The following is a 44,810-nucleotide window of genomic DNA, read 5'->3' as shown; positions in this document are numbered from 1 at the left end:
CAAATTTCCCCTGATGGCCACCCCGGCTCGCGGCCCGGCTCGGCGCGGCACTGGGCGGCCACGTCCCGGTGGCGGCGGTGTTCGACGCGCCGACGCCGGCCGCGCTCGCCGAGCGCCTCGCGCACACCGAGCGCGGCGCGGCCCGGCCCGCGCTGGTCCGCCGCGCGGATACGGGGCCGGTGCCGCTCGCGCCCGCGCAGCAACGCATGTGGGTGCTCGACCGGCTCACGCCGGACTCCTCGGCCTATCACATCCCCGCGGCGCTGCGGTTGCGCGGCGAGCTGGACGTGGCGGCGCTGTCGGCGGCCGTCGGCGATGTGCTCGACCGGCACGAGACGCTGCGCACCAGGTACCCCGATACCGAAGCGGGACCGGTCCAAGAGGTCGTGGCCGCGTCGCCGGTCGACCTGACACCGATCCCGGTGCCTTCAGTCGAACTGAATACGCGCATCGCGGAATTCGTCTGTCTCGGATTCGATCTCGCCGCCGCGCCGCCCGTGCGCGCCGCCCTGTTCGCCACCGCCGCCGACGAACACCTCCTGGTCGTCGTGCTGCACCACATCGGCGCGGACGGGTATTCGATCGCGCCGTTGACCGCCGACCTGGTGCGCGCCTACCTGTCCAGATCCGCCGGTCACGCGCCGGAGTGGGACCCGCCGGCGATCCGGTACCGCGACTACAGCGCCTGGCAGCACGAGTTGCTCGGCGATCCCGCGGATCCGGACAGCCTGGTGGCCCGCCAACTCGCCTTCTGGCGAACCGAATTGGCCGCAGCGCCGGAATCGCTGTCCCTGCCCACCGACCGCCCGCGCCCGGCGCGCCGGGACATGCGGGGCGCTACCGTCGTCCGCGAGATCGACGCCGAGCGCACCGCCCGGCTGGAGCGAGTGGCCCGCGAACACGGCGGCACGCTGTTCACCCTGGTGCACAGCGCGCTCGCGGTGCTGCTGGCGAAGCTGTCCGGTGCGGGGGACGTCACGGTGGGCGTCCCGGTCGCCGGGCGGGGCGTCCGCGAACTGGACGAGCTGGTCGGCATGTTCGTCAACACCGTGGCGCTGCGCACCGAGGTCGACCCGCGCACGAGCTTCGGCGAACTGCTGCGGCAGGCCACCCGGCGCGATCTGGCGGCGCTCTCGCACGCCGACGTCCCGTTCGATCAGGTGGTCGATGCGCTCGGCGTCACCCGTTCCGGCTCGCACGCGCCGCTGTGCCAAGTGCTGCTCACCTTCCAGAACATGCCGCAGGCCGCCGTGGAGCTGCCCGGACTCGCGGTCGAGGCGGTCGATCTCGCCTCGACGGAGGCGAAATTCGATCTACAGGTCACTGTGCTGGAGCGCTCCGGCGCCGGTCTGGAGCTGCGCGTCGGATACGCGACGGACATCTTCGACGAGCCGACCGCGCGGGCGTTCGGCGAGCGGTTGCTGCGCGTGCTGGAGACGGTGGCCGCGGATCCGGCGGTGACCGTTCGCGCGATAGACATCCGGTCCGCGCACGAACGGCGGCCGAGGCCGATCGCGACGGATCTGCCCGCTCTGATCGCTCGGGCGGCGCAGGCCGCGCCCGGCGCACCAGCGTTCGAGCACGGCGATCGGTGGGTCCGCTTCGGCGAACTCGACGCGAAACTCGCGACCGTCGCCAGGGCGATGGGCGCGGCGGCCAAACCCGAAGCCCTCATCCATGTCTCGCTCGCCGGGCTGGTGCCCGGCCTGCTCGCCGAACTCGGTGGCAGTGGCCTGACGGCCTTGCTGCGAACCCTGGCCGCCACCGCCGAGGCGCTGCTCGCCGACTCGGCGCGGGCTCTCGATTCGGAAGGAAACCGCTGATGACCCACGCAGACGCCGTCCGCCGCGCCTACGGCATCGACGACCTGCCCGGCCTCATCGCGACCGTCGCCGGACGGGAGCCGCACCGGGTGGCGCTGCGCCACGGCGAGGTCACCGTCACCTACACGGCGCTGGCCGCGGAACTCGCGGCGCTGTCGGAGATCATGAGCGCGGACTCGCTGGTCCCCGTGGTGGTCTCCGGCAGGCTGCCCGCGCTGCTGGAGTCCGGTGACGGCGCGCTCGGCGCGGTGCTGGAAGCACTGCTCGAGGACGCGCTCGCCGCCGTGCCCGATGCCCCGGCCCCCGCCGCCGCACCGGTCGAGACGCTGGTGAGCCTGTTCGAGGAGCAGGCACGCCGCACCCCGGACGCGATCGCGGTCGACTACGCGGGCGTCACCCTGACCTACGCCGAATTCGACGGCCGGGTCAACGCGCTGGCCCAGCACTTGGTCGGACGCGGCGTCCGGCCGGACACGCTGGTGGGCTTGGCGGTCCGGCGCTCGATCGACCTGATGGTCGGCATGTACGCGATCCTGAAGGCGGGCGGTGCGTACGTGCCGATCGACCCGGATCATCCGGCCGACCGCATCGCCTACGTGCTCGCGGTCGCCGATCCGGTGCTCGTGCTGACCACTACGCACGACGAACCCGAGTTCGGGCGTCCGGTCGAGACGCTGCGGATCGATGAGCTCGCGGGCCCGCCCGCACCTGCCGCCCCCGCGGTCACCCGGTCGGCCGACGACACCGCCTACGTGATCTTCACCTCCGGGTCGACCGGCAGGCCGAAGGGCGTAGCCGTGTCGCATCGCTCGATCGTGGCGAATCTGCGCTGGCGGCAGCGGATGTACCGGCTGCGCGCCGACGACGTGGTGTTGCAGAAGACGCCGTTCACCTTCGACGTGTCGGTGTGGGAGTTCTTCTGGCCGTTGCAGGTCGGCGCCCGGCTGGTCGTGGCGGAGCCGGACGGCCATCGCGACCCGGCCTACTTGGCGCGCGTGATCGGCGAGCGCGCCGTCACGGTGGCGCATTTCGTGCCGTCCATGCTCGCGGTCTTCGTCGCCGAGCCGCGCGCGGCCGCGGTGGACTCGCTGCGGCTGGTCTTCACCTCGGGCGAGGCGCTCCCGGCCGCCACCGCCGCGGCGTTCCGCGACATCTGCGGCGCGACCCTGCACAACCTGTACGGGCCCACCGAGGCCGCCGTCGACGTGACCGCGCACGAGGTGACCGGCGCGGACGTGGCCGGAGTGCCGATCGGCGTCGCGGCCGACGACACGGAGTTGCTGGTGCTCGACGACAGCCTGCGCCCGGCGGCACGCGGCGGCGTCGGCGAGCTGTACCTGGCGGGCGTGCAACTGGCCCGTGGCTATGTGGCCCGCCCCGGCCTGACCGCCGAGCGATTCGTCGCCAACCCGGAGGGCCCGGCGGGGGAGCGGATGTACCGCACCGGCGACCTGGTGCGCTGGGCGCCCGGCGCGGAGGGCGGCCCGGACGAACTGGAATACCTGGGCCGCAGCGACTTCCAGGTGAAGCTGCGCGGTCTGCGGATCGAACTCGGCGAGGTCGAGGCGGCGCTGTCGCGTCATCCGGCGGTGGCCCAGGCGGCGGTGACGCTGCACCGGCAGGTCATCGGTGATCATCTGGTCGGTTATGTCGTCGGTGACTCGATCGACGCCGCCGAGGTGCTCGAGCACGTCCGGCGCGAGCTGCCCGAGTACATGGTGCCCACCCTGCTGATCCCGCTGGACGCGATGCCGCTGAACGCCAACGGGAAGCTGGACCGCCGGGCGTTGCCGGAGCCGGAACTCGGTTCCGGCGCACCGGTCTATCGGGCACCGGAGACCGAGGCGCAGGTCGCGGTGGCCGCGGTGTTCGCCGAGCTGCTCGGCCTGCCACGGGTGGGCGCCGACGACGATTTCTTCGCGCTCGGCGGCAATTCGCTGCTCGCCACCCGCGCCATCGCCCGGATCGCCGCGGCCCTCGGCGCGACCGTCGACGTGCGTGACTTCTTCGACCGCCCGACCGTGGCCGCGGTGGCCGCGGTGTCGCGTCCCGGCCCGGCGCGCCCGCCGCTGGTGGCGGGACCGCGCCCGGAGCACGTTCCGCTCTCGCCCGCGCAGCGGCGCATGTGGTTCCTCAACCGGTTCGACGCCGACATCGAGCAGGCTCGCGACCTGGGCGTCGCCGCCGTGGACAACATCCCGGTCGCGTTGCGCCTGCGCGGCCCGCTGGAGGTATCCGCGCTGTCGGCGGCGATCACCGATCTGGTGGCCAGGCACGAAGTGCTGCGCACCGTCTATCCGCAGACCGCCGACGGGCCCGCGCAATCGGTGCGGCGGGTGCACGCGGTGTTCGACCTGACGCCCGCCGACGTGCCGGAGGACCGGCTGGTCGCGGCGATCCGCCGGGCGGCGGGGCAGGGCTTCGACGTCGCCGAGGAGATCCCGGTGCGGGTGCGCCTGCTGCGCTGCGGGCCCGAGGACCACACGCTGGTGCTCGTCGTCCACCACATCGCGGCCGACGGTTTCTCGCTCGGTCCGCTGATGCGCGACCTGACCACCGCCTACGGCGCGCGGCGCGAGGGCCGGGCGCCGGAGTGGGCTCCGCTGCCGGTGCAGTACGCCGATTACGCGCTCTGGCAGCAGCGGGTGCTCGGCGCGGAGACCGACGCGGACTCCGTGGCCGCGCGCCAGCTCGCCTTCTGGCGCGCCGAATTGGCTGGACTTCCCGCGCAATTGGAGCTGCCCGCGGATCGGCCGCGCCCGCCCGCGGCCTCCTATCGAGGCGCGACCTACGAGTTCGCCCTCGACGCCGCCCTGCGCGCCGACGTCGAGGCGGTCGCGGCGCGCGTGCGCGCCACGCCGTTCATGGTGCTGCACGCCGCGCTGGCGGCCCTGCTGGCCCGGCTGTCGGGCACCGCCGACATCGCGATCGGCACGCCGGTCGCGGGCCGGGGCGAGGCCGCGCTGGACGATCTGGTCGGCATGTTCGTCAACACGCTCGTGCTGCGCACCGAAGTGGACGGCGCGCGCAGCTTCGCCGAGTTCCTCGCGTATGCCGCCGATCGCGACCTGCGCGCCTTCGCACACGCCGACATCCCGTTCGAACAATTGGTGGAAGCGCTGAACCCGGCGCGGTCGGCCGCGCGCCACCCGCTGTTCCAGGTGGCGTTGTTCATGCAGAACATCGGGCCGATCGCGCCGGCCATGCCCGGTCTGGACGTCGAGCCGGTCGACTTCGATCCCGGTTTCGCGAAATTCGATTTGCAGCTCACGGTCTCCGACGCCGCCGGCGGATATCGCGCCGAATTCACCTATGCCACCGACTTGTTCGACGCGACGACCGTGCGGGAGTTCGCGGCGAAGTTCGTCCGGCTGCTGCGTGCGGCGGTGGACGACCCGGACGCCCCGGTCGGGGATCTCCCGCTGCTGGACGCGGGCGAACTCGACTACGTCACCGCGAGCTGGAACGCCAGCGGGCACAAAGTGCCGGACCGTTTCCTGCACGAGGGCTTCGACGCGCAGGTACGCCGTACGCCGGATGCCGTCGCGCTGGTCGCCGGTACCGAGCGGCTGAGCTACACCGAGCTGTCGGACCGGGCCGACCGGCTGGCCAGGATGCTCATCGGGATCGGCGTCGGCCCGGAGGCGCTGGTCGTGCTGGCCCTGCCGCGCTCGATCGAGCTGGTCGTGGCCATGTACGCGGTGGCGCGGGCGGGCGGTGCGTACGTCCCGGTGGATCCGGCGCATCCGGCCGAACGCATCGGTCACATTCTCGATACCGCGCGCCCGCACGCGATCCTGACCAGCCGGGCGGCCGGATTCGATGCGGAGACCGCTTCCGCGCCGGTGTATCACCTGGACGAACTCGATCTCTCCGCCTACCCCTCCGGCAAGATCGGCGACCGTGAACGCCGCGGCGTGCTGCACCCGCAGCACCCGGCCTACGTGATCTTCACCTCCGGGTCCACCGGCAAGCCGAAAGGCGTGGCGGTCAGCCATCAGGCCATCGCCAACCAGCTGGCCTGGATGCACGCGGAGTACCGTCCGCGAGCCGGTGATGTCTACTTGCAGAAGACCGCGAGCACCTTCGACGTCTCGCTGTGGGGGTACTTCCTGCCGCTGCGGGCGGGCGCCACTTTGTTGCTCGCGGCGGCGGACGGGCACCGCGATCCGCGCTACCTCGCCGAAACCATTGCCCGCCACCAGGTGACGCTCACCGACTTCGTGCCGTCGATGCTCGCGGTGTTCGCCGCGCACGCGCAGCCGGGCGAACTGGATTCGCTGCGCGAGGTGTTCGTCATCGGCGAGGCGCTGCCTCCGCACACCGTCGCGGCGTTCCGGCAGGTATGCGACGCGGGCCTGCACAATCTCTACGGCCCGACCGAGGCGGCGGTGTCCATCACCAACCGCGAGGTCACCGACGCGGACACACCGTACGTGCCGATCGGCGAGCCGGAGTGGAACGCGCAGGTCTACGTGCTGGACGGACGGTTGCGACCCGCGCCGATCGGCGTGCCGGGCGAGCTGTACCTGGCGGGTGCGCAGCTGGCGCGCGGCTACCACGGCCGCGTCGACCTCACCGCCGATCGTTTCGTCGCGAACCCGTTCGGCGCGCCGGGCGCGCGCATGTACCGCACCGGTGACCTGGTGCGCTGGAGCGGCGACGGCGAACTGATCTATCTGGGCCGCACCGACTTCCAGGTGAAATTCCGCGGTCAGCGCATCGAGCTCGCCGAGATCGAGACCGCGTTGCTGGCGGTACCCGAGGTCGGGCAGGCCGCGGCACGGCTGGTCACCGGGCCGGCGGGTGAGTTCCTGGCGGGTTACGTGATCGCAGCGCCCGGCGCGACAGCCGAACTCGACGCGGTGAAAGCCGCTGTCGCTCAGTGGCTTCCCGCTTACATGGTGCCGACGGCACTGGTCGAACTGGACGAATTCCCCTCGAACACCAGCGGCAAGCTCGATCGCGCGGCACTGCCGGCCCCGGTGCTCGCCGCCGAGCGCTTCCGCCCGCCCGTCGACGCCGCGCAGCGGCTGGTCGCCGCGGTGTTCGCGGAGGTGCTGGGAGCCGAGCGAGTCGGGCTGGACGACGATTTCTTCGCCCTCGGCGGCAGCTCACTGGACGCCACCCAGGTCACCGCCCGCACGGGCGAGGCCGCGGGTGTGCGCGTGCCGGTGCGCGCGCTGTTCGACGCGCCCACGGTGGAGGGGTTCGCCGCCGCCGTCGGACGGCTCGGCGCGGAGGGAGCCCAGCGGCTCGCGCTGGTCCGCCGGGAGCGGCCCGAACGGGTGCCGCTCTCGCCCGCGCAGCAGCGACTGTGGTTCCTCAACCGCGTCGAGAGCCAGGACGGCGTCGACAGCGTCTACAACCTGCCGATCGTGCTGCGGCTGACCGGCCGCCTGGACGTGGCCGCGCTGGAGCGCGCCGTGCTCGACGTGCTCACCAGGCACGAGACGCTGCGCACCACTTACCCCGAAACCGATGGTGGGCCCTACCAATCCGTCCTCGACGCGGCCGACATCGGCTTGAGCCTGCATCCGGTGCCGATCGACCGCTCCGCGGTGCGCGACGCCGTGATCGGCATCGTCCGCGCCGGGTTCGACGTCACCGCCGAGCTGCCGTGCCGGGTCGCGCTGCTGGCCGTCGACCGGGTGGACGAGGCGCGCGGCGTCACCGGCGACGAATACGTGCTGGTGTTCGTCGTCCATCACATCGCCGCCGACGCCCTCTCGATGGCGCCGCTGGTCACCGATCTGGTCCGGGCCTACCTCGCCTGCCTGACCGGCCTGCGGCCGGACTGGGACGAGCTGACCGTGCAGTACGCCGACTACAGCCTCTGGCATCGGGAACTCCTCGGCGCCGAGGACGTCCCCGGCGACTTGGCCTACCAGCAGTTGCGCTTCTGGCGCGACGTGCTGGACGGCGCCCCCGCGCAACTGCCGCTTCCCGCCGATCGGCCACGCCCCGCGGTCGCGTCGCACGAGGGAGCGGCCGTCGATTTCGTGATCGAGCCCGAGGTGGCCGCGGGCCTGCGCGCGCTCGCCCGGCGCAGCGGCGCGACACTGTTCATGACACTGCACGCGGCCTTCGCCGCCACCTTGGCCAGGATGAGCGGCAGCGCCGACATCGTGATCGGCTCGCCCGTCGGCGGGCGCGGCGAGCGCGCCCTGGACGCCCTCGTCGGCATGTTCGTCAACACCCTCGCACTGCGCACGCGGGTCGCCGCCGACGCCTCCTTCGCCGGGCTGCTCTCCGAGGTCCGCGACGCCGACCTGGCCGCGTTCGCCAACGCCGATCTGCCGTTCGAGCGGCTGGTGGACGCCATGGCCGTGGATCGCTCCGCCGGTGCGCACCCGCTGTTCCAGGTGATGTTCAGCTTCGAGGCCGCGACGTCCGCCTTCGACGGACAGGCCATGGAGGTGCCGTGGCTGTCGGTGCGCCCGGTCGAGATTCCCGACAACGGTGCGAAGTTCGATCTGCACCTGGTGGTGGCGGAGCGGTCGGAATCGGCGGGCCTGTCGGCCACCCTGCGCTACGCCACCGACCTGTTCGACGCCGTGACGGCCGAGTCCTATGCCGATCGGTTCCGGCGCGTGCTCGCCGCCGCCACGGCCGATCCAGGGGCGCGCATCGGTGACATCGAACTGTTGTCGGACGCCGAACGAGCGCGGGTGCTGGGGGAATGGAACGCCACCGCGCATCCGCTGCCCGAATCCGACACGCTCGCCTCGCTGTTCGCCGCGCAAGCCGAACGCACCCCGGACGCCGCGGCGATCACCTTCGACGTGACGACACCGGCCGACTCGTCGTCGGACCACCACTCCTCGACACTGACGTATGCCGAGTTCGCCGGGCGGGTCAACCGCTTGGCGCGGTGGCTCGTGAGCCGGGGCGTCGGCCCGGAAACGCTGGTGGCGCTCGGCATGCGCCGTTCCGTCGACCTGGTGGTCGGCATGTACGCGGTGGTCGCGGCGGGTGGCGGCTACCTGCCGATCGACCCCGACCATCCGGCCGAGCGCACCGCGCACATCCTCGAAACGGCCGCGCCGGTGTGCGTGCTGACCGCGGGCGCGGAACTCGATTGCGGCCTGCCCGAGACGCGGATCGACCGGCTGGACCTGTCGGGCTACCCGGACACCCCGCTCACCGACGCCGACCGGCGCGCCGCGCTGCGCCCGGACAACACCGCCTACGTACTGTTCACCTCCGGCTCGACCGGAACGCCGAAGGGCGTGGCCATGAGCCATCGCGGCATCGTCAACCGGCTGCGCTGGATGCAGTCGGCGTACGTCGCGCTCGGGCCGGGGGATGTCCTGTTGCAGAAGACGCCCGCCACCTTCGACGTGTCGGTGCCGGAGTTCTTCTGGCCGTTGCAGGTCGGCGCGCGCATGGTGCTGGCGCGGCCGGACGGGCATCGCGACCCGGCGTACCTGGCGCGCCTCATCCGTGCCGAGGGCGTCACCGCGGCGCACTTCGTGCCGTCCATGCTGGCCGTCTTCGTGGCGGGCGAGTTCGACGCGCCTTCGCTGCGCGAGGTGTTCTGCTCCGGTGAGGCGCTGCCGGTCGGTGTCGCCCACCGGATGCGCGAACTCACCGGTGCCCGGGTGCACAACGGCTACGGGCCCACCGAGGCCGCGGTGGAGGTGACCTTCCACGCGGTGTGCGACACCGACTTCGAGTCCGTGCCGATGGGCAAGCCGATCTGGAACACCCGGACGTATGTTCTCGACGCCCGGCTGCGGCCGGTGCCGGAGGGCGTGCCCGGCGAACTGTATCTCGCGGGTGTCCAGCTGGCGCGCGGCTATCTGGGCCGTCCCGGCCGCACCGGTGACCGGTTCGTCGCCGACCCGTTCGGTCCGCCCGGCGAACGGATGTACCGCACCGGCGATCTGGTGCGGTGGACCCGCGCGGGCGAGCTGGAATTCCTCGGCCGCACCGATTCCCAGGTCAAGCTCCGCGGCCTGCGCATCGAACTCGGCGAGATCGAGTCGGCGCTGCTCGCGACGCCCGCCGTGACCCAGGCCGCCGCTGCGGTACGCGACGATCGCGGCACGGGCGAGCAACTGGTCGCTTACCTCGCGACGGACGCACCGGTCGAGATCGCGACGGTGCGCGACGCGGTGGCCCAGCGGCTTCCCGGCTATATGGTGCCGCAGGCGTTCGTGGTGCTGGACCGGTTGCCGGTGAACGCTTCCGGGAAGCTGGACCGATCCGCGCTGCCCGCGCCCGTGCTCGCGCCCGCGGCCTTCCTGCCCCCGGCGGGCGCGGCGGAAACGCTTGTCGCCGAGACCTTCGAAGCCCTGCTCGGGGTGACCGAGGTGGGCGCAGAGGACGACTTCTTCGCACTCGGCGGCAACTCCCTCAGCGCCACCCAGCTGGCCGCGCGGCTGGGCAAGGCCACCGGCGCCGAGGTGGCGGTGCGCACGATCTTCGACGCGCCCACGGTGCGGGCGCTGGCGCGGCGGATCACCATCGACGGCCCCGTCGAGACCACCGCGGTCGCGCTGCCGCCGCTCACGCCGCAGGAGCGCGGCGGCCCGATCCCGTTGTCGATCGCCCAGCAGCGCATGTGGTTCCTGAACCGGTTCGACACCACCAGCGGCGCGTACAACATCCCGTTCGCGCTGCGCCTCTCCGGGGCGCTGAACGTGCCCGCGTTGGAGGCGGCGATCGCCGACGTGATCGCCCGGCACGAGACGCTGCGCACGATCTATCCCGAACACGACGACGGCGCGACCCAATTGGTGCTTCCCGCCGGGACGAGACTGGTCGAACTGGTCACACGGCCGGTTCCCGCGCAGCAGGTGCCCGAACTCGTCACCGCCGCCGCGCGCACCGGGTTCGACGTCACCGCCGAGGTGCCGCTGCGCGTCCGTCTGCTGCGCGTCGAGGACGACCGGCCGGGCGCGGAGCAGGTTCACATCCTGCTGTTCGTCGTCCATCACATCGCCGCGGACGGTTGGTCTTTCGCGCCACTGACCAGGGACCTGGCCAACGCTTACGTCGCACGGTGCGCGGGCATGGCGCCCGCGCCGAGTTCCCTGCCGGTGCAGTACGCCGACTTCGCGATCTGGCAGCGTGCCGCGCTCGGCTCGGCCGACGACCCGGCCTCGGTGCTGTCGCGCCAGTTGGCCTACTGGACCGATCGGCTGGCCGGGCTGGCCGAGGTGCTGACGCTCCCGTCCGACCGGCCGCGTCCGGCGGTGGCCACCAACCGGGGCGGCGCGCTGACCGGCCGGCTGGACGCCGCTCTGCACGAGCGGATCCACGACCTGGCCGCCGCGCACCGGGTGACGCCGTTCATGGTGCTGCACACCGCGCTGGCCGTGCTGCTGAGCCGCTACGGCGCGGGCGCGGACGTGGTGATCGGCGCGCCGGTCGCGGGGCGCGGCGAGGAAGCGCTGGACGAGCTGGTCGGCATGTTCGTCAACACGCTGGTGCTGCGCACCGAGGTCCGCCCGGACGCGACCCTGGGCGAACTGCTGGCGTCCGTGCGCGCGGCCGACCTGGCCGCCTTCGACCACGCGGCGGTGCCGTTCGAGCAGTTGGTCGAGGTGCTGAACCCCGTTCGCTCGCAGGCGCACGCCCCGCTGTACCAGGTCGCGCTGACCCTGCAGAACCAGGCGGCGCCGGAGTTCCGGCTGCACCGGCTGGCCATCGCCGCGCTCGAGGTGGGCGCGGCGCCGATCCAGCTCGACCTGGATTGGACCTTGACCGACCGCTACACCGCCGACGGCGCGCCGGACGGTATCGACGTGCACCTGCACTACGCGCTCGACCTGTTCGACGAACCGACCGTCGCCGGATTCCTCGCCGCGTTCGAACGCGTGCTGTGCGCGATGGCGCGCGACGCCCGCATCCCGGTCGGCGCGGTCGAACTGATGTCGCCGGCCGAACGCGGCATGCTGCTGTCGGACCGCAACGCCACCGCGCACGCGCTGCCCGCCGAGACGCTGGACGACCTGCTCACCGCCCGCGTCGCCGCCACGCCCGAGCGCGTCGGCGTGTGCTTCGAGGACGCGGCGGTGACCTACGCCGAGTTCGCCTCCCGGGTGAACCGGCTGGCCCGCAGGCTGATCGAGGCGGGTGTGGGCCCGGAGGACATCGTCGGCCTGGCCGCCGCACGCTCGATCGACATGCTCGTGGCGATGTACGCGATCGTGCGCGCGGGCGCGGCGTACCTGCCGATCGATCCGGCGCACCCGGCCGAACGCCTGGCGCGGATCGTGGGAAGCGCCGCGCCGCGGCTGGTGCTGATCGCGGGCGGCGCGACGCTGCCCGCGCTGGACGGTGTGGCCGTCCTCGATCTCGCCGATCTCGACCTCGACGGCGTCGCCGACGGCACGGTCGCCGATGCGGAGCGCGTCGCCGCGCTGCGGCCGGACAACACCGCCTACGTGCTGTTCACCTCAGGCTCCACCGGGCGGCCGAAGGGCGTGGCCGTCACGCACCGCGCGATCATGAACCAGCTGCGGTGGCTGGAATTCCGCTACCGGGTCACCGCGTCCGACCGCATCCTGCAACGCGCGCCGCTGACCTTCGACGTGTCGGTGTGGGAATGCTTCCTGCCGATCGCCGTCGGCGCGCCGCTGGTGATCGCCCGCCCCGGCGGGCACCTGGACCTGACCTACTTCGCGGACCTGTTGCGCGAACACCGCATCACCATCGCCGAGTACGTGCCCTCGGTGCTGGCCGCGCTGCTCGGCGAGGGCATGGGCGACGCGCTGCGGTCGTTCCGGCACCTGCACTGCGGCGGCGAAGCGCTCACCCCGGACCTGCTCGCCGCGCTGCGCGGCAGCTTCGACGGCGCGGTGCACAACGCCTACGGCCCCACCGAGGCGGCGATCTCGGCGATCTACCACGAGTTCACCGACGCCGACGCGGGAGCAGGCCGGGACGTGGCCATCGGCCGCCCGTGCTGGAACACCAGGGCCTACGTGCTGGACGCCCGGTTGCGCCCGGTGCCGATCGGCGTCACCGGAGAGCTGTATCTCGCGGGTGACCAACTTGCGCGCGGGTATCACGCCCGCCCGGGGCCGACCGCCGAACGATTCGTCGCCGACCCGTTCGGGGTGCCCGGCCGCACGATGTACCGGACCGGTGACCTGGCGCGCTGGAACCGCGAGGGCGATCTGGTGTATCTGGGCCGCAACGACTTCCAGGTCAAGTTGCGCGGCCAGCGGATCGAGCTGGGCGAGATCGAGGCGGTTCTCGCCGCCGCGACCGGCGTGACGAACGCGGCGGTGCGCGTGGCCCGCGACAGCGCGGGACAGGAATGCCTGGTCGGTTACGTCACCGGGGCGGACGTGGCGCCGGAGACGGTGCTCGACGAGGCGCGCGCCCAGCTGCCCGCGTACATGGTGCCCACGCATGTCGTCGTGCTCGACGAGATGCCGTTGACCACCGTGGGCAAGCTCGACCGGTCGGCGCTGCCCGCCGTCGAACTCACCTCCACCGCAGGGGAGTTCCGCGCGCCGCGCGAGGGGACCGAGGCGGTGCTCGCCACGCTGGTCGCCGACCTGACCGGTGCGGCGCGGATCGGCGCGGACGACGACTTCTTCGCCCGCGGCGGCAATTCGCTGCTGGCCATGCGGCTGGTCGCCAGGGTCAACGCCGCCTTCGGGTGCGCGCTGACCGTGCGCGAGGTGTTCGAGACGCCGAGCGTGGCGGGGCTGGCGTCGCGGGTCGCCCGGTCGGAGCGCCCGGATACCGCAAGGCCCGCGCTCGCCCCGGCCGAGCGTCCCGCTCGAATCCCGTTGTCGCTGGCGCAGACCCGCATGTGGCTGCTGCACCGGCTCGATCCGGATTCGGCGGTGTACCACATCCCGATCACCATCCGGCTCACCGGTGCGCTGGACGAGGCGGCGTTGCGGTCTGCCGTGCGCGACGTGATCGATCGGCACGAATCGCTGCGCACCGTCTTCCCCGCGGATGCCGACGGCCCGACCCAAGTGGTGCTCAGCGGCGCGGATGTGCCCGAGCTGCCGCTGCACCCGATCGAGGTGACCGAGCCGGACCTGCGTGGCGCGGTACTCGCGGTAGCCGCCGCGAGTTTCGACCTGTGCACACGTATCCCGGTGCGGGCGAGCCTGTTCCGCGTCGCGCCGGACGATCACCTGCTCGCCGTCGTGGTCCACCACATCGCCGCCGACGGCGTCTCCACCGCCCCGCTGGCCCGCGACCTCATGACGGCCTACACCGCGCGCGCAGCCGGGGAGACGCCGTCGTGGCGTCCGCTGCCCGTGCAATACGCCGACTTCACCCTCTGGCAGCGCGCCGCGCTGGGGTCCGCGGACGATCCGGACTCGGCGCTGTCGACCCAGATCGCCTACTGGCGGGCCGAACTCGACGGACTCCCGCCGGTGCTGGAGCTGCCCGCCGACCGCCCCCGCCCGGCGGTGGCCTCCGGGCGCGGCGCCACCGTCGAATTCGCGATCCCCGCCGACCTCACCGGCTCGATCGCCGAACTCGCTCGCCGGCGCGGGGTCTCGATGTTCATGGTGCTGCACGCCGCCTACGCCGCGCTGCTCGCGCGGCTGGCCGGAGTGGACGACGTCGCCATCGGCACCCCGGTCGCGGGACGCGGCGAACAAGCGCTGGACGACCTGGTCGGCATGTTCGTCAACACCCTCGTGCTGCGCACGCCGATCGCGGCGGACGCGTCCTTCGCCGAACTGCTCGCTCGCGTGCGCGAGGCCGATGTGCGGGCCTTCGCCCACGCCGACCTTCCCTTCGAACGCCTGGTCGAGGAGCTGAACCCGGTCCGCTCGCAGGCGCATTCGCCGATCGTGCAGACGCTGCTCACCTTCGAGCAGCACGACGACACCGTGCTGCGCCTGCCCGGTCTCACCGTGTCGGCCTATCCGCTGGACAATCGCGTCGCCCAGTTCGACCTGGCCGTGGAATTGACCGAGCACCGCGCGGAGACCGGTTACGCGCTGCGCGGTGTGCTGCGCTACGCCACGGACCTGTTCGACCGGGCCACCGTCGAGACGTTCGGGGCTCGCTTCGCGCGGGTGCTGCGGGCCGCGGTGGCCGATCCTTCGGTGCGGGTCGGCGACCTCGAACTCCTGGCCGACGCCGAGCGGGCGCTGGTGCTCGACCGATGGAACGACACCGCGGCCGCCGTCGACCCGGCGGCCACGCTGGTCTCGCTGTTCGAGGCGCAGGTGGCCGAGACCCCGGACGCGCCCGCGGTCACGGTCGAGGGGCACATCATGGCCCACTCGTCGCCCGACCACCACCCCCACATGAGTAGCTACGCGACGCTCACGTACTCCGAGTTCGCCGGACGGGCGCGACAGCTGGCGCGCTGGCTGGCCGGGCAGGGCGTCGGCCCCGGCACCCCGGTCGCGCTCGGCATGCGCCGGTCGCTGGACCTGGTGCTCGGCATCTACGCGGTCACCCTCGCGGGCGGCGCGTACGTCCCGCTCGACCCCGACCATCCGGCCGAGCGGCTGGAATACGTGCTGTCGACCGCACGACCGGTGTGCGTGCTCACCTCTGGCCTCGATCTGGACGCGGGCGCGGCACGACAGGTCCGGATCGACCGGCTCGACCTGACCGGCTACTCCACCGCTGCGCTGACCGCTCTCGACCGGCTCGGCTCACCCGCGCCCGGGCACACCGCTTATGTGATTTTCACCTCGGGATCGACCGGACGCCCGAAGGGCGTCGCGGTCACCCACGCGGCGATCGTGAATCGCCTCACATGGATGCAGTCGGCCTATCCGCTGGCCGCCGACGACGTGGTGCTGCAAAAGACCCCCGCCACCTTCGATGTTTCCGTCTGGGAGTTTTTCTGGCCCTTGGCTTTCGGCGCCCGGCTGGTGGTCACTCGTCCAGATGGTCATCGCGACCCGGCCTATCTGGCTCGCGTGATCGTCGAGCAGCGCGTCACGACGGTGCACTTCGTGCCCTCCATGCTGGGGGTTTTCCTGGCGGAGCCACGCACGGGTGAGTGCATTACGCTGCGCAGCGTCTTCGCATCGGGCGAGGCATTGCCCGCGGTTACCGCGCAGCGGGCGCGAGAGCTGATCGGAGCGCGGGTGCACAACCTGTACGGCCCTACCGAGGCCGCTGTCGACGTCACCTATCACGAGGTGACCGACGAGGACCTGGTGTCCGTGCCGATCGGTAGGCCGGTGGCCAACACCCGCTTGCTGGTGCTGGACGCCCGGCTGCGGCCGGTGCCCGTCGGCGTGCCGGGGGAACTGTACCTGGCAGGCGCGCAGCTGGCGCAAGGTTATGTGGCGCGCCCCGAACTGACCGCCGATCGGTTCGTGGCCGGTCCGTTCGGGCCCGCCGGAGCGCGGATGTATCGCACGGGCGACCTCGTGGCCTGGCGGCCGGACGGTGAACTGGAGTACCTGGGTCGGACGGACTTCCAGGTGAAGCTGCGCGGTCTGCGCATCGAGCCGGGCGAGGTCGAATCGGCGCTGCTGGCGGTGGACGCGGTCGCGCAGGCGGTGGTGCTGGTCCGTTCGGACGAGCGGTCGGGTGATCAGCTGGTCGCCTACCTGGTCGCCTCGGGCAGCCACACGATCGACACCGAGCAGGTGCGTGCCGCGCTGAGCGCCGAACTGCCCGCGTATGCGGTGCCCACGGCGTTCGTCGTCGTCGAGCGGTTCCCGGTCAACGCTTCGGGCAAGCTGGACCGGGCCGCACTGCCCGCGCCGGAGTTCGCGACCGCGGGCTACCGGGCTCCGGCCACCCGCGTCGAGGCGACCGTCGCGCGGATCGTCGCGGCGCTGCTCGGCGTCGAGCGCGTCGGCGCGGACGACGACTTCTTCGCTCTCGGCGGCAACTCGCTGATCGCCACCCGGGTCGCCGCTCGGCTGGGCGCCGAACTGGACGCCGAGATCCCGGTGCGCCTGCTGTTCGAGGCGCCGACCGTGACCGCGCTGGCCGCGCGGGCCGAACGGCTGGCGGGCACGGGCGCCGAGCCCGCGCTCGCGCCGCGGCCGCGTCCGGAACGCGTACCGCTCTCGCCCGCGCAGCAGCGCATGTGGTTCCTCAACCGCTTCGATCCCGCCGAGACCGTGCACAACATCGCCGTGGTGGTCCGCCTCACGGGCTATCTGGACCCGGACACCCTCGCCGCCGCTGTCGGCGACCTGGTCGGCAGGCACGAAACCCTGCGCACCGTGTACCCCGACCACGACGGCATCGGCTACCAGCGCATTCTCGACGCCACCCACGTTCCGGCGATCCAGGTGCTGGAGGCGGCGGGCGCGCTGCGGCAGTTCGTCGCCGCCCCCTTCGACCTCGCCGCCGAGGTGCCGCTGCGCATCGGCTTGGTCACCCGGTCCGATCGCGATCACCTGCTGGCCCTGGTGGTGCACCACATCGCGGCCGACGGCTTCTCGATGGGGCCGCTGGCCCGCGATCTGGCCGCCGCCTACGCGGCCCGCGCGACGCGCACCGCCCCGGTCTGGACCGAACTCGACCTGCAATACGCCGACTACGCGCTCTGGCAGCGCGAAGTGCTCGGCGCCGAGGACGACCCGCGCTCGGTGGCCGCGCGGCAGCTGGCGTACTGGCGCGAGACGCTGCGCGCGCTGCCCGCTCAGCTCGACCTGCCCGCCGACCGCCCGCGCCCCCCGATCGCCTCGCACGCCGCGGCGAGCACGACCACGACGCTGCCCGGCGAGGTGGGCGACGGCATCGCCGCCGTGGCCGCGCGCTACGAGGCCACACCGTTCATGGTCGTGCACGCCGCGCTGGCCACCCTGCTGGCCAGGCTGTCCGGCACGGACGACATCGCGATCGGCGCGCCCGTCGCGGGCCGCGGTGACGCGGCGCTGGACGATCTGGTCGGCATGTTCGTCAGCACCGTGGTGTTGCGCGCGCGGGTCCCCGGCTCGGACACCTTCGCCGCCGTGCTGCGCCGGGTGCGCGAGCACGACCTGGACGCCTTCGCCCACGCCGATGTGCCGTTCGAGCGCCTGGTCGAGGCGCTCGACCCGCCGCGCTCGCAGGCCCGGCACCCGCTGTTCCAGATCGCGCTGTTTTTCCAGAACCTCGCGCCGGTCACCCTGGACATGGCGGGCGTCACCGTGTCCGAGCACGAATTCGACTACGAGACAACGCCGTTCGACCTCCAGCTCACCGTCACCGGCGACGCGCTGCGCTTCACCTACGCCACCGATCTGTTCGACGCCGCCACCGTCGAGACCTTCGGCGCGCGCTTCGCCCGCCTGCTCGCCGCGGTCACCGCCGACCCGGAACAGGTGGTCGGCGACATCGATCTGTTCGGCACGGGCGAACTGCACCGCGTGGTCACCGAGTGGAACGACTCCGCGCACACCGCCCTGGCCGACGAACTGCTGCTCGACGAATTCGAGGCGCAGGCCGCCGCGACGCCCGATGACCCGGCGCTGGTGTTCGTGCCCGACAGCGCGACGCCGGCGTCCACCGTGACCTACGGCGATCTGGACCGGCGCGCCAACCGGCTGGCCCGCCACCTGATCGCGGCGGGCGTCGGCCCCGAATCGCTGGTGGCGCTGGCGATCCGGCGCTCACCGGAGCTGGTGATCGCGATGTACGCCGTGCTCAAAGCGGGCGGCGCGTACGTGCCGATCGACCCCGACCACCCCGCGCGGCGCATCGCGCACATCCTCGAGACCGCGCGGCCCGTGGCCGTGCTCACCACGACGGCCGATCGGATCGACGCGGGCGCGTCCGTCGCCACCGTCCTGGTCGACGCCATCGCGCTGGACGGCTACTCCGACGACCCCATCGCGGCGGACGAACGTTCCGCGCCGATCCACCCCGGCAGCCCGGCCTATGTGATCTTCACCAGCGGATCCACCGGAAAACCCAAGGGCGTCAGCGTGTCACACGCGGCGATCGTCAACCAGATGACCTGGATGCAATCGCGATACGGCCTCACCGCCGACGACGTGTACCTGCAAAAGACCGCGACCACGTTCGACGTGTCGCTGTGGGGCTATTTCCTGCCCCTGCGCGTCGGTGCCACACTGGTGCTGGCTGCACCGGACGGCCACCGCGACCCGGGCTACCTCACCCAGGTGATCGCCGAACGACGAGTCACCATCACCGATTTCGTGCCGTCGATGCTCAGCGTCTTCGCCGGGCACGTCGCGGCCGCCGGACACAGCGGCGCACTCGAGTCGCTGCACACGGTGTTCGTCATCGGCGAGGCGCTGCCCGCCGAGACCGTGCGGGCGTTCGGCGCGGTGAGCGCCGCACGGGTGCACAACCTGTACGGCCCGACCGAAGCGGCGGTGAGCATCACCCACCGCGACGTGACGGGTGAGAGCGTCCGCACCGTCCTGCCGATCGGCAACCCGGAATGGAACAGCCGGGTCTACGTGCTGGATTCGCGGCTGCGCCCGACGCTGCCCGGCGTCGCGGGCGAGCTGTATCTCGCGGGCGTCCAGCTCGCGCGCGGCTACCACGGCAGGCCGGATCTCACCGCGGACCGCTTCGTGGCCAACCCGTTCGGCGCACCGGGGCAGCGGATGTACCGCACCGGCGACCTGGTGCGCTGGGACGCCGGCGGCGACACCGCCGAACTGGTGTATCTGGGCCGCACCGACTTCCAGGTGAAGTTCCGCGGCCAGCGCGTAGAACTCGGCGAGATCGAGGCCGCCCTCGCGGCCGCGCCGGGGGTGGCGCAGGCGGCGGCCCGGGTGGTCACCACCGTCACCGGCGACGACCACCTGGTCGGCTACCTCACCGCCGACCCGGGCGCGGTGCTGTCGGATGCCGAGGTGCTGCGCGCCGCCGCGGCCGCGCTGCCGTCGTACATGCTCCCCTCGGCGCTGGTCACGCTGGACGCCTTCCCGCTCAACGCCTCCGGCAAGCTGGACCGTAAGGCGCTGCCGGAACCGGTGTTCGACCGCGTCGCCTACCGCGCCCCGGTGACGCCCGCCGAACGCGTGGTGGCCGACGCCGTCGAATCGGTGCTGGGCTCCGGCCCGATCGGCCTCGACGACCACTTCTTCGCCTTGGGCGGCAACTCGCTCAGCGCCACCCGGGTACTGGCCCGGATCGGCGACCGGCTCGGTCGCCGCGTCCCGGTGCGGCTGCTGTTCGAGGCGCCGACCGTGGGCGCGCTGGCCGAACTGCTCACCGCGGACGCCGCCGCGACCGAGCGGGTGGTGCCGCTGGTGGCCGGGCCACGGCCGGAACGGATTCCGCTCGCGCCCGTCCAGCGCGGCATGTGGTTCCTCAACCGGCTCGATCCGGCTTCGCCCGCCCACAACATCCCCGTCGCGCTGCGCATCGAGGGCGAACTGAACGTCGACGCCCTGGTGGCCGCGTTCGCCGACGTCGTGGCGCGGCACGAGAGCTTGCGCACGCTGTACCCGGCGGACGCGACCGGTGCGGCTCACCAGGTGATCCTGCCGCCGGACAGCGCCGCCGTGCGATTGACGGTCGAAGCGCCGGACGGCCGTGCCGTCGAGGACCGGATCGCCGAAATCCGCGCCGCCGGTTTCGATGTCACCGCCGAGGTCCCGGTGCGTGCCACACTGCTGCGCGAGCACGCCACCAGTCACGTACTGGTCGCCGTGGTGCACCACATCGCGGCCGACGGCTACTCGATGAGCCCGCTGCTGCGCGACCTGCTGACGGCCTATCTCTCCCGCGTCCTCGGCTCCCGCCCGGTCTGGCCCGCTCTCGCCGCCCAGTACCCCGATTACGCTCTCTGGCAGGACTCCGAGCTGGAAAACACCGTCGCGCAACAGCTTCCGTATTGGTCCGAGACCTTGCGCGACCTGCCCGACGAACTCGAGTTGCCCGCCGACCGTCCACGTCCGGCCGTCGCGACCGGGCGCGGCGCGAACGTGCGGGCCAGAATCGGCGGCGGCGTCGCCGCGCGCGTCGCCGAACTGGGCGCGCGACACGACGCGACGCCGTTCATGGTGGTCCACGCCGCGCTCGCCGTCCTGCTGGCTCGCCTGTCGGGCTCCGACGACATCCCGATCGGCACTCCGGTGGCAGGCCGCGGCGCGGCGGCCCTGGACGACCTGGTCGGCATGTTCGTCAACACCGTGGTGCTGCGCGTCCGCCCGGACCAGGACCGCTCCTTCACCGACCTGCTCGCCCGGACCAGAGCCGTCGATCTCGCCGCCTTCGAGCACGCGGGCGTGCCGTTCGACCGGGTGGTCGACGAACTCGGCGTCGAGCGCTCCCAGGCCCGGCATCCGCTGTTCACCGTGGCGCTGAGCTACCTGAACGCCGGAACCGGCCCCTTCACCGTGCCGGGCCTCGAGCTGACCGCCGTCGAATTCGACGAGCCGGTGGCCCGATTCGACTGGCAGTTCACCGTGTCCGCCGAGCCGGACGCCGACGGTCATCTCGCGGTCGAACTGGACTACGCCACCGACCTGTTCGACGGCGCCACCGCCCGCGCCGTGCTGCGCCGCTTCGGCAGGCTGCTCGGCGCGCTCACGGCGCGACCGGACGCGCCGATCGGCACGGTCGACCTGCTGGCGCCCGCCGAGCGCGCCGACCTGCTCGGCCGCCGGGGCGACGCGCCGGTGCCACCGCACACGCTGGCCGAACTCATGGCCGTCGCGGTCGCGTTCGACCCGGACGCGGTCGCGCTGGTCGCGAGCGACCGGCAGCTGACCTACCGGACGCTGGACGAGCAGTCGTCGCGATTGGCGCGCATGCTCATCGGACACGGAATCGGCGCCGAGGACGTGGTGGCCGTAGCGGTGCCGCGCTCGATCAGCTCCGTGCTCGCGGTGTGGGCGGTGGCCAAGACCGGCGCGGTGTTCGTCCCGGTCGACCCCACCTATCCGGCCGAGCGGATCGCGCACATGCTCACCGATTCCGGTGCGGCGCTGGGCCTGACGATCGCCACCTGCCGCGCGGCACTGCCCGGTGCCGTCGACTGGCTGGTGCTGGACGCGCCGTCCACGGCGGCGCGGATGCGCCGCAACAGCGGAGCACCGATCGATGCCGCCGAGCTGATCCGCCCCGTGCGGGTGGAGAACCCGGCCTGGATGATCTACACCTCCGGCTCCACCGGCACCCCCAAGGGCGTGGTCGCCACGCACGGCGGCCTCGCCGGAGTCGCCCTCGCGCAGCGGGACCGGTACACGGTCACCGCCGCCGCGCGCGTCCTGCACGTGGCCTCGCCCAGCTTCGACGCATCCATGCTCGAACTGCTGCTGGCCCTGTCCGCCGGAGCCGCGCTGGTGATCGCGCCCCCGGGCGTCTACGGCGGCGCGGAACTCACCGCGCTCATCCGCGACCGGCGGGTGACGCACGCGTTCCTCACCCCGGCGGTCCTGCCGACGCTCGACCCGGCCGAGCTGAGCTGCCTGCGGCAACTCACCGTCGGAGGCGAGGCCTACGGCCCGGACACGGTGCGGCACTGGGCGCCCGGCCGGTCGTTCCACAACACCTACGGCCCCACCGAGACCACCGTCATCGCGACGATCAGCGCGGCGTTGCGGCCCGGCGATCCCCTCGATCTGGGCACGCCGATCCACGGCATGTCCGCGCTGGTGCTGGACCGCAGGCTGCGGCCCGTGGCGGTCGGCGTCACCGGCGAGCTGTACCTGCGCGGACCCGGCCTGGCCCGGGGATATCATGCGCGGCCCGGGCTTTCGGCGTCCCGGTTCGTCGCCGACCCCTACGGCCCCGCCGGCGGACGGCTGTACCGGACCGGTGACCTGGTGCGCTGGACCCGGTCGGGCGCACTGCGCTATGTCGGGCGTTCGGATCAGCAGGTGAAGGTGCGCGGCCTGCGCATCGAACTCGGTGAGATCGACGCCGTGCTCGCGGCACACGAGACGGTGCGCACGGCCGTCACCGTGGGCCACACCGACGCCTCGGGCGCGGTGTCGCTCGTCTCCTACGTCGTCGCCGCCCCCGGCCATACGATCGTCGTCGCCGATCTGCTGGTGCACGCCGCTCGCTCGCTCGCCGGGTACATGGTGCCGAGCAGCCTGCTGGTACTGGACGAACTGCCTTTGACTCCGGTCGGCAAGGTGGATCGAACCGCGCTGCCGCGGCCCGAGCTTCGCGCGGCGCCGTTCCGCGCGCCCGGCACCGAGGTCGAGCGAGCGGTGGCGCGAACGGTCGCGGAGGTCCTCGGACTCGAGCGCGTCGGCGCGGACGACGACTTCTTCGCTCGCGGCGGCAACTCGCTGACCGCGACCCAGCTGGCCGCGCGACTCGGGGACCGGCTGGCGGTCGCCGTCGGCGTCCGCGCGGTGTTCGAGCACCCGACGGTCGCCGCGCTGGCCCGCGCGCTCGAGATCGCCTCCGGTGCGGCTCCCCGCCCCGCGCTCACCCGGCGCGCGCTGACCGGCCCGGTGCCCCTTTCGCTCGCGCAGCAGCGCATGTGGTTCCTCAACCGCCTGGATCGGCAGTCCACCGCCTACAACATCCCGCTGGCGGTGCGCCTGACCGGCGAGCTGGATGTGGCGGCGCTGAACGCCGCGATCGGCGACGTCGTCGCCCGCCACGACGTGCTGCGCACGGTCTACCCGCTGCACGCGTCCGGGCCGGTGCAGGTCGTCTTGCCGGTCGCCGACAGCACACCGGTGTTGGCGCCCATCGCCGTCGCGGCCGACGATCTCGCCGCGGCGGTGGCCGACTTCGTCGGCGGCGGGTTCGACGTCACCGACACCGTCCCCGTCCGCGCCCGGCTGTTCGCTCCGGTCGACGGCGCCGCTGCGGATCCGGTGACCGAGCACGTGCTCGTCGTCGTGGTGCACCACATCGCCGCGGACGGCTCGTCGCTGGCGCCGTTGGCCCGCGACGTCATGCTCGCCTACGCGGCACGCAGACGCGGAGCCGCGCCGGACTGGTCGCCGCTTCCGGTGCAATACACCGATTTCAGCGTGTGGCAGCGCGAACTGCTCGGCGCGGAGGACGATCCCGCCTCGCTGCTGGCGCGTCAGATCCGGTTCTGGACCGAGACGCTGGCCGATCTGCCCGCGCAGCTGAACCTGCCCGCCGATCGCCCGCGCCCCGCCGTCTTCGCGACGCGCGGCAGGCACGTCGATTTCGCGATCGCCCCGGACGTGCACGCCCGGCTGACCGAACTCGGCCGCGAATCCGGTGCGACGCTGTTCATGGTGCTGCACGCGGCGTTCGCGGTGCTGCTCGCCCGCCTCTCGGGCACCGCGGACATCGCGGTGGGCACGCCGGTGGCCGGGCGCGGAGCGGCCGAACTCGACGACGTGGTCGGCATGTTCGTCAACACGCTGGTCCTGCGGGCCCGGGTCGACGCGGGCGAGGGTTTCGCGGGCCTGCTCGCTCGCGTCCGCGCCACCGATGTCGCGGCCTTCGCGCACGCCGACGTGCCGTTCGAGCGCCTGGTCGAGGTGCTCAACCCGGAGCGGTCCACCGCCCGCCATCCGCTGTTCCAGGTCGGCTTCTCCTTCCACAACCAGGCGGAAGCCGATTTCTCGCTGGACGGATTGACCGCCACCGCCGCCGATTTCGACTCCGAGGTCGCCCAGTTCGATCTGCACCTGGTCGTCACCGACCGCTACGGCCCCGGCGGAACCCCGGCGGGCATGGCGGCCTCGCTCACCTACGCCACCGCCCTGTTCGACGAGTCCACGGTGGCCGGGTTCGCCACCCGCCTGCAACGGCTGCTGAACGCGGTGTGCGCGGACCCGCGGCTGCCCGTCGGTGATCTCGCGCTGCTCGACCCGGCCGAGACCGAGCGCGTGCTGGTGACCTGGAACCGAGCCGGGCAGGCCTTCGCCCCGACGACGCTGATCGCCGCGTTCGAGGCGCAGGCGGCCAGGACGCCACAGGCGGTCGCCATCGTCGACGACGCCACCACCCTCACCTACGCGGAGTTCGCCGCGCGGGTCAACCGCCTGGCCCGGGTGCTCATCGCACGCGGGATCGGCCCGGAGGCGCCGGTGGCGCTGGCCATTCCGCGCAGCGTCGACCTGCTCGTCGCGATGTACGCGGTGGTGACGGCAGGCGGTGCGTACGTGCCGCTGGACCCGGCGCATCCGCTGGAACGCACCGCGAGCGTGCTCGCCGCCGCGGGACCGCACCTGGTGCTCACCTCGGCGCGCGAGCCGATGCTGCCCGTGACGGCATCGGAACACGGTGTGGTGCTCGATATCTCGACCGTCGCCGACACCGTGGCCGACCACCCGGTGCGCGACGACGAACGGATCGCCGCGCTCTCGCCCGCGAACACCGCGTACATCATCTTCACCTCCGGTTCCACCGGTGTGCCGAAGGGGGTGGCGGTGCCGCACGTGGCGGTCGCGCATCAGCTGGACTGGATGCAGTCGGAATACGCGCTCGGCACGGACGACGCGGCGCTGGTGCTCACCTCGGCCGCCTTCGACCTGTCGGTGTGGGAGTACTGGTGGGCGTTGCGAACCGGAGCCCGGCTGGTGCTCGCCCCGCAGGACGCGCAGCGCGACCCGGCGGGCCTGCTCGACCTGGTTCGCCGCGCGTCGGTGACGACGCTGACCCTGGTGCCCTCGCTGCTGGCGATGCTGGCCGAAGCCTCCGGCGAGCGCATGCTGCCGCGTTCGCTGCGCCGGTTGCTCGTCATCGGCGAGGCGTTGCCCGCCGCGACGGTGCGGCGGGTCGAGGCGCTCACCGCGGCCGGGATCGACAACCTCTACGGCCCCACCGAAGCCGCGGTGTCGGTCACGCGGTTCCGTGCGGAAACCGATATCCGGCAAGCGCTGGTGCCCATCGGCACGCCCCAATCCGGTAGCCGGGTCTACGTGCTCGACGACCGGCTGCACCCGGTGCCCGCCGGGGTGACCGGTGAGCTGTACCTCGGCGGCGCGCAACTGGCCCGTGGCTATCACGGCCGAACCGAACTCACCGCGGAACGGTTCGTGGCCGACCCGTTCGGGCCGGCGGGCGCCCGCCTGTACCGCACCGGCGACATGGTGCGCTGGGCCGCCGACGGCAACCTCGAGTACGTCGAGCGGCGGGATTTCCAGGTGAAGATCCGCGGCTACCGCATCGAACTCGCCGAGATCGAGCACGCCCTGCGCTCGCGGCCCGAGATCGGCGCGGCGATCGTCCTCGCCTACGACACCGACGGCGCGAACGCCGTTCTGGCCGGTTACTTCACCGCCGCCGAGCGGCTCGACCCGAGCGCGCTGCGCGCCGCGCTGGCCGATGTCCTGCCGAGCTACATGGTGCCCACGCAACTGCGGCAACTGGAGACCTTGCCGCTCACCGCGAACGGCAAGGTCGATCGCGCGGCCTTGCCGCGCCCGGAGCCGCACGCGCGGGAATCCCGCGCGCCCGGGACCGATCTGGAACATGCCGTGTGCGCGGACTTCGCCGAGGTGCTCGCCGCCGAGCGGGTCGGCCTGGACGACAACTTCTTCGAGCGCGGCGGCAACTCGCTGCTGGCCACCCGCTTGGCCGCCCGCCTGAGCGCGGCGCTGGGCGAGCAGATCCCGGTGCTCTGGCTGTTCGCCGCGCCGACGCCGGCGCGTCTGATCGCCCAGCTGGAGCAGCACCGCCGCGGTCGCGGCCGGGTCGACGCGGCCGCCGCGTTCGACGTCGTGCTCGCGCTGCGCACCGGCGGCGCTCGGGAGCCGCTGTTCTGCATCCATCCCGCCGGTGGTGTGGCCTGGTCCTTCGCGGGTCTCGCGGCGCACCTGGACCCGGAGCGGGACGTGTACGGCATCCAGTCGCCGATGCTGAACCCGGGCGAGGCCCTTCCGGAGTCCATCGACGACTGGGCGCGCCGGTACGTGCGGGAGATCCGCGCCGTGCAGCCCGAGGGGCCCTACCACCTGCTCGGCTGGTCGCTCGGCGGCGTGCTGGCACACGCGGTGGCGACGCAGTTGCAGGAGCAGGGCCAGCGGGTCGCGGTCCTGGCCATGATGGACAGCTCGCTGCGGGTCGAGGCGGAGGAGGCCACCGCCCTGCCGGTCGCCGATCTGCTCGGCGGGTTGCTCGGCGAAGCGGCCGATGACGGGGACGCCGAACCGGACCTGCCCCGGCTCGCGCGCAGGCTCGCGCAACTGCCCGAGCCGTTCGCCTCGTTCGGCGCCGACCGCCTCGACCGAGTGCTGAGCGCGGGGGCCGGGTCACTGGAGTTGATCCGGCGCTACCGCCCCCGCCCGTACAAGGGCAACCTGCTGTACTTCACCGCCGCGCTGGACGATCCCACCGGCGCCGCGGGCGCCGCGAGCTGGGCCGACGCCGTGGACGGCACCGTGCACAACCACGCGGTGCACGCCTCGCACTGGCGGATGACCTCGGAGTCCGCGCTGGCGCGGATCGGCCACGTCCTCACAGCGGCACTGGCGGACACCGAGCGCCCCTAGATCCCCCTGACCCGACCAGGAAGAAGGAAACCCGAAATGACCAATCCGTTCGAGAACGACGACGCCAAGTTCTACGTCCTGATCAACAAAGAGGGCGAACACTCCCTGTGGCCGGTCTTCGCCGCCGTCCCCGGTGGCTGGACCATCGCCTACGGCGCCGCCAATCGCAAGTCCTGCCTGGAGTATGTGGAGACGCACTGGGTGGACATGCGCCCCAAGTCGCTCATCGAGGCCATGTCCAGCGAGGCGAACTGACCACCTGAATGCGCGGGGCGCGCCGGTCCCCATCCCCCCTGCCGACCGGTGCGCTCCGCCTCAGGCCTTGACCTGCGCCGAGTCGATCACCGCGTGCGCATGCTGGCGCCATTCACCGACGGCTCTGGTGCGCAGGCCGCCGAGCGCCGAGTCGAACTGCTTGGCGCGCTGGGTGACGGTGAGCCCGACGTAGGTGTGCGCGTTCGTGATGGCGCTGGTCGCCACCGCGCAGGCTTCCTCGATCTCGCCGGAGGCAAGCAGCGCCGTGGCGTGCTCGAAGCGGACCAGGGCGGGCTCCATGGTCTCCGACGGGTCGTACAGCGCCATCGCGCGTGCGGCCGCCACGGCGGTCTCGTCGGCGCGGCCGAGGCGGGAATATCCGATCGCCTGATAAAAGGCGAGTTTCTCGGGACGGAAAGAAAAAATACCGACCGAAAGGTCTTCCGGTCCGACGTCTTCCAAAGCCGATGCCGATCGCGTGATACAGCGGGCGAATTCGTCGGCGTGCCCGAGACTGGCGTGCGCGCGCGCCGCCATTCCCCACAACCACGCGGCGGCCGGGCCATAGGACGGATTTTCTTGCAATCGGCCGTCGAGTAACTGCAAAACTTCCTTCGGCTTATCGCTATAGGTGGGCAAATACGCGAGACCGGCCAGGGCGATGTCCTCCGAATAGCGGTCGCCGATGTCCTGCGCGGCATGGATCGCGGTGGCATACCACATCCGGGCTTGGCCGAAATGCCCCTCGTTGAACAGGATCTCGCCGACGACGTTCGCCAGTCTGCCCGCCGTGCGTACCAGCCGGACCTGATGATGGGTGGGCTGCCGTTCGCCGAGACAGCTTCGGACCATCCGGAATTGCTCGAGCCCGGTCTGCAGCAGTTCGTGCGGCGGCACCTGCACCACCCGCGTGCCGAGGACCTCGGCCGACTGCTCCAGGAACGCCAGTCGCCGTTCGCTGATCGACCCCGCGTCGAGGGTTGCCAGCATCCGTTCCGGTTCGCTCGCCACCAGGTCCGCCGCCTGGCCTGCCAGGCCCGCGCCGATGCAAGCCAGCAGTTCTCGCCTTCTCACGTCGTCTTCCTCGACTTCCTTGTCGAGCCCGATTTCCCTACCGAGCTTGGTGTGCCTTTCGGGCGCCGAATCGGCGCTTTCGTAGTCGGGGGCGGTCGCCCGGCCCGTGACGATCGCACGCTCGAATCGTTCGGCGACGACGGAATCGACCTGCGACAGGACTCTGTCGAGGAGACGCTGGCTAGCGGCGTGCATCCGGGTTGTCCGGCCGTTCTCCCACAGGACCACGGTGCGCGGTGTGACGCCCACCAGACGCGCGAATTCGTAACGGCTTCGCTTCATCGCCGTGCGAAGCGCATGTACAGCTTCGCCCGTCCAGTCGACCTCCACCATAGGTCTCTCTTCCTCGCTCCAGGCCGCTACAAACGGAAAGTACTCGCAATTACCGCATTCGGGTCTGTTATCTACCGAATCGCAACGCGCACTGTTGAACCGCACCCGGCATCGGGGGTCCGCCCAAACCCTGTCGAGGGCGCCCGTTGTCCGGAACCCGGCGCACGGTCCCGACACGGCCCGATCCATCCGTGTCGAGCGCGATCCGGCGGCGCCTTCTCGGTGCCGGGTGCACTGCCCAAGTGGAGGTGAAAGATGGACGTGTTGCACTCGGACGTCAGAGAATTGTGGCTGGTGCAAAGCCGCGACTGCACGCAGGAACCGCTCGGCCTGACCTACGACCGCGCACGGTTTCTCTGCGCCGTCCACGCCGGTCACGGCGCGAGCTGCCGTCAGTACCTAACGGCGTCGGCGTTCTGTTTCCGGCAGGACGCAGGCCAGTAACCCGCCGTGGAACCGCTGCTGAGCATGCTCGGCGCGTGCACGCTGCTGGTGGCCGCCATCATCGGTGTCGGATCGTGTCTGCCGCACGGCGGCGCCGAGGACGCGCACCGCCCGCCCGAGCATCCGTTCACCATCGAACAGGCGCACCGGGTGATGCAGGGCCACCGCCCTTGCCGCGCCGACGCCTGCCCCCGCAAGCAGGCGGCCTTCCGCACCCTGGTCGCCTCCGGCCGTGTCATCCCCGACACCCGGGCCGACGGATACTCGCGCTGACCGATCGTCGGCGCACCGAACTCGTTGCCGCCCAGCGCGATCCGCCCGGCAGCGCAGTTCACCCACCGGTCGGGACTCGGCGAGGGAGTCCCGACCGGTACCAGCGTCCTCGTATCTCCAAGACTGCGACGCACCCCCCCATCCCGCCTCTCCCAGCACTTCCGACCCGAGTCGATGTCGGAGGGGAACATCGACCCACGCCCACCTCAGCGCCACCGGTCGTGAGTGGCACACGGCTGCGGCTTCCCGCCACCCGACAGGCGGGATCGGTGGGTTGCCGGGTGGCCCAGCGCTCGGGCACGCTCGGCGGAGCGGGCCTGCCGCGGCGTGGCCGGTGCGAGCCATCGAAGTGCCGGAGGAGTTTCGTCACGTGTGCGTGCCGGGTGACCTATCGGCGGTCGGTCGGCCACCCGTCGCCGGGGGAGGTCGCGACCGCCGGGCAGTAGGTTCCCGTCTATTCGGCGGCTGCCGACAGTGCTTCGAATTCTGCGTCTGTCAGCGTGATTCGCGCGGCGGCGATGTTCTCCTCGACGTGCGCGACGCTGGAGGTGCCGGGGATCGGCAGCATCACGGGGGAGCGGCGCAGCAACCAGGCCAGGGCGAGTTGGGCGGGGGACGCGCCGTGGTCGGCGGAGATGGCCGCCAGCGGACCGCCGGGGGCGGCGAGTTGGCCCGTGGCGATCGGGAACCACGGGATGAAGCCGATGTTCTCCTGCTCGGCGTAGTTCAGCACGTCCTCGTCGGCGCGGTTGGCCAAGTTGTACAGGTTCTGCACCGAGACGATGGTGGCGAGTTCGCGTGCCTGGCGCAGCTGTTCGACGGTGACCTGGGAGAGGCCGATGTGTCTGATCTTGCCCTCCTGCTGGAGCGCCACGAGTTCACCGAGCTGGTCGCCCAGCGGCACCTGGGGGTCGATACGGTGCAGCTGGTACAGGTCGATGCGGTCGACGCCCAGGTGGCGCAGGCTGAGTTCGGCTTGCTGACGCAGGTATTCGGGCCGGGCGACCGGACGCCATTCGTTGGGCCCCTGACGCGTGAGACCGGCCTTGGTGGCGATCACCAGATCGTCGGGGTAAGGATGCAGGGCCTTGCGGATCAGCTTCTCGCTGACGAACGGGCCGTAGGAGTCGGCGGTGTCGATGAAGTTGACGCCGAGTTCGACCGCGCGGCGCAGAACGCGCACCGCCTCGTCCGGGTCCTCAGGGTCGCCCCACACCCCGGGGCCGGTCAACTGCATCGCGCCGTACCCGAGGCGATGCACCGGAAGATCGCCGCCGATGGCGAAGGTTCCGGACGCCGCCGCGGTCTGCGCGTCGAGATCTGTGCTCATGTGGATGTTCCTTCCGAAGTCGGAAACTGCGCGAATGCTCTACCAGCGTCGCGCCGGTCCGGGCGCGCGCTCTCCTGCCGCAACAGCGCTGTCGCGAGGTCGATTCCCACCGCGGTGTTCGCCGGTGGCGTAAACACCCCACCGGGCCCCCGGCCGGGGCGATCTCGCATCTGCGCCTGACTACCGGCGTGTCGGTATCGCCACGGTGGATGGCACGGCCCCACCGTACTCCGGGCCCGCCAACTGAAGCCCAGGACCGCTCACCACCTGCACTTGCCCGTGCGAACGGCCTCGAGCCCGCCCCTGGAGTCAGTGCGTCCGGCCCACCCGCGGAGTGGCGCACCACCAAGGGAGCTACTCGCGAAATGGCGCAGCCATGTGCCACTCGTGGGCGTTTCGTTCGCTACGGCGTGGGGACCGCGGGCCGGTCGAAGAGGATCGCCCGCATCAGGCGGATCACGCGGCGCGGCGAGCACGCCGGGTCGGCCGAGCCGAAACGCTCGCCCAGGTCGACGACCAGTGCGAACGCGGCGTGCACCAGCAGGCGCGCCTCGGCGGCCGATAGCTCGGGCCGCACCCCGACCAGCAGTTTGGCCCACTCCTCGACATTGAGGCGCTGGATGTTGCGCAGCACGGTGCGCTCCTCCGGCGGCACGTTGCTGATCTCGGCGTAGTAGACGAAGGTGAGCTCGCGCTCGGCGAACGAGCCCGCCACATACAACTCGATCAGTGTGTCGAGCGCTTGCTCCGGCGTCTCGGCCGCGGCGACGGCGGGTCCGATGGCGGCCGAGACTCGATCCGCCGCCCGGCGGAACGCCGCCGTGAGGATGTCGCCCTTGCCGCGGTAGAACCGGTACACCGCCGATGAGGCGGGCAGCCCGGCGGCGGTAGCGATGTCCTCCACGCTGACGTTCGGGTATCCGCGCTGGTGGAACAGTTCGACCGCGCGCATCAGCAGCAATTCGTGTTTGAAGGTCAGCGGGATCTCGGTCGCGGCGAAGCTCTCCGCTTCGGCGTTACCGGCAGGCGGCAGCTCGCACGCGGCGAGTGCGCGGCAGGCCGCGGTCAGCCGTGCGGTGAGCGCCCGCACCGGAATCGACACGTGGTGGTCGCCGATGCTGCTGAGCACACTCAGCTCGGCGGCGGCGAGCACGGAGCGGTCGGCCTTGGGCAGCGCGGGCCTGGTCTCCGCGAGCAGCGAGGTGAGCGCCGCGTTCACCCCCGCGAGCTGATCGGCCAGGATGGCCGCGTCGGCGTCCTCCAGGTAGCGCCGCTGCCAACGCAACAACGCGGCGCTGCGCCGGTTGGCGATCGCGGCGTCGATCAGGGCGTCGAGCACGCGTTCGAGCCGTTGCGCTGGGGGCAGGCCGGTGGCATCCGGTAGCCGGGCCGCTTCCTGACTGACCGTGCCCAAGCGCAGCACTTCCTCGCGGAACAGCGCGTACTTGCTCGGATAGTGGCGGTACAGCGCCGCGGAGCTGATGTCGAGCCGGGAGGCGATGTCGTCCATGCTGACGCCGTGGTAGCCCAGCGCACCGAACGCCTCGGCCGACGCGGCCGCGATCTGCGCGCGGCGGTCGCGTGGGCGGCGCCGGATCACCCGTGCCGGTGTCCCGTCGGCCGCCTTGTCCGCAGCGTGGCGGTCCTGGGCACCCATGCCGCGATGGTAGCCCAAGCCAACGTTTGGTACACCGATGCTGCCCTACCTGGGGAACAAGTGAATGATAGATCACAAAGAAGCTGTGAACGGGCCTTCATGTCGCACTATGGAGCCGGTTGATCGAGAATTCTCGATAACATACCGGGCTAGCGCGCGGGCCGCCCGAACAGCACCAACTGCATCAGCAGCCGCACCCGATCCTGGGCGGCCAGCGGCTCGTCGCCGAAGGCGCGGCCCAGATCGACCACCACCGCGAAGGCGGCGTGCACCAGAAGGCGTGCCTCCGCCGGCGCGAGTTCCGGCCGCACCTCGCGCAGCAACCGGGCCCACTCCTCGACGCTGAGGCGCTGGATATTGCGCAGCACCGTGCGCTCCTCGACCGGAACGTGCTGGAACTCCGTGTAATACACGAAGGTGAGCGCGCGTTCGGCGAACGATCCGGCCACATACTGCGCGATCAGCGCCGTGAGCGCGTCCTCGGAGCCGGTGGCCGCCGCCACGGCGGGGCCGACGGCGCCGGAAACACGTTCGGCGGCCCTCCGGAACGCGGCGGCCAGGATGTCGCTCTTGCCGCGGTAGAACCGGTATACCGCCGAGGCGGCCGAAAGCCCTGCGGCCGTGGCGATGTCCTCGACGCTGACGTTGGGGTAGCCGCGCTCGTGGAACAGCTCGACTGCCTTGCGCAGCAGCAGTTCGTGTTTGAAGGAGTCCGGGATCTCCACCACCGCGACCGGCTCGACCGGCCGCGTGGCGGGCAGCTTCGCGTGCGCGACCGCCCAGCAGGCCGAATGCAGAAGGCGGGCAAGAGGTTTCACCGGGAGGGCGGCGTGGTGGTCGGCGATGCTGGTGATCGTGCTGAGCAGGGCGGTGCGCAGCACGCGCACGTCCTGCTCGGCGAGTTCGGGGCGCAGCGCGGCGAGTTGGCTGCCCAGCGCGCCGAGCACCGTGGCCTGCTGGTCGTTGAGCGTGACCTGGTCGTCCGGCTCGAGGTACCTGACCTCCCAGCGCACCAGCGTGACGGTGGGGCGATTGTCGATGGTGACCGCGATCAACGCGTCGAGTACGTGCTGGAGCCGCTGTTCGGCGGGCCGGTCCGCCGCCTCCTCGGGCAGCTCGACCGATTCGGTCATCGCCCGGCCGACGCGCAGCAGTTCCTCCCGGAACAGCGCGTACTTGCTCGGATAGTGGCGGTACAGCGCCGCGGAGCTGATGCCGAGCCCGGAGGCGATGTCGTCCATGCTCACGCCGTGGTAGCCGAGCGCGCCGAACGCGGCCGCCGACGCCGCGGCGATCTGGGCACGGCGATTCTTCGGCCTGCGCCGGATCTCCCGAGGTGCCGAGTCGCCGCTGCTCGCCTTCCGCGCCGTACGGCGATTGTCGACACTCATGAGGAACATCGTAACGACCTGGCCGTATGGCCGGGGTCGCCGCGTCACGGGATACGGCTCCCGGGGATGAGCGGCCCCCGGGAGCTGTACCTGTTCTCCGGTGCGCGCCGGCATGCGATAAGGCGGGATGTGCGCGCCGGTGCGTCCGGAAGTCGACAACCGGAATCGGCCGAGCACAGGGGCACCTTGCGCGCCAGGCCGGACAGATTGTCGAACACAGATAAACTTACACTACGATAGAGCCAGTACAACAGCAGATCATGCAAAGAATCATTGTTCACATATTTGGTCAGCCGCGCGGGCCGATCACCACCCGCGCCCGGCCGCCCGGCACGGTGGTGATGTTGCGGACCCTGCCGCGCTCCGGCTTGCCGTCCGCCGGCAGCGAAAGGGCGTGGCGGAGCAGGATTTCCCGCAGCACGGTGACGCCTTCCAATAGCGAGAACCCCGCGCCGATGCATCGCCGCACGCCCCCGCCGAACGGCAGCCAGGTGTTCGGCGCCACCGCGCCGTCGAGGAAGCGGGCCGGACGGAACGCGGCGACGTCGGGGTAGGCATCGGTACGCCGGTGTGCGAGGACGATGGAGGTGGCGACAACGGTGCCCGCGGGGAGCCGCCGTCCTCCGATCGTCATGTCTCTGGTCAGTTTTCGATTGGTGCCGGAGATGATGGTGTGCAACCGCATGGCCTCCTTGAGCACCGCGTCGAGGTACTTCTCGTCGCCCGTGCGCGCGGCCTGCGCCGCCGACCGCTGGATCTCGGGGTCGGCGGCGAGCTCGTAGAGCGCCCAGGACAGCGCCGAGGCGGTGGTCTCGTGCCCGGCCAGCAGCAGGGTGATGAGCTGGTCGCGCAGCTCGGCATCGGTGAGCGGCGCGTCGTCGTCGCCCGCGCCGACCTGGAGCAGGCGCGACAGCACATCGGTGCGCTCGGCCAGATCGGTCGCGCGCCGCCGTTCGGCGATCTCCGCGTAGAGCAGGGCGTCCACCGCCGTCAGGTTCTCGGCGAACTTCCGCCACGGCCCGATCCGGCGCATTCGGTCGTTCTTGAAGCCCAGGAAGATCAGCGGGTTCAGGTGGACGATCCGGTTCAGTCGCGGGCTCAGTTCGGCTTCGGTCCGCTCGTCGGTGACGCCGAAGACCACCCGCGTGATCACCTCGAGGGTGAGCGCGTTCATCCGGTCCAGCATGCGCACCGTGGACCCGGCCGCCCAGCTCCCCGCTTCCGCCGCCGCGATCTCGGTGATCAGTGCCCGGTAGCCGCGCAGCGCGGAACCGTTGAAGGCGGGCATGAGCAACCTGCGCGCCCGCGCGTGCTCGGCCTCGTCGGTCAGCAGCAGCGAATGCGGACCCATGATCGCGCCCAGGATCTGATTGCCCTCGCCCGCGTGCAGATCGTGCGGGTCGCCCGCGAAGATCTCCTTGATGTGTTCGGGGCGGGAGTACACCACCACGCGGTCGGCGAACGGCGGAACCCGAAGGGCGAAGACGTCGCCGTAGCGGCGCGCCATCGCGGTGAGGAAGCGGGCCCGGTCCCGCTGGAACAACACGCTCTGCACGAGCGGCGGCAGCGGCGGCCCGGGCGGGAACCCCTCGTGCTCGGTCCGCTCTCGGACGTCCTGTGCGGCCACGATGCCACCTCCACGCGGGTATCGGACTGGCTGTCGCTTCCACGCTAGGAGAAACCCGGACGCCGGTCCATGCCCGACGGCCACCGTCCGGGCGGAGTCACTGCCCGGAGCCCGCGTTCATCCGGAAGCGCGGACCTCCGAGGAACCGCATGCGTCGCGACCATGTTTCGGCCGAATTCGACTGTACCGGTGCGTCTTTCTGGTAAGGAGTTCGTCATGGCCTTGGCTTTGCGCCCGGTGGACCCCGTGCCGTTGCTGGTCGCCATGATCGCCGTGGCACGGCGGATCACGGCGCGCTATCGGCTCACCCCGCAGGAGAAGCGCAACCTGGCCGCCGCCCGCGGCGCACGGCCGGCGGTCTTCACCGCGTCGATCGGCGGCCGCGCCTACCGCGGATAGGAACCACTGCGCCCCAGCAGAACTCGCGATCTCAGCTCTGCTCGCCGCGCCGGATGGCGCCGTACCAGTCGAGCAGGTCCGGGTTGTCCACCGCGCTGCGTTCGACGACGCGGGCCGGGTCGGCGCCTTGGAACAGTTTCTTGATCGGCACCTCGAGCTTCTTGCCGGTGCGGGTGTGTGGGATGCCGGGGGCGAGGATGATCTCGTCCGGGACGTGGCGGGGGGAGACCTCGGTACGGATGGTGCTGTTGATGCGGGCTTTCAGCTCGTCGGTGAGTTCGGCGCCGGGGGCCAGCGTCACGAACAGGGGCATCCAGTAGCCGCCGTCGGGTTGCTCGGCGCCGATCACCAGTGCCTCGGCGATCTCCGGGAGCCGTTCGACGGACTGGTAGATGTCGGCGCTGCCCATCCGGATGCCGTGCCGGTTGAGCGTGGAGTCCGACCGCCCGTGCACGATCACGCTGTGGTGGTCGGTGATGGTGATCCAGTCGCCGTGCCGCCACACACCGGGGAACATGTCGAAATACGCGTCGTGGTAGCGCTTTCCGTCCTCGTCGCGCCAGAAGGCGACCGGCATGGACGGCATCGGCGCGGTGACGACCAGTTCGCCCACCTCGCCGCGCACCGGCTGCCCCGCCGGGTCGTAGGCGTCCAGCGCGACGCCGAGATAGGGCGCCGACAGCTCGCCCGGCCACACGGGCACGGTGCGCACGCCGCCGATGAACGCGGACACCACGTCGGTGCCGCCGCTGATCGAGGAGATCTGGACGTGCTCGCCGACGTTCTCGCCCAGCCACAGCGCCGAGGAGGTGGGCAGCGAGGAACCCGTGATGCCGACCGCGCGCAGCGCCGACAGGTCGTGATCGGTACGCGGTACGGAGCCGGCTTTGATGCACGCCAGCACATAACCGGGGCTGGCGCCGAGCACGGAGGCCCCGACCTCGGCGGCGATGCGCCACAGCGCGTCGGGGGTGGGAGCGGTCGGGCTGCCGTCGTAGGTGACGATGGTGGCCCCGGTCAGCAGGCCCGCGATCTGGAAGTTCCACATCATCCAGCTCGGGCTGGTGTACCAGAAGAAGGTGTCCTCGGGGCCGATGTCGGATTGCAGGGCAACGGCTTTGAGATGTTCGAGCAGTACGCCGCCGTGGCCGTGCACGATTCCCTTGGGCAGGCCGGTGGTGCCGGAGGAGAACACGATCCACAGCGGATGGTCGAAATCCACCGATTCGGTGGTGATCACCGGCGGCAGCGACTCGGTGCTGGTGATCGCGTCGTCCCACGAGGTCGCGTCCGGTACCTCGAGCCCGAGCCGGGGGACCACGACCGTGCCCTTCAAGCTGTCCAGGCCCGCGCGCAAGGCGGCGACGTCCTCGCGCTTGTCGTGCGCCTTGCCGCCGAAACGGTAGCCGTCGGCGGTGACCAGCACGGTGGGTTCGAGCTGCCCGAGCCGGTCCAGCGCGGCTTTCGGGGAATAGTCCTGCCCGCAGGCGCTCCAGACCGCGCCGATGCTCGCGGTGGCCAGGAACGCGATCACCGCCTCCGGGATGTTCGGCAGATACCCCGCCACCCGGTCACCGGGCCGCACACCCAGCGAACGCAGCGTGTGCGCGAAAGCGGCGGTGTGGTCGATCAATTCGGCCCAGGACACCTCCCGGATCGGCGCGTCCTCGCTGACCGCCTTGATCGCGGGCCGGTCGGTGCGCAGCTGCCGGATCACCTGGTCCACGTAGTTCAGCCGGGTGCCGGGAAACCATTGCGCCCCCGGCATCTCGGCGTTCGCCAATACCGCGCCCGCGACGTCGCCGAGCTGGAAATAGTCCCACAGCGCGTGCCAGAACCCGGCGAGATCCTGCACCGACCACTGCCACAGCGCGTGATAGTCGGCCGTGCGCACGCCGGTGCGCTCGGCGACGAATCGCGCGAAGTCGGTGACTTTCGCGGCGGCGATGTCTTCTTCGGTCGGCACCCATTGCGGTTGCATCGTGGTCCTCCTGACTGTGGAAACTCGGTGCTCAGGCGCGGTCGGCGCGCCGCACGATCTGCTCGGCGTGCCGGAACACGGGGCCATCGACCATCCTGCCCTCCAGGGCGAAGACCCCGCGGTGCTTCGGCGCTTCCTCCAGCACCCGCCGGGCCCAGGTGACCTCGTCCTCCGAGGGCGCGTAGGCGGCGCGCAGCACCGCCACCTGACTCGGGTGGATGGCGACCTTGGCGTCGAACCCGACCGCGACCGCGTCCTCCGCCTCCGCGCGCAGCCCGTCCAGATCCCGGATGTTCAGATACACCGAGTCCAGCGCGAACTTGCCGTAGGCCTTGGCGGCCAGCAGCGTGCTGGAGCGCACGTGGCGAGCGACGTCGCGGTAACTGCCGTCGGCGTGCCTGCTCCCGGTGCCGCCGAGCCCGGCCACCAGGTCCTCCGCGCCCCACATGACGCCGATCGCGTTGTGCGCCGTCATCACATGGCCGACTGTGAGCGCGCCGAGCGGAGACTCGATCAGCGCGATCACCTCGTGCTCGGGCAGCCCCGCGACCTGTTCGGCCGACTCGCATTTCGGCAGCATCAGCCGCCGGTAAGCGGTGCCTGCGAGGGCCGCGAGGTCGAGCGCGTGGTCCTCGGTGCCCGCCGCGTTGACCCGCACCACCGTGGTCGCCGGATCCAGCGGGGTGTCCACCAGCGCCTTGCGCGCCGCCGCCTTGTCGTGCGCCGCGACGCCATCCTCGAGGTCGAGGATCACCACATCCGCCGCGGCCGCCGCCTTCGCGAAGCGTTCCGGGCGATCGGCCGGGCAGAACAACCAGGCCGGGCCCGCCATCTGCCAGCTCATACCGTGTCCTTTCCGCTGTGTCTGTTGTCGGCGTGAGCGGGGGCCTGCGTGGTCACGCTGCGCTGCCGCCTCCGGCCCTGACCGCTCACGCTGTGTCTGCGGTGGGCGTGAGCGGGGGCCTGTGTGGTCACGCTGCGCTGCCGCCTCCGGCCCTGACCGCTCACGCCGAGCCCTCCGGGGCTTTGCGGACGAGCGTCTTGCGGACGGCCGTGGCGATGACGTCGCCGTGCTGATTGCGCCCGGTGTGCGCGAAGGTCACGATGCCCTCGCCCGGACGGCTCTTGGACTCGCGCTTGTCGGTGACAACGGTCTCGGCGTACATGGTGTCGCCGTGGAACACCGGCTTGGGGAACGCGACCTCGGAGAAGCCGAGGTTGGCCACGATGGTGCCCTGGGTCAGCTGCGCCACCGACAGCCCGATCAAGGTGGACAGCGTGAACATCGAATTCACCAGCCGCTGGTGGAACGGCGGCAACCGGTCGCTGAACGCCGCGTCCAGGTGCAACGCCTGGGTGTTCATGGTCAGCGTGGTGAACAGGACGTTGTCCGCCTCGGTGATGGTGCGGCCGGGGCGGTGCTCGTAGATCACCTCGGTGTCGAACTCCTCGAACCACAGGCCGCGCTGCACGACCGCACGCCGGGTCACAGGCCCAGCTCCCGTCCGATCAGCATCAGCTGCACCTCCGTCGTCCCTTCGCCGATTTCCAGGATCTTGCTGTCGCGATAGTGCCGGGCCACCGCGTATTCGTTCATGAACCCGTAGCCGCCGAAGATCTGCGTCGCGTCGCGGGCGTTGTCCATGGCGGCCTCGCTGGCCACCAGCTTCGCGATGGACGCCTGCTTCTTGAACGGCTTGCCCGCCAGCATCAGCGCCGCCGCGTCGTAATAGGCGGCCCGGGCGGCGTGCGCCCGCGCTTCCATCCTGGCGATCTTGAACGCGATGGCCTGGTTGCGCCCGATCACTTGGCCGAACGCCTCGCGCTCCTTGGCGTAGCGCACACTCTCGTCCACACAACCCTGCGCGGCCCCGACCGAGAGCGCGGCGATGGCGATGCGCCCCTCGTCGAGGATGCGCAGGAAGTTCGCGTAGCCGCGCCCGCGCTGGCCGAGCAGGTTCTCCTCGGGCACGCGCACGTCGGTGAAGCTCAGCGGATGGGTGTCGGAGGCGTTCCAGCCGACCTTGTTGTACGCGGGCTCGGCGACGAAACCGGGTGTGTCGGTGGGCACCAGGATGGTGGAGATCTCCTTCTTGCCGCCGGTCTGCCCGGTTACCGCGGTCACCGTGACGAGCTTGGTGATGTCGGTGCCGGAGTTGGTGATGAACTGCTTGCTGCCGTTGATGATCCACTCGCCGCCGTCGGCGACCGCGGTGGTTCTGGTGCCGCCCGCGTCGCTGCCCGCGCCCGGTTCGGTGAGCCCGAACGCGGCCAGGTTGCGGCCGCTGGTCAGCTGCGGCAGCCATTCCAGCTTCTGCTTGTCGTTGCCGAAGCGGTAGATCGGCATCGCGCCGAGCGAGACACCCGCCTCCAGCGTGATCGCGACGCTCTGGTCGACCTTGCCGAGTTCCTCCAGCGCCAGGCACAGCGCGAAGTAGTCGCCGCCCATGCCGCCGTACTCCTCGGGGAACGGCAGGCCGAACAGGCCCATCTCGGCCATGCCCGCGACCACCTCGTACGGGAAGGTGTGGTTCGCGTCGTGCTCGGCTGCCACCGGAGCGACCACCGACCGCGCGAAGTCTCGCACGGTCAGCGCGAGATCCCGGTACTCCTCCGGCAGCGTGCCGGTGGACAGGAAGTCGGTCATGTGGGGATTCCTTCTCGTTCGGCGTGATTCGTTTCGGCCTGCGCGACGACGCGCGCGAGCACCTGGTCCAGGCGCACCTGCGCGCCCGGCTCGACCAGTAGTTCTACGGTTCCGGCGACCGGCGCGGTGAGCGAGTGCTCCATCTTCATCGCCTCCACGATGACCACCGGATCGCCCGCGGCGACCGCGGCGCCCGAGGCGAGCGGTACCGCGATCACCGAACCCGGCATGGGGGAGCGGATCTCGGCGTCGCCCATGTGTTCGTCGCCGCCGCGCACGTTGACCTCGGCCACCTCGCGCAGCGCCGCGATACCGGAGGGTCCGGCCACCCACAGCAGGCCGTCCTGCTCGGCGACCCGGTAGGTGCGGCGCAGGCCGTCCAGCGTGAGGGTGAGCACTCCCGCGCAACGATCACCGGTGAATTCGGCTGTCAGCGACCGGGTTTCACCATTGTCACCGACTCGAACCGCGCCGTCGCCTGGCGTACCGGAGAGATGGACGTGCTCGACCCGCTCCCCGCCCGCGAGCCGGATCGATGTGGGCGCGTCGGCTCCGATTCGCCAGCCGGACGGGATCTCCCATGGATCGCGCGGCGTGGCGGGCCAGCGGCGCAGCCAATGCCGGGCAGCGGCGGCGGCGAACTCGTCGTCGCCGACGGAAGCGGGACGGAAGTCGGCCACCCGCCGGTCCAGCAGGCCGGTGTCCAGTCGTCCCTCGGCCACGTCCGGATCGGCCAGCAGGAAGCGCAGGAACTCGATATTGCTGGTCACCCCGAGCAGCACGGTGTCGGCCAGCGCCCGATCGAGTTTCGCGAGCGCGGCGGTCCGGTCGGCGGCATGCGCGATGACCTTCGACAGCATCGGGTCGTAGTCGCTGCCGACGCGCGTGCCGATCCGCAGACCGGAATCGACGCGGACACCGGGGCGCTGCGGCTCGTCGAGGTCGAGCACCGTGCCGCCGGTCGGCAGGAACCCGCGTCCGGGATCCTCGGCGTACACCCTGGCCTCGATCGCGTGCCCGACCATGCGGATGTCGTCCTGCGCCACCGCCAGCTTCTGCCCGGCCGCCACCCGGACCTGGCATTCCACCAGGTCGACGCCGGTGACCAGTTCCGTGACCGGATGCTCCACCTGTAGGCGGGTGTTCATCTCCATGAAGAAGAACTCGTCGGGGCGGTCGGCGGAGACGATGAACTCCACGGTGCCCGCGCCCACGTAGTCCACGCTGCGCGCGGTGTTGCAGGCGGCGGCGCCGATCCTGGCCCTGGTGGCCGCGTCCAGCAGCGGCGAGGGCGCCTCCTCGATCACCTTCTGGTGGCGGCGCTGCAAGCTGCATTCGCGCTCGCCCAGGTGCAGCACGTTGCCGAACTGGTCGGCGAGCACCTGCACCTCGATATGCCGTGGCCGGGTGACGAAACGCTCCAGGAACAGCGTGTCGTCACCGAACGCGGCGGCCGCCTCGCGCCGGGCGCTGCGCAGCGCCTCCGGCAGCCGGGCCGGATCCTCCACTCGGCGCATGCCTTTGCCTCCACCGCCCGCCGACGGCTTGACCAGGACCGGATAGCCGACTTCGGCGGCCGCGGCGATCAGGTCGTCGTCGGTCAGGCCGGGTGTTGCGATGCCAGGCACCACCGGGACGCCGAACGCGGCCACGGTGTTCTTCGCGGTGATCTTGTCGCCCATCACCTCGATGGCGCGGGCGGGCGGGCCGAGGAAGACGATGCCCGCCTCGGCCAGCGCCGCGGCGAAAGCGGCGTTCTCCGAGAGGAACCCGTAGCCGGGGTGAACCGCTTGCGCGCCGGAACGCACGGCGGCGGCCACCACCCGGTCGATGGCGAGGTAGCTCTCCCGGGCGGGGGCCGGGCCGAGGCGCACCGCCGTGTCCGCTTCGAGGACGTGGCGGGCGTCGGCGTCGGCGTCGCTGTAGACGGCCACCGAGCGGATGCCCAGCGCGCGCAGCGTGCGGATCACCCGCACCGCGATCTCGCCGCGATTGGCGACGAGCACGGTGTCGAACCCGACGGGAACGGATTTGTTCAGCATCGCCATCACATCCGGAATACGCCGTAGGAAACAGGTTCGAGCGGGGCTTGCGCGCACACCGAGAGAGCGAGCCCGAGCACGGTCCTGGTGTCGGCGGGATCGATGACGCCGTCGTCCCACAACCGGGCGGTCGAGTAGTACGGGTTGCCCTGGCTTTCGTACTGCTCCCGGATCGGGGCCTTGAACGCCTCCTCGTCCTCGGCCGACCACGGCTGCCCGCTGCTGTCGAGCTGGTCACCGCGCACCGTCGACAACACCGACGCGGCCTGTTCGCCGCCCATCACCGAGATGCGGGCGTTGGGCCACATCCACAGGAACCGCGGCGAATACGCGCGCCCGCACATCGAATAGTTGCCCGCGCCGTAGGAACCGCCGATGACGACGGTGAGCTTCGGCACGCGCGCGCAGGCCACCGCGGTGACCATCTTCGCGCCGTGCTTGGCGATGCCGCCCGCCTCGTAGTCGCGGCCGACCATGAAGCCGGTGATGTTCTGCAAGAACAACAGCGGGATGCTGCGCTTGTCGCACAGCTCGATGAAATGCGCGCCCTTCATGGCGGATTCGCTGAACAGCACGCCGTTGTTGGCGACGATGCCCACCGGATGCCCGTGGATGTGCGCGAACCCGGTGACCAGGGTCTTGCCGTAGCCGGCCTTGAACTCGTGGAAGCCGCTCTCGCCCTCCGGAGTCCCGTCGACCAGGCGGTGGATCACCTCACGCACGTCGTAGGGGGTGCGCAGATCCACCGGCACCACGTCGTAGAGCTCGGATTCCGGCGCGGCGGGCGCGATGACGGGCCGGACGTCCCACGGGACCGGCGTGCGCGGTCCGAGGGTGGCCACGATGCGGCGCACGATGCGCAGCGCGTCCTGGTCGTCCTCGGCCAAGTGGTCGGTGACACCCGAGGTGCGCGAGTGCAACTCGCCGCCGCCGAGTTCCTCGGCCGTGACCACCTCACCGGTCGCGGCCTTCACCAGTGGCGGGCCGCCGAGGAAGATGGTGCCCTGGTTGCGCACGATCACGGCCTCGTCGCTCATCGCGGGCACATAGGCGCCACCGGCGGTGCACGAGCCGAGCACCGCGGCGATCTGCGGGATTCCCTTGGCGCTCATGGTCGCCTGGTTGTAGAAGATGCGGCCGAAATGCTCCCGGTCAGGGAATACTTCGTCCTGGTGCGGCAGGTAGGCGCCGCCGGAGTCGACCAGGTACACACACGGCAAGCGGTTCTGCGCCGCGATCTCCTGCGCGCGCAGATGCTTCTTCACCGTCATCGGGTAGTAGGTGCCGCCCTTGACCGTCGCGTCGTTGGCCACGATCACGCATTCCCGGCCGGACACCCGCCCGATCCCGGTGATGATCCCGGCGCCGGGGGAGTCGTCGCCGTACATCCCGGTCGCGGCGAGCGGGGAGAGTTCGAGGAACGGGCTTCCCGGGTCCAGCAGCTGGTCCACCCGCTGCCGGGGCAGCAATTTGCCCCGCGCGATATGGCGCTCGCGCGCCTTCGCGGGCCCGCCCAGCGCCGCGGCCTCCAGCCGGGCGCGCAGGTCGTCGACCAGCGCCGCGTGCGCGGCCCGGTTTCCGACGGCCTCTTCGGTAACGGTCATCACGCCATCCTGTCGTCCAGTTAGTCGACGATAACTGGAATTCAGGTTAGTGTTGATTAACCGAGATGTCCAGGTCGGTGGAGAGGAACGCGTGTGACCAGTGCCGAACCCGTCGCGCCCACCCGTCGCGAGCAACTGAAGGCGCAACGCAGGGCGCAATTGCTGGAAGCCGGAGCGCGGTTGATCGCCGATCGCGGTTTCCTCGGCATGCGCCTGGACGACCTGGGCGCCGCCGTGGGCATCAGCGGTCCCGCGGTCTACCGGCACTTCCCGAACAAAGAGGCGCTGCTGGTGGAGCTGCTGGTCGGGGTGAGCCAGCGCCTGCTCGACGGCGGCAAGGCGGTGGTGGCGGGCACGAACTCCGCCGAGCTGGCGCTCGCCGGACTGGTCGATCACCACCTGGACTTCGCGCTCGGCGAACCGGAGCTGATCCGCATCCAGGATCGCGACCTGGACAACGTGCCCGCCCCGGCCCGCAGGGAGATCCGCCGCACCCAGCGCCGGTACGTGGAGATCTGGGTGGGCGTGCTGCGCGAATTGCATCCGGAGCTACCCGAGGAGACGGCGCGGGTGCAGGCCCACGCCGTCTTCGGCCTGATCAACTCCACCCCGCACAGCGCGGGCGAGGCGACCGCCGCCCGGGCCCGGCCGGT

Annotated in this window: 18 protein-coding genes; 7 read left to right on the top strand and 11 right to left on the bottom strand. The window is 71.4% G+C overall.

Annotated features, from left to right (window positions below; translation table 11 throughout):
- Positions 1-77 precede the first annotated feature (77 nt).
- From NG1_RS31345 to NG1_RS31335, 3 genes are read left to right on the top strand one after another with little or no spacing between them, the layout of a single operon-like run.
- Entirely contained in the window at positions 78-1,823 is a 1,746-nt protein-coding gene (locus NG1_RS31345; RefSeq protein WP_169812354.1) for a condensation domain-containing protein, read from the top strand.
- Complete coding sequence (locus tag NG1_RS31340) at positions 1,823-27,100, top strand: non-ribosomal peptide synthetase (RefSeq protein ID WP_062976900.1); 25,278 nt, start codon at positions 1,823-1,825, stop codon at positions 27,098-27,100. Before NG1_RS31345 ends, NG1_RS31340 begins: the two co-directional genes overlap by 1 nt.
- 36 nt (positions 27,101-27,136) lie before the next feature.
- On the top strand, positions 27,137-27,355 hold the full coding sequence (locus NG1_RS31335) for an MbtH family protein (RefSeq protein ID WP_040870086.1): 219 nt from the start codon (positions 27,137-27,139) through the stop codon (positions 27,353-27,355).
- A 60-nt stretch (positions 27,356-27,415) separates the two neighbouring features.
- Here the strand turns inward: NG1_RS31335 and NG1_RS31330 are convergent, their stop codons facing one another.
- Positions 27,416-28,867, bottom strand: a complete 1,452-nt coding sequence (locus NG1_RS31330; protein WP_157114346.1) for a helix-turn-helix domain-containing protein — start codon at positions 28,865-28,867, stop codon at positions 27,416-27,418.
- Positions 28,868-29,017: 150 nt separating this feature from the next.
- Between NG1_RS31330 and NG1_RS31325 the strand changes: the two genes are divergently transcribed.
- Both NG1_RS31325 and NG1_RS31320 read left to right on the top strand, forming a co-directional pair.
- Positions 29,018-29,206, top strand: coding sequence for a hypothetical protein (locus NG1_RS31325; protein WP_062976896.1), 189 nt, complete (start codon positions 29,018-29,020; stop codon positions 29,204-29,206).
- Positions 29,207-29,212: 6 nt separating this feature from the next.
- Complete coding sequence (locus NG1_RS31320; protein WP_062976894.1) at positions 29,213-29,479, top strand: hypothetical protein; 267 nt, start codon at positions 29,213-29,215, stop codon at positions 29,477-29,479.
- A gap of 454 nt (positions 29,480-29,933) precedes the next feature.
- Here the strand turns inward: NG1_RS31320 and NG1_RS31315 are convergent, their stop codons facing one another.
- The 4 genes from NG1_RS31315 to NG1_RS31300 form a co-directional block, all read right to left on the bottom strand.
- Positions 29,934-30,809 carry an aldo/keto reductase gene (locus NG1_RS31315; protein ID WP_062976892.1) on the bottom strand — a complete coding sequence of 292 codons (876 nt, stop codon included), beginning with the start codon at positions 30,807-30,809 and terminating at the stop codon, positions 29,934-29,936.
- A gap of 403 nt (positions 30,810-31,212) precedes the next feature.
- Positions 31,213-32,466, bottom strand: coding sequence for a TetR/AcrR family transcriptional regulator (locus NG1_RS31310; RefSeq protein WP_062976890.1), 1,254 nt, complete (start codon positions 32,464-32,466; stop codon positions 31,213-31,215).
- A gap of 149 nt (positions 32,467-32,615) precedes the next feature.
- Positions 32,616-33,857, bottom strand: a complete 1,242-nt coding sequence (locus tag NG1_RS31305; RefSeq protein WP_062976910.1) for a TetR/AcrR family transcriptional regulator — start codon at positions 33,855-33,857, stop codon at positions 32,616-32,618.
- A gap of 289 nt (positions 33,858-34,146) precedes the next feature.
- Positions 34,147-35,484, bottom strand: coding sequence for a cytochrome P450 (locus tag NG1_RS31300; protein WP_062976888.1), 1,338 nt, complete (start codon positions 35,482-35,484; stop codon positions 34,147-34,149).
- Positions 35,485-35,700: 216 nt separating this feature from the next.
- Here NG1_RS31300 and NG1_RS31295 point away from each other — a divergent pair, with 216 nt between their 5' ends.
- On the top strand, positions 35,701-35,883 hold the full coding sequence (locus tag NG1_RS31295) for a hypothetical protein (protein WP_062976887.1): 183 nt from the start codon (positions 35,701-35,703) through the stop codon (positions 35,881-35,883).
- Between the two features lie 31 nt (positions 35,884-35,914).
- On the opposite strand, the gene NG1_RS31290 is transcribed toward NG1_RS31295, so the two are convergent.
- The 6 genes from NG1_RS31290 to NG1_RS31265 all read right to left on the bottom strand — a co-directional run bounded on the left by NG1_RS31290 (position 35,915) and on the right by NG1_RS31265 (position 44,157).
- Complete coding sequence (locus NG1_RS31290; protein ID WP_062976885.1) at positions 35,915-37,864, bottom strand: acetoacetate--CoA ligase; 1,950 nt, start codon at positions 37,862-37,864, stop codon at positions 35,915-35,917.
- A 31-nt stretch (positions 37,865-37,895) separates the two neighbouring features.
- Positions 37,896-38,708, bottom strand: coding sequence for an HpcH/HpaI aldolase/citrate lyase family protein (locus tag NG1_RS31285; protein ID WP_062976883.1), 813 nt, complete (start codon positions 38,706-38,708; stop codon positions 37,896-37,898).
- Positions 38,709-38,868: 160 nt separating this feature from the next.
- The gene (locus tag NG1_RS31280; RefSeq protein WP_062976881.1) at positions 38,869-39,354 is read right to left on the bottom strand and encodes a MaoC family dehydratase; all 486 of its coding nucleotides are present in this window, start codon (positions 39,352-39,354) and stop codon (positions 38,869-38,871) included.
- Positions 39,351-40,511, bottom strand: a complete 1,161-nt coding sequence (locus NG1_RS31275) for an acyl-CoA dehydrogenase family protein (protein WP_062976878.1) — start codon at positions 40,509-40,511, stop codon at positions 39,351-39,353. The genes NG1_RS31280 and NG1_RS31275 overlap by 4 nt, the downstream gene beginning before the upstream one ends.
- Positions 40,508-42,553: an acetyl/propionyl/methylcrotonyl-CoA carboxylase subunit alpha gene (locus NG1_RS31270; protein WP_062976906.1), complete on the bottom strand. Its 2,046-nt coding sequence runs from the start codon at positions 42,551-42,553 to the stop codon at positions 40,508-40,510. Before NG1_RS31270 ends, NG1_RS31275 begins: the two co-directional genes overlap by 4 nt.
- Before the next feature lie 5 nt (positions 42,554-42,558).
- A complete protein-coding gene (locus NG1_RS31265; protein ID WP_062976876.1) occupies positions 42,559-44,157 on the bottom strand; it encodes a carboxyl transferase domain-containing protein in 1,599 nt (532 codons plus the stop codon).
- Positions 44,158-44,250: 93 nt separating this feature from the next.
- Between NG1_RS31265 and NG1_RS31260 the strand changes: the two genes are divergently transcribed.
- Positions 44,251-44,810 (top strand): SACE_7040 family transcriptional regulator (locus tag NG1_RS31260; RefSeq protein WP_062976874.1); only part of this gene is annotated, 560 nt, incomplete at its 3' end.

The sequence above is a fragment of the Nocardia gamkensis NBRC 108242 genome (assembly GCF_001612985.1).
GTDB classification, from domain to species: Bacteria; Actinomycetota; Actinomycetes; order Mycobacteriales; family Mycobacteriaceae; genus Nocardia; species Nocardia gamkensis.
This window is presented reverse-complemented; position numbering and strand designations above follow the sequence as displayed.

Excerpts from the sequence above, each read along its gene's own strand:
- NG1_RS31295 (WP_062976887.1), top strand. The coding sequence starts at position 35,701 with ATGGCCTTGGCTTTGCGCCCGGTGGACCCCGTGCCGTTGCTGGTCGCC.
- NG1_RS31325 (WP_062976896.1), top strand. The coding sequence starts at position 29,018 with ATGGACGTGTTGCACTCGGACGTCAGAGAATTGTGGCTGGTGCAAAGC.
- NG1_RS31335 (WP_040870086.1), top strand. The coding sequence starts at position 27,137 with ATGACCAATCCGTTCGAGAACGACGACGCCAAGTTCTACGTCCTGATC.
- NG1_RS31270 (WP_062976906.1), bottom strand. The coding sequence starts at position 42,553 with ATGCTGAACAAATCCGTTCCCGTCGGGTTCGACACCGTGCTCGTCGCC.
- NG1_RS31310 (WP_062976890.1), bottom strand. The coding sequence starts at position 32,466 with ATGGGTGCCCAGGACCGCCACGCTGCGGACAAGGCGGCCGACGGGACA.
- NG1_RS31275 (WP_062976878.1), bottom strand. The coding sequence starts at position 40,511 with ATGACCGACTTCCTGTCCACCGGCACGCTGCCGGAGGAGTACCGGGAT.
- NG1_RS31285 (WP_062976883.1), bottom strand. The coding sequence starts at position 38,708 with ATGAGCTGGCAGATGGCGGGCCCGGCCTGGTTGTTCTGCCCGGCCGAT.
- NG1_RS31305 (WP_062976910.1), bottom strand. The coding sequence starts at position 33,857 with ATGAGTGTCGACAATCGCCGTACGGCGCGGAAGGCGAGCAGCGGCGAC.
- NG1_RS31265 (WP_062976876.1), bottom strand. The coding sequence starts at position 44,157 with ATGACCGTTACCGAAGAGGCCGTCGGAAACCGGGCCGCGCACGCGGCG.
- NG1_RS31340 (WP_062976900.1), top strand. The coding sequence starts at position 1,823 with ATGACCCACGCAGACGCCGTCCGCCGCGCCTACGGCATCGACGACCTG.
- NG1_RS31290 (WP_062976885.1), bottom strand. The coding sequence starts at position 37,864 with ATGCAACCGCAATGGGTGCCGACCGAAGAAGACATCGCCGCCGCGAAA.
- NG1_RS31315 (WP_062976892.1), bottom strand. The coding sequence starts at position 30,809 with ATGAGCACAGATCTCGACGCGCAGACCGCGGCGGCGTCCGGAACCTTC.